This window comes from Methylobacterium sp. CB376 (assembly GCF_029714205.1).
GTDB lineage: Bacteria > Pseudomonadota > Alphaproteobacteria > Rhizobiales > Beijerinckiaceae > Methylobacterium.
Window position 1 is genome coordinate 3,602,397 of sequence record NZ_CP121648.1, and the last position, 56,611, is coordinate 3,659,007.

A 56,611-nucleotide genomic window follows, 5' to 3' on the forward strand; every position below is an offset into this window, starting at 1 on the left:
CCGGGATCCCGGTGCGGCGCTGGGACTACCCGCAGGCGGCGCTCACCACCATCCTGTCCCACGCCCGCGACCACCGCGAGATCTCGACCGAGTTCCACACCCGGCAGGGGCCCTTCACCCTGGTGCCGCTCCCGGGCGGGCGCCGGTCGAGCCTGGTCTGGGTGACGGCGGCCGAGAAGGCGGAGCGGCTGCGCGGCCTCGACGACGCGGCCCTCGCCGCCGCCGTGGAGCGGCGGGCCCAGGCCCTGCTCGGCCGCATGGCGATCGACGGGCCGCGCGGGGTCGTGCCGATGCGGGGCCTCCTCGCGACGCGCCCGGTCGCGCCCCGCCTCGCCCTGGTCGGCGAGGCCGCCCACGTCTTCCCGCCGATCGGCGCGCAGGGCCTGAATCTCGGGCTGCGCGACGCCGCGGCCCTGCGCGACCTGCTGGTCGAGGCGCGGCAGGGCGGCGCGGATCCCGGCGGCGAGGCGCTGCTCGGGCGCTTCGCCCGCGGCCGGGCGCTCGATGCCCGCCTGCGCAGCGGCGCCGTCGACGCCCTCAACCGCAGCCTGCTCTCGGGCCTGCTCCCGGCCGACCTCCTGCGCGGCGCCGGACTCCTCGCCCTCTCGACCATCGCCCCCCTGCGCCGCGCGGTGATGCGCGAGGGCATCCTGCCCCGCTTCGGCACGCCCCGGCTGATGCGGGCCTGACGCCGCCCCCTCCGCTCCTTGCCCCCCGCTCCTTGCCGCCGCGCCTTGCCGCTCGCTCCATGCCCCGCCGCGAGCGCCCTGCGCGGCCGGGCCGGGCGCCCGCCAGGACGGCCCGGCCGGCACGGGTGAGCCGGCAAAAAATCCCGCGCCGAAAGTCTAGGACGGAGCGATGAAACCCCTGTCGTTGAGAATCGATTGATAGATCCGGCGCAGACTGGTTTCCAGTAATGCCCGCTTGGCACGGGTTCCGCAGGGCAAGCGGACGTCACGGGAGTCGAACGTCATGATGTGGGACGGCCTGGGTCTCTTTTCGGCAGGGCCGACCCGTCGCCTCGCGGATGCGGGCGGCGGGGGCGGGGGCGCGAGCCTCTCGGACGAGCCGCCCCGGCCCGGGCCCCGCCCCCGCCGCCCCAAGCTCGGCCTCGCCCTCGGAGGCGGCGCCGCCCGGGGCTGGTCGCATATCGGCGTGATCGAAGCTCTGGAGGAAGCGGGATTCGGGATCGACGTGGTGGCGGGCTGCTCGATCGGCGCCGCCGTCGGGGCCTGCTACGCGGGCGGCAAGCTCGCCGCCCTCAAGGAGTTCGCCCTCTCGCTGACGAAGCGCCGGGTGATGGGCCTGCTCGACTTCCACCTGAGCGGCTCCGGCCTCATCGCGGGCGAGCGGCTGCGCCAGTTGCTGGAGCGCGACCTCGGCGGGCAATGCATCGAGGCCCTGCCCGTCACCTTCGCGACCGTCGCGACCGAACTCGGCAGCGGCCACGAGATCTGGCTCACCCGCGGCGGCGTCGTCGAGGCGGTGCGCGCCTCCTACGCGCTCCCGGGCATCTTCGACCCGGTCAAGGTCGGCGGCCGCTGGCTGATGGACGGGGCGCTCGTGAACCCGGTGCCGGTGACGGTGGCCCGCGCCCTGGGCGCGGACGTCGTCCTGTGCGTGAACCTCAACGGCGACATCCGCATCCGCGGGACCGTGATCCAGGCGCATGGCGGCGACGCGAGCGTGGTCGAGGCGGCCGCGAACGAGGCTGTGGAGACCCTGACCGAGGCGCCGCGCCGCTGGCCGCGGCTGCGCGCCCAGCGCGCGCCCAAGCCCCGGCTCGACCCCGGCATGCCGGGGGGCATCGCCAGCGTGATGGTGGACGCCTTCAACATCACGCAGGACCGGATTTCGCGCTCGCGCCTCGCGGGCGACCCGCCCGACGTGATGATCAACCCGAAGCTCGCCCAGATGGGCCTGTTCGAGTTCCACCGGGCCGAGGAGTGCATCGAGCTCGGGCGTCAGGCCGCCCGCAAGATGCTCCCGGAGATCCGCGAAGTCGTGGCCGCCGCGGCCCTTCCGGGCTGACGGCCGCCCGCCGCGGCCCTCCCGGGCCGCCCGCCGGACGCGCTTCCGGCGCGGCGGCCGGCGCGGCGCGGGCGTCAGGCGGTGGCGATGTATTCCCGCAGGGCCTGCTGCTCGGCCTCGACCAGGGCGATGCGGTGCTTCACGACGTCGCCGATCGAGACGAGGCCGACGAGGCGGTCCTCCTCCACGACCGGAACGTGGCGGAAGCGCCCGTCCGTCATCAGCTCCATGACCTCCTCGATGGCGGTGCCGCGGGTGCAGGTGACGACGCGCCCGGTCATGTGGCGCGAGATGGAGTGATCGAGCGCCTCCGCGCCGTGGCGGGCGACCGCCCGGATGATGTCGCGCTCCGAGATGATGCCCAGCACCGAGAGGCCGGCATCGCTCACCACGAGGGCGCCGATGCCCTTCTCGGCGAGCAGGGTCGCCGCCTCGGAGAGCGTGCGGTGGGGCTGCACCGTCACCACGGTGCGCCCCTTCTGGGACAGGATACGCGCAACGGTCATCGCTTCCTCCTCGTCCGGATCCGGCCTTCCCTCGCCGCCTCGCCGGGCGGCCGGGCCGGATTGTCGTTCCACCCCGAGTGTGTGGTCAGCCGCGTCACCTTGCAACCTCGACTTCCCGACAGGCCGCGCTCCTCCGCAGCGTTCAGCGGCGCCGGGGCTCCAGCAGCGGCAGCAGGACGAAGCCGGCCAGGAACCCGCCGAGATGCGCGTCCCAGGCGACGCTCGCGTCGCTGATGCCGAGGGGCACCGCGAGCAGGCCGAAGAGCAGGTTGGTGACGAACCAGATCACGAGGAACAGGGCGGCGGCGCGGTTGCGCAGGAGTTCCGGGATGGTCTGCAGACGGGACGGGACCGGGCGCTGCCAGGGCAGCAGCCCCGGCGCCGCGCCCGCATCGGGCACGGGCTGGAAGACGAAGCGGGTCGCGGCCGCCATCAGCCCGGAGACGCCCGCCGAGGCGCCGACGAGGGGCAGCGAACTGAGCGGATCGAGCAGCACGTGCAGCGCCCCGCCCGCGACCGTCGCGGCGAGCGCGATGGCGCAGAAGCGCCACGCGCCGCAGCGCCGCGCCACCGGGGTGCCGAAGGCCGCCAGCCAGAGGCCGTTGAGGAGGACGTGCGCCCAGGAGCCGTGCAGCAGCCCGTAGGTCACGAAGGTCCAGGGCATCGCGGCGTTCTCGGCCACGATGTAGTTGGCGAAGGCCGCGCGCGCCTGCACCTCCAGGGGGCTGCCGGGCCAGGAGGCGGCGGCCCGCACCACCTCGTCCGCCCGGCCGGGATCGAGCGCGAGGGTCGCGCGGGCCGGCACCAGCGCGAGGTCGACGAGGAGCGTGATGTCCCAGGTGTCGGGGATCAGCACCCGGCCCGCCTGGATCAGGACGAGCAGGCCGACCGCGGCCGAGACCACGCCCGGCATGTTGAAGACCGGCACCCGGGGCGGGCGCGGCAGATCGGGGGTCGCATCCATTCCGCTACCGTGACCGTCCGGCGGCGCCGCCGCAAGCCGGCGCGACGACGGAGCGCCGGACAAAAAGGGAAGCCGGCGCGACGGCGCGCCGGACAAAAAGAAGGGAGAGCGTTGCCGCTCTCCCTTGATCGGGGCGGTCGCGCGGGGAATACCCCGCGTGGACGATGTCCGGACCGTGACGACGCGGGCCGAATCGGCCCCCGCCCCTGCTGCGGCAACCCATAGGGCGAGGCAGGCCGCCGCGCCAGCCCCACGGCGCCCGTCCGCGTCGAAATTGTGGCAGCGCGCGCCCGAGATCACATCGGCGCGGCGTTAACCTTACGAGAACGTTGCGCTCCATCCCGCCTGAGGCGCGGCATAGGCTCTGCTCCATCGAATCAGGCCTGGCCGCGCCCGCCTCACGTCGCGCCAAGTCATCCCGAAGCCGACAGGGCCGGATCCGGGCCTGTGCCACGACGAGACACCATGAAGCACCCGACCAGCGCCCTGCTCCACGCCTACTGGAACGGCCTGCGCGGCGCCCGCGCGGCGCCGGAGCGCGCCGAGATCGAGCCGGGGGAGATCCGCCACATCCTGGCCGACAGCCTGATCCTGGAGATCGAGCCGGCGCTGCAGCTGGCGACGATCCGCCTCGCCGGAACCCGCCTCTGCGCGCTGTTCGGGGGCGAGCTGCGCGGCCGGCGCTTCCAGAGCCTGTGGGGGCCCGGGGCGGCCTCCGATCCGTGGCGGCTCGTCGACGTGGTGGTGCAGGAGACGGTCGGGGTGGTGGTCGGCCTCGTCGGCACCACGGACGAGGGCGACGCGGTCGATCTCGAATTGCTGCTCCTGCCCCTGCGCCACCGCGGCAAGACCCAGGCGCGGGTGATCGGCTCCCTCTCGGCGGGGAAGTCGCCGAGCTGGCTCGGCCTGCGGCCGATCACGGCGCTGCGCACCGTCTCGCTGCGCGTCCTCACCGGGGCGGAGCGGCAGGACCCGGACCACCCGCCCGAGCCGGCCAACGACCACGATCAGGCGCGCCGGCCGCGGCTCGTCCTGCATCGGGGCGGCCGTCACTGACCGGGCTCCGGGCATTTCGTTAAGGTTTGGGGCTCACAAAAGCGAGGGTTCCAAGGCCGATTTCCCGCAGGTCACCTCGACCATGAGCACCGTTGCGAGCCCGTCCGTCTCCCGTGCCCGGCTGCTCGCCGCGCAGGCGTCGGATCGGCGCCGCCACCACCGGGTGACCGTCTCGCTCCTGGGGCGGTACATGCTGTCCGACCGCCGGGAATATCCCTGCCAGACCGTGGACATCTCCCCGGGCGGGGTGCGGCTGGTCTGCGCCGTGACCGGCGAGGTCGGCGAGCGGACGGTGATCTACCTGGAGCATCTCGGCCGGATCGAGGGGACGATCGCGCGGGTGCTGCCGGACGGGTTCGCGGTGGCGATCAGCGCGACCGCGCACAAGCGGGAGAAGATCGCCTCGCAGCTGACCTGGCTGGCCAACCGCGCGAGTCTCGGCCTGCCGGAGGACCGGCGCCACGAGCGCGTGGTGCCGCGCCAGACCGCCGTCACGCTCCGGCTCGACACCGGGGTCGAGGTGCCCGCGCGCCTGATCGACGTGTCGCTGTCGGGGGCCGCCCTCGCCTGCGACCTGCCGCTCGCGATCGATTCCGCTCTCCTCGTCGGGCGCACGCCCTGCCGGGTGGTGCGCCAGTTCAGGGGCGGCATCGCGGTGGAGTTCCGCCTGCCGATCTCGCCCGACCGCTTCGACGAGAACCTCGTCCTCTAGGGTCTCAACCCATTCAAGATATTACGATTTCCGCCCGTCGCCGTGACGAGGTCATCGACGGACCGGGTCGAGACCCCGTGCATGTCGGCCTCCGGGATCACGGCCGTGAGCGCCTTCTCGGCCGTGCGGCGCGGCTCCAGGAAGCTCGGCAAGGAGCGGCCCTTGCGCACGGCTGCCCTTGCGCAGCGGCTGCCCTTGCGCAGCTTGGGGATCGCAAGCGCGATGCGCCCGGCCCGCGCCTCCCACGCCCGCTCGCGGGTCGCTGGTGCGGTGGGGGAGACGCTGTCCGGACGATCACGTCCGGACAGCACGTTCGCCCGACGGCCCGCCGCGACGCAGAGACCGGCCCCGCCCGCGACGGGCGGGGCCTGCCCCGGGCTCAGAACAGGCCCTCGATCTGCCCGTTCGCGTCGAGGTAGATGCCCTCGGAGGCCGGCACCTTGGGCAGGCCCGGCATGGTCATGATCTCCCCGCAGATCACCACCACGAAGCCGGCCCCGGCCGAGAGGCGCACGTCGCGCACCGCCACCACGTGGCCGCTCGGCGCCCCGATCAGGCCGGGATCGGTCGAGAACGAGTACTGGGTCTTGGCCATGCAGACCGGGAGCCTGCCGTAGCCGTCCTTCTCGAACTGGGCGAGCTTGGCGGCGGCCTTCGACTCGACCTGGATGTCCGCCGCCCCGTACAGCGTCTGGGCGATGGTGCGGATCTTGTCGGTGAGCTTGGCCTCTTCCGGGTAGACGAAGTTCGGGGTCGCGGGCGCGCCGCCCTCGGCGAGGGACACCACCGCCCGGGCGAGATCCTCCGCCCCCGCGCCGCCCTCCGCCCAGTGGCGGCAGGTGATCGCCTGGACGTCGAGCCTGTCGCGGCACAGGGCCTTGAGGGCGGCGTGCTCGGCCTCCGTGTCGGCGTGGAAGTGGTTCACCGCCACCACCACCGGGAGTCCGAAGCGGCGCACGTTCTCGACGTGGCGCTGGAGGTTGGCGAAGCCCTTCTCCAGGGCCGCGACGTTCTCCCCGCCGAGCGCCTTCTTCTCGACGCCGCCGTGCATCTTGAGGGCCCGCACCGTGGCCACGATGACCACGGCGCTCGGCGACAGGCCGGTCTGGCGGCACTTGATGTCGATGAACTTCTCGGCGCCGAGATCGGCCCCGAACCCGGCCTCCGTGACCGCGTACTCGCCGAGGCGCAGGCCCGAGCGGGTCGCGATCACCGAGTTGCAGCCATGCGCGATGTTGGCGAAGGGGCCGCCATGGATCAGCGCCGGGCTCCCTTCCAGGGTCTGGACGAGGTTCGGCTGCAGCGCGTCCTTGAGCAGCACCGTCATGGCGCCCGTCGCCTTCAGGTCGGCGAGGGTCACGGGCTTGCGCTCGCGGCTCTCGGCGACGACGATCCGGCCGAGCCGCGCCTCCAGATCCGCGAGGTCGCGGGCGAGGCAGAACACCGCCATCACCTCGGAGGCGACCGTGATGTCGAACCCGTCCTCGCGCGGGTAGCCGTTGGCGACGCCGCCGAGCGACTGCACGATCGAGCGCAGCGACCGGTCGTTCATGTCGACGACGCGCCGCCAAGCGACCCGGCGCGGGTCGATGCCGAGTGCGTTGCCCCAGTAGATGTGGTTGTCGATCAGCGCCGCCGCGAGGCTGTGGGCCGAGGTGATGGCGTGGAAATCGCCCGTGAAGTGGAGGTTGATCGCCTCCATGGGCACGACCTGGGACCTGCCGCCGCCGGCCGCGCCGCCCTTCATGCCGAAGCAGGGGCCGAGCGAGGGCTCGCGCAGGCAGATCACCGTCCGCTTGCCGATCCGGTTCAGCGCGTCGCCGAGACCGACGGTGGTGGTGGTCTTGCCCTCGCCCGCGGGGGTCGGGCTGATCGCCGTCACCAGGACCAGCTTGCCCTCGGGCTTGGCCTCCAGCGAGGCGATGTGGGCATGGTCGATCTTGGCGATGTGCCGCCCGTAGGGGTGCAGGGCCTCGTCCGGGATGCCGAGCGTCTCGGCGATGGCGCTGATCGGCTGCAGGGTGGCCGCGCGGGCAATCTCGATGTCAGTCGGCATGGAACCCGAGTGTTGTTCTGGAGAAGTCGGCGTGGCGTTCGCCATAGCGGCACCTTATGCTGCCGCGGTGACTTCGGGCCAGACTAAATCGGTTGATCACCCGCGTCAGAAATTTCTAACGCAGGCGCGGCAAACTTGGACTTTGGTCCGAGATCGCCCCCGCGCGGCGGGGGCGGGGCTCAGGCCACCGCCCGGATCACCCGGCCGAGCTTGTCCACGAGTTCCCCGATCTGGTCCTCGCCGATGACAAGGGGCGGGGTCACCGCGATGGTCTCGCCGGTGATGCGCACCATCAGGCCGAATTCCTGGAAGGCCCGGTCCATGGCCTCGAAGGCCCGCGCCCCGGCCGCGTCCGGGCGGGAGGCGAGGTCGATCGCGCCGACGAGGCCGAGGGCGCGGATGTCGAGCACGTTGGGCAGGTCGCGCAGGCTCATCAGGCCCTCGGCCAGCACCGGCTCCAGGCGCCGGGCCCGGGCGAAGAGATCCTCGTCGCGGTAGAGGTCGAGCGTCGCCAGCGCCGCCGCGCAGGCGAGCGGATGCGCCGAGTAGGTGTAGCCGTGGAACAGCTCGATGGTGCGCTCGGGCCCCTGCATGAAGGCGTCGTAGATGCCCTTGCGCACGAGGACGCCGCCCATCGGCACCGTGCCGGAATTCACCGCCTTGGCGAAGGTGATCATGTCCGGAACCACGCCGTAGCGCTCGGCCGCGAAGGCGTGGCCGAGCCGGCCGAAGCCCGAGATGACCTCGTCGAAGATCAGCAGGATGCCGTGCCGGTCGCAGATCTGCCGCAGGCGCTGCAGGTAGCCCTTGGGCGGCGGCAGCACGCCGGTCGAGCCGGCCATCGGCTCCACGATCACCGCCGCGATCGTCGAGGCGTCGTGCAGGGCCACGATCCGCTCCAGATCGTCGGCGAGATGCGCCCCCCATTCCGGCTCGCCCACCGTGAAGGCCTGGTGCTCGCGCGCGTAGGTGTGCGGCAGGTGGTCGACGCCCGCCAGCAGCGTGCCGAACATCCTGCGGTTGGTGACGATGCCGCCCACCGAGATGCCGCCGAAGCCGACGCCGTGATAGCCGCGCTCGCGGCCGATCAGGCGCGTGCGCCCCCCCTGCCCGCGGGCGTTCCAGTAGGCGAGCGCGACCTTGAGCGCGGTGTCGACCGCCTCCGAGCCCGAATTGCAGAAGAAGACGTGGTCGAGGTCGCCCGGCGCGAGGGCGGCGATGCGCGAGGCGAGCGCGAAGCCCCCGGCATGGCCGAACTGGAAGGCGGGGGAGAAGTCGAGTTCCGCCGCCTGCGCCTGGATCGCCGCCACGATCGGGTCGCGGTTGTGGCCGGCATTGCAGCACCACAGGCCGGCGACGCCGTCGAGGATCGCGCGTCCGTCCGGCGTGTAGTAGTGCATGTCCTTCGCGCGGGCGACCATGCGGGGCTTGCGCTTGAAGGCGCGGTTCGCCGTGAAGGGCAGCCACCAGGCGTCGAGGTCGTTCGGCGCCAGCGCGTCGTTCGCCGCTCTCAGGGTCGCCGCGTTCGTCGTCATCCACCTTCTCCCGCGTGTTCGCCCGGGACGCTACCAGGGGCGCCGCGGCGACGCAAAAGCCCTGCCGTTAAGCATCCGGGCCGATCCGCGGCGCGCGGTCAGGCGGCGTTGAGGTTTGGCGGCGAGGCTCGGCCCCGGGGATCTCGGAGGGCCGGATGGGGTTTGTGCTGCGCGCCGGGCTGGTGATCGGCCTCATCGCCTACGCCTCGGCGCCCGACCGCCCGGAGCGGCCCGGCACCGCGGCGGCGGAGGCCGGAAAGCTCCTCGACGCCCTGCCTGCCGACCTGCGCGCCCGAGCCGCGCGCGAGGCGCAGGCCGGCCTCGCCCGCGCCGCCGGCGACCAGCTCCAGGCCCGCCTGCAGGCCCGGCCGCGCGAGGCGCCCCCGGCCCGCGACGAGCCGGCATCCCCCGTCCCGGTCCCCGCAGCGCCGCACCCGGCCCCGATGCGGGCATACTGATATATCAGCCGACTGCCAGATTTTCCTGGTTGTGGCCCGGCGCGGTTATGCCAAATACCAGATATACACTCGCCGGGCGTGCCCCAACGGCGGTTTGCCGCCGTCGCTTGGCGAAGATCCTTACTTATGTCAGGGTAGATCCGAACCCGAAGGTCGTGAGGACGCGCTGCCGGGTCCGCCCGACCGGGTCGGAAAGCAGGCAGCCGCGGCCGACGGGCCTGGGTTGGATGATCAAGCCGGTTTCCGTGCCCCGCTATTTCTTCGACGTGAAGGACTCGACGCTGAGCGTTCCCGACGAGGCCGGGCTGGAATGCCGCGACCTCGGCGACGCGCACCGGCAGGCCTGTGCCCTGATCGTCGACGCCATGACCGGCCCCGAACCCCTCGCCCTCGAATGGCAGAACTGGCGCGTCGAGGTGCGCGACGAGGCGCGCAGCCTCCTGTTCAGCGTGCCCTTCCCGGGCGAACGCGCCTGAATCCGGGGCAGAAACCCGTTCACCCTCTCGCAAAGGATCGCAACTCGGCGAGTTGCGTTATACTGTGGGGGAGTTATCTGGTGAGCGTGGGTTGCGTAGGTCGGGAATGGCGTCAATGGGGGAAGCCGGGGAGCAGGTCGGCGACGAGACGGTGAGGAGCGCGCTCGACACGGTGCTGCGCACGCCGTGCTTCGCCCGCTCCCCGAAACTGGCGAGTTTCCTGCGCTTCGTGGTCGAGGAGGAACTGGCCGGGCGGGGCGCCGCCCTGAAGGCCTACACGATCGCGACCCGCGCCCTGGGCCGCGGCGGCGACTTCGACCCGAGCCTCGATCCGAGCGTGCGGGTCGAGGCGGGGCGCCTGCGCCGCACCCTCGAGGAGGCGCATGCCCTCGCCGGACCGGGTCTCGGGGTGCGGATCCGCATCCCGGTCGGGACCTACCGGCCGCAATTCGAGCCGGTCGACGTCCCCCGGCCGGTCCCGGCCGCGGAGCTCCCGGAGGAGGCGGTGCCGCCGCCCCGCCTGGTCATCGCCTTCAGCCCGCGCGGTCAGGCCGCGATCATCGCGCTGCTCTCCGGCATCCTGCTCCTGCTCTGCATCGAGGTCGGGCTGATGCTCGGCGGGGCCGCCTCCCCGGACCGCGGCGCCGGGCGCGCGACGAGCCTCGCCGAGCGCCTGCGCTGACGCGGCCCGGTCACCGCGCGCCCGTCAGCGCTCAGGCTAGTTCATTTGGGCCGGTTCGTTTGGGCTGGTTCATCGCCCAGGTGACGCCGAAAGGGTCGCGCAGCTGGCCGTAGAGGTCGCCCCAGAACATCTCGGCGACCGGAGTCACCACCTCGGCCCCCGCGGCGACCGCCCGCTCCCACCAGGCGGCGATGTCGTCGACCGGCAGCAGGAGGTGGAAGCCCTGCGGGGCGCGCCAGGGATGGCCGTGCTCCGGATAGGGATCGCACAGCATCAGCGAGGCGCCGTGGAGATGCAGGTGCACGTGCATGGTGCGGCCCTTCTCGTCGGCGGGATGGGACGCGACGATCTCGGCCCCGAAGGCGCGCGCGTAGAACGAGGCGGCCGCCATCGCCCCCTCGACGGTCAGGTAGGCCACGATCCCGCCCTTCACGGCCGGGGCCGTCCTCTCTGGCGTGCTCATCGCTCCGGCCTCCTCCCGGGGGACGCGGCCCGGCGGCCTCCCCGCGCCCCGGCGGCGGGCGCCCGGCCCCTCACAGCGGCTTCTTCAGCATCCGGGCGAACAGCCCGACGATGCCCTCGCGGAACAGCAGCACGCAGATCACGAAGACGATGCCCTGGATGATCGTCACCCAGGCGCCGAACTGCGCGAGGTAGTTCTCCATCGCGACGATCACGAAGGCGCCGATGATCGGACCGAACACCGTGCCCATGCCGCCGACCAGCGTCATCAGCACCACCTCGCCCGACATCGACCAGTGCACGTCGGTGAGCGAGGCGAGCTGGAAGACGATGGCCTTGGTCGCGCCGGCGAGGCCCGCGAGCGTCGTCGAGAGCACGAAGACCGCGAGCTTGTACTGGCTCGCCCGGTAGCCGAGCGAGATCGCCCGGGGCTCGTTGTCCCGGATCGCCTTCAGCACCTGGCCGAAGGGCGAGTGGATGATGCGGTAGATCAGCAGCAGGCCGCCGAGGAAGATCAGCGCCACCAGCCCGTAGAGCACGCGGTCGTCCGCGAGGCTGACCACGCCGAACAGGCTGCCGCGGGGCACCGCCTGGATGCCGTCCTCGCCGCCGGTGAACTTCGCCTGGAGCGAGAAGAAGAACACCATCTGGGCGAGCGCCAGGGTGATCATCGAGAAGTAGATGCCCTGGCGCCGGATCGCCAGCGCGCCGAAGACGAGGCCGAGCAGGGCCGCCGTCGCGGTTCCGGCCAGGATCGCGAGTTCCGGGGAGAGGCCCCAGACCTTGGCCCCGTAGGCGCAGACGTAGGAGGCCATGCCGAAATAGGCGGCGTGGCCGAACGACAGCAGGCCGCCGTACCCGAGCAGGAGGTTGAAGGCCAGCGCGAACAGCGCGAAGCACAGCACCTTCATCAGGAAGACCGGGTACAGGACGAGCGGCAGCAGCGCGAGCGCGACCGCGATGCCGATGAACACGAGGCGGTGCAGCGCCTTGGCGTCCTTGCCCTCGGGGATGGCGGCGGGATTGGCGGCGTCGGACGCCGCGGCGGCGGAATGGGCCATCTCAGGCGGTCCTCACGTGCGGATCAGCGGAGTGTAGGGCATCAGGCCGTGCGCCCGAAGAGGCCGGCGGGTTTCACCAGCAGGACCAGCACCATGATGACGAAGATCACGGTCGAGGACGCCTCCGGGTAGAACACCTTGGTGAGGCCCTCCACGAGGCCGAGGGCGAAGCCGGTCACGATCGAGCCGAGGATCGAGCCCATGCCGCCGATCACCACCACGGCGAAGACCACGATGATGATGTCGGCGCCCATGTTGGGGTTCACCGAGTAGACCGGCGCGGCGAGCACCCCCGCGAAGGCCGCGAGCGCCACGCCGAACCCGTAGGTGAGCGTGAGCAGCAGCGGCACGTTCACGCCGAAGGCCTGGACCAGGGTCGGGTTCTCGGTCGCGGCGCGCAGGTAGGCCCCGAGCTTGGTCTTCTCGATCACCAGCCAGGTGGCGATGCAGACGACGAGGGAGGCCACCACGACCCAGCCGCGGCAGTTCGGCAGGAACATGAAGGGGAGCCGCTGGCCGCCCGAGAGCTCCTGCGGGATCGCGTAGGGCAGGCCCGACACGCCGTACTCGTTGCGGAACAGCCCCTGGATGATCAGGGCGAGGCCGAAGGTCAGCAGCAGGCCGTAGAGGTGGTCGAGCTTGTAGAGCCGCGCGATCAGCAGGCGCTCCAGGATCACGCCGAACAGCCCGACCGCCAGGGGCGCCAGCAGCAGCGCCCACCAGTAGCCGATCCCGGCGTAGTTCAGCAGCATCCAGGCCACGAAGGCGCCCATCATGTACTGGGCGCCGTGCGTGAAGTTGATGATGTTGAGGAGCCCGAAGATGATGGCGAGGCCGAGCGAGAGGATCGCGTAGAACGAGCCGTTGATGAGGCCGAGCAGGAGCTGGCCGAACAGCGCCTGCATGGGAACGCCGAAGATCGTGGTCATGGGATCAGCGACTCGCGCGGGGGGAAGCCGGGAGGGCGGGGCCGGAGCGGCCCCGCCGGGTCAGGACGCGGGTCGGCGCTGGCCGACCGGGTCAGCTCCTGCCGACCGGGTCAGCTCTTGCCGACCAGCGGGCAGCCGCCCTCGCTCATCGGGCGGAACGCCTCGTTGCCGGGGATCGTCGCGAGGGTCTTGTAGAGGTCCCACTCGCCCTTCGACTCGGCCGGCTTCTTGACCTCGAACAGGTACATGTCGTGGATCTTGCGGCCGTCCGCCCGGATCGTGCCCTTGCCGAAGAGCGGGTCGTCGGTCGGGATCTCCTTCATCTTGGCGACCACCTGGCCGCCGTCCTTGGCCGATTTCAGCGCCTCGACCGCCTTGAGGTAGTGGATCACCCCCGCGTAGACGCCCGCCTGGACGGCGGTCGGCTTCTTGCCGCCGAAGGCCTTGGCGAAGCGGTCCGAGAAGGCCCGGGTCGCGTCGTTGAGGTCCCAGTAGAAGGGCTCGGTCAGGACCAGCCCCTGCGCAGTCTTCGGGGTCAGCGAGTGCACGTCGGAGGAGAAGATCAGCAGGCCGGCGATCGCCTGGCCGCCCTCGGTGATGCCGAACTCGGCTGCCTGCTTGATGGCGTTGATCGTGTCGCCGCCCGCATTGGCGAGGCCGATGACCTTGGCGCCCGAGCCCTGGGCCTGGAGCAGGAAGGAGGAGAAATCCGCGGTCGGGAACGGCGTCTTGACCGAGCCCACCACCTTGCCGCCGTTCTTGACCACGACCGCGGTGGTGTCGCGCTGCAGCGCCTGCCCGAAGGCGTAGTCGGCAGTGAGGAAGAACCAGGTGGTGCCGCCGCGCTTGACCATGGCGCCGCCGGTGCCGTTGCCGAGCGCCACCGTGTCGTAGGTCCAGTGCACGGTGTTGGGCGAGCATTGCGCGCCGGTGAGGTCGGCGGTGCCGGCGCCCGAATTCACGAAGGCCTTGTTCTTCTCGCGGGTGACCTGGCTGACCGCCAGGGCGACCGAGGAGGTCGGCACGTCGATGATCATGTCGACGCCGTCGCGGTCGTACCACTGGCGGGCCAGGGAGGCGCCGACGTCGGGCTTGTTCTGATGGTCGGACGAGACGATCTCGACCTTGAGGCCCTTGTCGGCGGCCTTGTAGTCCTCGACGGCCATGCGGGCGGCGACGACCGAGCCCTCCCCCGAGATGTCGGCATAGACGCCCGAGCGGTCGTTGAGCACGCCGATCTTCACCGGCGTCTGGGCGAGGGCGGGGGCCGCGGCGAGCGCGGCGAGCGCCGTGGCGGCGAGCAATCGTGTCAGCATGGGTCTCTCCTCCGATGGGCACCGTCGCGACGGCGCTCCGATTGTCGTTCCGTGCCTCCGCCGGCGCGACCGCCGCCGGAACCGCGCCGCCCCGCTTGCCGCGCGGGGGCCTCCCCGCCGCGGGAGGAGGCTCGCGGGGAGCGCCGGTACGGCCCGAGGGCCGCGCCCGCCTGCCCGTCCCGGGCGGGACTCGCCTGCTCGGCGGGACCTGCCCGCCCGGCGGGACCTGCCCGCCCGGCGGGACCTGCCCGCCCGGCGGGACCTGCCCGCCCGGCGGGACCTGCCCGCCCGGCGGGCCGCGCCCGCACCGGGCGCGGCCCGGCGCTCCCGCCCGCCGCCCTCACACCCCCAGATAGGCGTGCAGCTTGTCGATGTTGGCGTCGAGTTCGGCGTTCGGGATCATGTCGATCACCCGCCCCTGCTCGACCACGAAGTGCCGGTCCGCCACCGTCTGGGCGAAGCGGAAATTCTGTTCCACCAGCACGATCGTGTAGCCCTCGGTCTTGAGCCGCGCCAGCGTCCGCCCGATCTGCTGCACGATCACCGGGGCGAGCCCCTCCGTGGGCTCGTCGAGGAGGATCAGCTTCGCGCCGGTGCGCAGGATGCGGCCGATGGCCAGCATCTGCTGCTCGCCGCCGGAGAGCTTGGTGCCCTGGCTGCCCGAGCGCTCCTTGAGGTTCGGGAACAGGGTGTAGATCTGCTCCACGCTGAGGCCGCCGGGCTTCACCCGCGGCGGCAGCATCAGGTTCTCGTAGACCGAGAGGCTCGAGAAGATGCCGCGCTCCTCCGGCACGTAGCCGAGCCCGAGCCGGGCGATGCTGCGCGAGGGCATGCCGATCGTCTCGACCCCGTCGTAGACGATCGAGCCCCGGCGCTTGCCCAGGATGCCGATGATGGCGCGCAGCGTCGTGGTCTTGCCCGCGCCGTTGCGGCCGAGCAGCGTGACCACCTCGCCGGGCTTGACGTCGAAGCTGATGCCGTGGAGCACGTGGCTCTCGCCGTACCAGCCCTCCAGTCCCTGCACCGTCAGGAGCGGCGCCGTGGCGCCCGCGGGGGAGATCTTGAGCGCCGCCTCAGCCATGTCCGGCTCCGATATAGGCCTCGATCACGCGGGGATCCTTCGACACGGTGGCGTAGTCGCCCTCCGCCAGCACCTGGCCGCGGGCCAGAACGGTGATGCGGTCCGACAGCGAGGCCACGACCGAGAGGTTGTGCTCGACCATCAGAATGGTGCGGTTCGCCGAGACCCGCCGGATCAGGGCGGCGGTGCGGTCGACGTCCTCGTGGCCCATCCCGGCCATCGGCTCGTCGAGGAGCAGCATCTCCGGATCGAGGGCCAGCGTGGTGGCGATCTCCAGCGCCCGCTTGCGGCCGTAGGAGAGTTCGACCGCCGGCACCTCGGCGAAATCCGACAGGCCCACCGCCTCGACCAGGGCCAGGGCCTCGTCGTTGAGGGCGCGCAGCACCCGCTCCGAGCGCCAGAAGTCGAAGGAATCGCCGCGCTTGCGCCGCTGCAGGGCGATGCGGACGTTCTCCTTCACGCTGAGGTGGGGGAACACGGCCGAGATCTGAAAGGACCGCACGAGGCCGAGCCGGGCCACGTCGGCGGGCTTCATCCGGGTAATGTCGCGGCCGTTGTAGCGGATCGAGCCCGCCGTCGGGGTCAGGAACTTGGTGAGGAGATTGAAGCAGGTCGTCTTGCCGGCCCCGTTCGGGCCGATGAGCGCGTGGATCGACCCGCGCTGCACCTGAAGCGCGACGCCGTTGACGGCGCGGAAGCCCTTGAACTCCATCGTGAGGCCCTCGGTGGCCAGCACGATGTCCGGCGGCGCGGCCGCGTTCCGGGCGGCAATGTCAGCCATCGCGATCCATCACCCCTGCGTTTCCTCGAAGGTGCTTATGCACCTTTGGTATGCCTCACAGCATGGCCCAAGGGGGGAGTCAACAGCCGGAGCGCCGGCGGCCGGGAATCCCGACTAATCCGTTCGAATAGGCCGGAAGATGCCGGCCCGGCCCTCGCCTAGGCCGAGCGATCCAGGCAACCGGGGGCTTTCCGGCCCGACCGGGCGGGACGGGGTCCCGCGGGCCGGGCGCGGCGGGGCCGACCCGGTGCTGCAGGGAGTCCCGGCCGCGTCGCGCCCGCCCGGGGCGCAGCTCTCCTCCAGCCAGAGGGCGAGGCCGAGGGCCCCGAGGGCCGGCAGGGCCAGGGTCGCGAAGGTCCAGGTCCAGCCGAGATGCATGGCGAGCAGCCCGCCCACCCAGCCCGACAGGGCGCCGCCGATCCCCTGCACGGCCGAGACCGTGCCGAGCGCCGTCTGGGTGCGGCCCGAGCCCCAGGTGAGGTCCGCCACCACGACCGGCATCGCGACGCCGATCACCCCGGAGGCGACCCCGTCCAGCACCTCGGCGAGGATCAGCCAGGCCGGGTCGTCGAGGAAGGCCGACAGGAGCGCGCGCAGCGGCAGCACCGCGCAGGCGGCGACGAGGAGCTGGCGGCGCCCGCGGCGATCCGCCAGGGAGCCGGCGAGCAGGGCCACGGGGATCATGGTGAGCTGCGCCACCATCACGTAGCGGGCGGTCCAGGCGGTGCCGTCCTGGCCGGCCGCCACGAGCTTCTGGCCGAGCAGGCTCAGCATCGAGCCGTTGGCGAGGTTGAACAGGGCGAGCGCCGCCGAGAGCAGCAGCAGCCGCCGGTCGGCGAGCACGGCGCGGATCGGCGAGCGGGTCGGCGCGTCGTCCGGATCGTCCTCCTTCCAGCCGACCGCCCGGCGCGGATTCCAGGCGCCCTTCGGCGTGGCGAGGGCCGCGGCGATCGCCGCGGCGGCGAGGAGCCCGAGCACCCAGAAGGCGATGGCCGGGCCGAAGAGCGGCGTGCCGAAGCTGATCGCCAGGGCGGCCCCGAGTATGCCCACGTGGTTGAAGGCCTGGTTGCGCCCCTGCTGGCGCGGGAAGGCCTGCTTGCCGACCGTGCCGAGGGTGAGCGCGGCCACCGCCGGCACCACGAGCGTGCCGCCGAGGGCGGCCACGAACTGCGCCGCGAGCACCGCCGGGAAGGAGCGCGCCGGCAGCAGCAGCACGGTGCCGCCGAGGATCGCCCCGCAGGCGAGCGCGATCAGCAGGCGCGGTCGCCCGACCCGGTCGACCAGAGCCCCGAGCGGCCCGCTCAGCGCGAGGGTGGCGAGGCCGACCACCGTGGTGACGAGCCCGACCCGGCCCGGGCTCCACTGCGCGCTCGCGGCGAGCCACGTGCCCAGGAAGGGTCCGAGCCCGCCCTGGATGTCGCCGACGAAGACGTTGATGAGCGCGAGGTGGGTTGTGGCCTGCATCGGCGCGAGCACTCCTGGCGCCGGGCCGGCGCGGGCACCGCCGGGCCCGAGAGGCAAGCCCGGCGGTTCGAGGGTCAAGAACGCGCGAGGCGGCGATTCGGATCACCGCGGCCAAGCAGAATTGCCCCGTGCCATCCTGCTCGGTCTCTTGCTCACGCATCATCTTTCGCTGACGCGGTCCCTCGGTGCGCCGCCGAACCGCTGACCCCTTCGGCAGCGGCCGGTCCCGGCCGGCGGCAGGAGGCTCAGGCCGCATCGGGCGCGGGGCCGCGCCCGTCCCGGGCGAGCGAGGCCCGGGGCCCGGCCCGCGGGCGGGCCGGAGCCGCCCCGAGGCGCCTCCGGTCAGGGGCTCGGCACCGCGCAGGCCGCGGCGATGCGCGCCAGCAGCGGGTCGGCCACGCCCATGGCGATCAGGTGCTGGTGGGTGTTGCGGACGTAGTCCGGATTGGCGCCCGAGCGGCCGCGCCCCTGGCGCACCAGGCGCAGGAGCTCGGCCTCGGGCAGCCGGCCGGCATATTGCGGATGGGTGCGGTCGACCGCGTAGGTCACCGCCGTCACCCGCCGCCCGTCCTCGATCGTGACGCCGAGCCGGCGCTCCACGTAGACGGCGGTCACCTGCTCGCGGGCGCGCAGGTAGGCGAGCGTCGCCTCGGCCTGCGCCCCGGCGACCCGGAAGGCGACGCCGCGGCAGCTGCCGCCCCGGTCGAGGCCGAGCACGAGGCCGGGGCTCTCGGGCGTGCCGCGATGGACGTGGGAGAGCACGCAGAGCGCCCGGTGATAGCCGCGCAGGCGGGCCTGCCGCCGCTCGACCACCGGGAAACCCGGGTTCCACATCAGCGACCCGTAGCCGAACACCCACAGGTCGCCGGGTGCGTCGCCATCGCCCACGCGGTGCCCTCCCCCCTTCCTTGCCGGCCGCGGCGGGTAGCAGCTAGGGAGGCCCGGTTCAATCGCGAGCGGAGGCCGGCCGATGGCGCAGCAGAGCGGGACGGGCGGGGGCGCGAGGCGACCCGGGCGGCTGGGGCTGTTCGCCCCCTTCATCCTGCTCCTGGTGATCGCGGCCCTGTGGTCGGCGGGCTGGGTCTGGCTGCGGGGCCGGGCCGAGCGGGAGATCGACGGCTGGTTCGCCCGCGAGGCCCGGGCCGGCCGGACCTGGACCTGCGCCGACCGCCGCATCGGCGGCTACCCGTTCCGGCTGGAACTGCGCTGCGCCGGGCTCGGCTTCGCGCGCCGGGACGTCGCCTTCACGGTCGGGCCGGTCGTGGCCGTGGCGCAGATCTACCAGCCGCGCCACCTCATCGTCGAGGCGAGCGGGCCGTTCCACGTCGAGCAGGAGGGCAAGGTCGGGGACGTGACCTGGCGGCTCCTCGAAGGCTCGCTCCACCTCACCGAGGGCGGCTTCCAGCGCGTGTCGGTGGTCGCGGACGGGCTCGACGGCCGGGTCTCGGGGGTCGAGCCCGAGCCGATCGCCTTCGCGGTGAACCACCTGGAACTGCACGCGCGGCCGACGCCGGGCCGCTTCGAGGCGGAGGGCGCCGTCGACCTCAGCGCCCGCGTCGAGAAGGCGGCGGTGCCGCGCCTCGATTCCCTCCTGGCCAGCGCCGAGCCCGCCGACATCGTCCTCGACGCCACGGTCACCCGCGCCGCCGGGATCCGCACGCGGCCGCTCGCGGAGGAGCTCGAGCGCTGGCGCGCGGCGCAGGGCAGCGTCGATCTCGGGCGGCTCTCGGTCGAGAAGGGCCGCGGCCGGCTCCAGGCCCAGGGCAGCCTGCACCTCGACGAGGCGCACCGGCCCGCCGGGCAGTTCGAGGTCCGCACCGCCGGGCTGGACACGGTGATCGCGCCCCTGGTGAGCGACCACCTGGAGGGGCGGATCGGCGGGGCGAACGCCGCCCTGATCGGCAAGCTCGTCGGCCAGTTCCTCGGCGGCGGGCGGGCCCGGGAGCCGGCGCCGGAGCAGCCGGCCGGAGCGGCCCTCAAGCCCCTGCCGCCGGTGCGGCTCGTCGACGGCCGGGTCGCGGTCGGGCCCTTCGCGCTGCCGAACCTGCGGCTCGACCCGCTCTATTGACGGGCCCGGCGGCCGGACCGTTGCGCGGCGGGGCCGCCCCGATTAGGCCTTGCCCATGACGCCCATGACGCGCACCCGATTCCAGACCTTCGACGATCCGAGCCACCGCGCCGGCGCGCAGCGCCTCGCCGCCCTGCGCGCCGCGATGCTCCAGAAGGGGTTCTCCGGCTTCGTGGTGCCGCGGGCCGACGAGCACCAGTCGGAATACGTGCCGCCCCGGGCCGAGAGGCTCGCCTGGCTCACGGGCTTCACCGGTTCGGCCGGCACCGCCGTGATCCTGGCCGACCGGGCCGCCCTGGTGGTCGACGGCCGCTACACCCTGCAGGCGGCGAGCCAGGTCGACACCGCGCTCGTCACCCCGGTGCCCCTGGCCGAGACCAGCGTCGAGGCCTGGATCGAGGCCAACCTGCCGGCGGGGGGCGTGCTCGCCTACGATCCCTGGCTGCACACGCCGGACGGCGTCGCCCGGCTGGAGAAGGCCGCCGCGGCGGCGGGCGGGCGGCTCGAACCGGCGGGGATGAACCTCGTCGATCAGGTCTGGATCGACCGGCCGCCGGCGCCGCGGGCGCCCGTCCTCCCCTACCCCGAGGCGCTGGCTGGGGAGACCGCCGCGCGCAAGCTGGAACGCGTGCGCGAGGCGCTGGCGAAGGCCAGGGCCGACGCGCTCGTCGTCTCCGACCCGCACAACCTCGCCTGGGCGTTCAACCTGCGCGGCAGCGACGTCGCCCACACGCCCCTGCCCCTGGGCTACGCGGTGATCCCGCGCGAGGCGCCCGCGACGCTGTTCCTCGATCCGGGCAAGCTCACCGCGGAGGCCTCGGCCGCCCTCGACGGCCTCGCCGCGTGCGTGGACCCGGCCGGGCTGCCGGCCTGCCTCGACGCGCTCGGGCGGGCGGGGGCGCGGGTGCGGCTCGACGCCGCCACGGGCGCCGTCGCGCTCAAGCGGCGCATCGAGGAGGCGGGCGGCCGCGCGGATGTCGGGCCGGATCCGATCACCGCCATGAAGGCCGTGAAGAACGCGGCCGAGATCGCGGGCGCGCGCGAGGCGCATCGCCGCGATGGGGCCGCGGTGGCGCGCTTCCTGGCCTGGCTCGCCCGGGAGGCGCCGGGCGGCGGCGTGAGCGAGATCGCCGCGGTGGAGCGCCTCGAAGCCTTCCGGGCCGAGGGGGGCGAGTTGCGGGAGATCTCCTTCCCGACCATCTCGGGCAGCGGGCCGAACGGGGCGATCGTCCATTACCGGGTCACCGCGGCGACGGACCGGGTCGTGCGGCCGGGCGAATTGTTCCTGATCGATTCCGGTGCGCAGTACCTCGACGGCACCACCGACATCACCCGGACCGTGGCGGTGGGCCCGCCGAGCGACGAGATGCGCGACCGCTTCACCCGGGTGCTCAAGGGCCACATCGCGATCGCCACGGCGCTGTTCCCCCGCGGCACGACGGGGGCGCAGCTCGACAGCTTCGCGCGGCGCCCGCTCTGGGAGGCGGGCCTCGATTTCGACCACGGCACCGGCCACGGCGTCGGCGCCTTCCTGTCGGTGCACGAGGGGCCGCAGCGGATCGCCAAGACCGGCACCACGGCCCTGAAGCCGGGGATGATCGTCTCGAACGAACCCGGCTATTACCGGGCCGGCGCCTACGGCATCCGGATCGAGAACCTGGTCCTGGTGGAGGAGCGCGCGCTCGCGGGCGCCGAGCGCCCGATGCTCGGCTTCGAGACCCTGACCCTGGCGCCGATCGACCGGGCGCTGATCGCGCGCGACCTGCTCACGCCCGGGGAGGCGGCGTGGCTCGACGCCTATCACGCGCGGGTGCGGGAGGCGCTCTCGCCCCTCCTCGACGGCGCGACGCGGGACTGGCTCGCCGCGGCGACGCGGCCGCTCGCCGGGGACGGACCGGCGGGGTCGTGAGCGTCGTTCGCCCACGTCCCGGTGCGCGGGTCGGGGTCGCCGCCGGGCACGGCCATCATCGGCTGCGCGGTGCGGACACCGCGGCCTGAGCCGGACTCCTCCGCGCGAGTCCTCCTCCCTCCGCGCGAGGCCTCCGCGCGAGGCCCCTACTCCGCCGGCAGGCGCCCGGTCCGCGGACCGCGCAGGCGCCCGCGGCGCAGGGCGAGGAGCAGACGCGTCGTCCCCGAGGCGAGCCGGTCCATCGCGAGGTAGAGGACCGGGGTGATGAAGAGGGTGAGGAGCTGCGACACGAGCAGCCCGCCCACCACCGCCACGCCGAGGGGCTGGCGCAGCTCCGCGCTGGCCCCGTGGCCGATGGCGATCGGCAGCGTGCCCATCACCGCCGCGGCGGTCGTCATCATGATCGGGCGGAAGCGCAGCAGGCAGGCCTCGCGGATCGCCGCCCTCGGCGTCCAACCCTGCTCCCGCTGCAGCACCAGGGCCACGTCGATCATCATGATGGCGTTCTTCTTGACGATGCCGATCAGCATCAGCACGCCGATGATGGCGATGACCGAGAGGTCCATCCCGAAGAGCTGGAGCGCGCCCAGCGCCCCCACGGCCGCCGCCGGCAGGCCGGTCAGGATCGTGATCGGGTGGATGAAGCTCTCGTACAGGATGCCGAGCACGAGGTAGATCGTCAGCACCGCCGCGGCGAGCAGCAGGCCCTGGTTGGCCAGCGCGTCCTGGAAGACCTGCGCGGTGCCCGCGAAGGTGGTCGAGAGCGTGCCCGGCAGGCCGAGCGACTGCTTGATCTCGGCGATCCGGGAGACCGCTTGGCCGAGCGCCACGCCGGGCGGCACGTCGAACGAGATGGTGACGGCGGGCAGGAGCCCGAGCTGGTTGATCGAGAGCGGGCCGGGCGTGCGCGCGACCGTGGCGACCGCCGAGAGCGGCACCAGCTTGCCGCTCGCGGCGCGCAGCCGGATCTCGTCCAGGCGGTCGGCCGTCCATTGCAGGCGCGGATCGAACTCGGTGATCACCTGGTAGCTGTCCGCGGTGCCGTAGATGGTCGAGATCTGGCGCGTGCCGAAGCCGGTATAGAGGGTCTGGCGGATCTGGTCCGAGGTGATGCCGAGGGCCTGCGCCTTGTCGGTGTCGACCGTGATGGTGGCCTGCAGGGCGGCGTTCTGGAGGTCGTTGGTCACGCCCGTGAAGGTGGCGCGGTCCAAGGTGGCGCGATCCTGGGCCATCGCGTCCGTGAGCCTGACCGTCCAGCGCTCCAGCTCGGCCCGGTCGAGCCCCTGCACCACGTACTGGTACTGCGACTTCGACTGGCGCCCGCCGAGGCGCAGGTTCTGGACCGGGGTGATGAAGGCCGAGAGGCCCGGCACCTCGGCGAGGTCGCGGCGCAGCTCCGCCACCGTCCGGGCGAGCGGCGGGCGCGCGCCGCGCTCCACGAGCTCCACGAAAAAGGCGCCCTGGTTGAGCGTGCCCGTGAAGCCGTTCGAGCCCGCCCGGTTGACCACGTGGGCGACGGCCGGGTTGCGGGCGATCACCCGCTCGGCCTCGTGCTGGAGCGCCGCCACCGCCTCGAAGGAGATGTCCTGGCGCGCCTCCGTGGCGATCTGCAGCTGCCCGATATCCTCCGGGGGGAAGAACCCCTTCGGGATCGCCGCGAACATCGCCGCGGTGAGCGCGACCGAGCCGAGGAAGACCAGCATCACCGCGCCCTGGTGGCGCAGGCAGAGGTCGACGCCGCGCTCGTAGCCCGCCTGGAGCCGGGCGAAGCCGCGCTCGAACAGGTTCCTGCGCGCGCCGTGGCCCTCGGCCCCGGCCCCGTGGCCCGCCGCCCCGGCGGGCAGGCGGGCCGCCAGCATCGGCGTCAGGGTCACGGAGATCACCGCCGAGGCCACGATGGCGATGGTCACCACGATCGCGAACTCGTTGAAGATCCGGCCGACCACCCCGCCCATCAGCAGGACCGGGATGAACACGGCGACGAGCGAGACCGTGATCGACAGGATGGTGAAGCCGATCTCGCCCGCGCCCTTCAGGGCCGCCTCGAAGGGCTTCTCCCCCTGCTCCACGTGCCGGACGATGTTCTCCAGCATCACGATGGCGTCGTCGACGACGAGGCCGACCGCCAGCGTCAGGCCGAGCAGCGAGATGTTGTCGATCGAGTAGCCGAGCAGGTACATCGCGCCGAACGTGGCGATGATCGAGATCGGCACCGCGATCGAGGGGATCAGCGTCGCGGCGAGCCGGCCGAGGAACAGGTAGATCACCACCACGACGAGGCCGATGGTCAGCAGCAGGGTGAACTGCACGTCGTGCACGGCCTCGCGGATCGAGACCGAGCGGTCGTTGACGACCGCGATCGTGCCGGCACCGCCGAGCTGCTCCTCGAATCTCGGCAGCATGGCGCGGACGCGGTCGACCACCTCGACGGTGTTGGCGTCGGGCTGGCGCTGGACGGCGAGGACGAGGGCGCGCCGGCCGTCCTTCCAGGAGGCGATGCGGTTGTTCTCGACCGAGTCGATCACCCGCGCGACCTCGCCGAGGCGCACGGGCCGGCCGTTGCGCACGGCCACGATGATGTCGCGGAAGGCGTCCGCGTTCATCAGCTGGGTGTTGGTCTGGATGGTGAGGTTCTGCCCCCTGCCCTCCACCACGCCGACCGGGGTCGAGGTGTTGGCGTTCGAGATCGCCGCCTGGACCTCGTCGACGCCGATGCCGCGGGCGGCGAGCACGTTCGGGTCGAACTGGATCCGCACCGCGAATTTCTGGCTGCCGTAGACGAAGACCTGGCCGACGCCCGTGATGGTCGAGAGCGAGGGCGAGATCACCGTCTGGGCGAAGGCGTCGAGGGTCGGCAGCGGGGTCGTGTCGCTCGACACCGCGAGCAGGATCACCGGCGCGTCGGCGGGGTTGAGCTTGCGGAAGCTCGGCGGGATGGTGAGTTCGACCGGCAGGCGCCGCAGCGTGCGGGTGATCGCCGCCTGCACGTCCGCCGCCGCCTGGTCGATGTTGCGGGACAGTTCGAACTCGATCGTGATCGAGGTGAAGCCCTGGTAGTTCGTCGCCGAGATCGTGGCGATGGCCGGGATGGTCGAGAATTCCTTGATCAGCGGCGTCGCCACCGAGGCCGCCATGGACTCCGGCGAGGCGCCCGGCAGCTGCGCGGTGACCGAGATGGTCGGGAAATCGACGGTCGGCAGGGCCGCGACCGGCAGCAGCCGGTAGGCGAAGAGGCCCGACAGGGTGAGGGCGAGCGAGAGCAGGATCGTGGCGACCGGGCGCCGGATGAAGGGGGCCGAGAGGTTCATGGCCGGCCCTACTTGATCACGGTCCGGGCGCCCGCCGCGGCCCGGGTCTCCGGCTGGCCGCGAATCTCGGCCTGACCTCTGGTCTCGGCCTGACCTCCGGGCTCGGCCTGCGGGCGCTCCGCCACGGCAGCGCCCTCGCGCAGGCGCAGCATGCCCTCGACGACGACGTGCTCGCCCGCCCGCACGCCGCGCGCCAGGGCGGCGACGCCGGCGGCGGCCGAGATCACCTCGACCCCGCGCCGCTCGGCGAGGCCGTCCGGGCGCACCACCCAGACGAAGCTGCCGTCCTGGCCGGGCTGCACCGCGACCTGCGGCACCGTCACGGTGCCGGGCCGCCGGCCGAGATCGACCTCCACGCGGACGTACTGGCCGGGCCAGAGCCGCTCGTCCTCGTTGGGAAACGACGCCCAGGCGGTCACCGTGCCGGAGGCCTGGTCGACGCTCGAATCCACGAAGGAGAGCCGCCCGGTGGCCAGCGCCCCGTCGCCGGTCCCGGCATAGACCCGCACCGGCGCCGCCTCCGGGCGGGCGAGCGCCGCGCGCAGGCGGTCGAGTTCGCGCTCGGGCAGCGAGAAGGTCGCCCGCAGGGGCTTCATCTGGGTGATGGTGACGAGGCCGGTCCCGGTCGATTCGTTGCCCTTGACGAGGTTGCCGGCGGTCACCCGCACGGTCCCGAGCCGGCCCGCGATCGGGGCCCGGATGGTCGCGTGGTCGAGCCGCACCCGGTCGGCCTCCAGGGCGGCCTTGGCGGCCTCGACATTGGCCGCCGCCACTTTCGACTCGGCGGTGGCGAGGTCGAGCTGCGCCTGGGAGGCGGAGTTGCGGGCGAACAGTTCCGTGACGCGCCGCACGTCGTTCTGCGTGCGGGTGCGGGTCGCCTCGTCGCGGGCCAGGGCGGCCTCGTCGCGGGCGATCTGGGCGCGCAGCTCGCGGTCGTCGAGCCGGTAGAGCACGTCCCCTGCCCTGACCACCTGCCCGTCGCGGGCGAGCTGCTCGGTGATCACGCCGTCGATGCGCGGGCGCAGCACCACCGTGGCGATGGGCTCGATCCAGCCGACGGTGGCCCGGGTGATGGGCAGGTCCGCGCTGCCCGCCAGGGCGGTGCCGACGGCGATGCGCGGCGCGGCCGGCGCGCTCGCCGGCACCGGCGGCACGAAGGCGGCCGGCAGGTGCTGGGCCAGCGCCGGCGGCAGGGCCGCGCGGGTCTCCGTCCAGGCGGCGCGGGCATCCCCCCCGTGGCGGTGGAGCATGACGCCCGCCGCGGCGGCGAGCGCGGCCGCGAGCAGCAGGACGAGGCGGGTCATGCGACGGCTCCGAGATGGGCCGGACGCGGCGCGGCGGCGCCGGCCTGGAGCCCGGTGAGGAAGAAGGCGGCGACGTCGCGGGCGGAGGGGGCGGCGCGGCCGCTGCCGTGGGCGGCCATGCGGATGCCGCCGAGGATCATCATGGCGGCGAGGTCCACGTCCGCCACGCGGAAGCGGCCGGCGGCGATGCCGTCGCGCAGGAGCGCGGCCAGGGCCTCGCGCAGGCCGTCGAACCCCTCGCGCAGCACCCGGCGGCTGCGCTCGCCGAACTCGCTGCTGCGGCTCTCGATGGCGTGCAGGGCGGGCGAGAGCTGCCCCACCCGCTCCAGCACCAGGGTCACCGCCGCCTCGAGCCGGGCGGCCTCGTCCCCGCCCGCGGCCCGCGTCGCCCCGATCCCCTCGCGCAGGTCGGACAGGGTCCAGGCCAGCCCGGCGATGAACAGGGCCTCCTTGGTCGGAACGTAGCGGTAGAGGGTGGGCTTGGCGACGCCGGCGGCCGCCGCGACCGCGTCCATGTGGACGTCCGCGTAGGGCATGCGCGCGAAGAGCCGCATCCCGGCCTCCAGGATGCGGCGGCTGCGGTCCGGATCGAGGGGGCGGGCGGGCTCGCTCATGCGCACCGACTGAACGCGACGGTTCAGTCGCGGCGACTGAACTCGTGGGTTCAGTCTCGCGGGCTCCGGCAACGACACAAGGCGGCGCTCCCGCGGCGTGGTGCCGCAGGATGGCCGCCGGCCGGGTCCGCCCTATCCCCGCCCCGCCACCACGACCATGCGGCGGACCTCGCCGCGCAGGAAGGCCTGCAGGAAGCGGTCGTAGTTGCGGAACGAGACGCAGCCGTTCGAGGCGCCGGTCGGGCCGAGCATGTAGGTGTGGGCGAGGAGCCCGACCCGGCCGTGGATCGCCGCGGGCCCGCCGACCGGGTTCAGGCGGATCGCCCGCACGCCGTGGAAGAGCCGCTCGCGCTCGGTGAGGTCGTAGGTGCCGGGCGGGGTGGCGCCGCGCATCGGCACGTGGACGAAGCGGGGATCGTCCATCTTGTCGCCGAGCCCGGAATGGGCCTCCAGCCGCTCGCCGCTCGGCAGCGTGACGGTCCCGGCGGTGATGTCGTAGATCGCCGTCGCCTCGCCGAGCGGGGGGGACGGCATCGGGCTGAGCAGCCGGCGCGGGGTGGGGTCGATGGTGTCGCGGTCCACCCCCGCGTAGGCGAGCGCCGTGCGGGCCGGCTCCTGCGGGGCCCCGAACAGCTTCTCGAAGAAGGTGCGCGTGTCCGCCATGGCCGCGGCCGGGCTCTGCGCCCGGCCGCGGCGCGGCGTCTGGCGCTCGGCGAGCCGCGGCGTCTCGGGCGGGCGCGCCGCCCGGAACTCGGAGGGCCGGGGCACGGGCAGCGGCACCGGCTGCAGGACGAGCCGGGCCTCCGGGGCGAGCGAGGGCGCCTCGGCCGGCCGCGGGGGCAGGGCCGCGACCTGCACGGGCGGCTCGGCCCGCGGCCCGGCGAAGCCGGCGGCCGCGCGCGAGGGCTCCTGCTGCCACGCGAGCCGCGCCGGATCGAGGGCGGGGGTGGGGTCGAACAGCCACGCGGCCCGGGCCGGCGGCGCGGCGACCGCGGCCGGAACCGGGGCGGGGGCGCGGCGGGAGCCGGCGCGGGCGCGGTCGGCGCCGGACGGGCGGCCCAGGGCACCACGCCCTCGGAGGCGAAGCCGAACCACGCGACCCCGCCGACGACCAGCAGGGAGCGGATCAGCCCGCGGCGGGGCGCGGGCCAGCGCGGGGACGGACCGGCGGAGGGGAAGGCGCGCTGGACCATGGATACGCTACTCGTCGACGCACGTCCCGAGCGATGCGGCCCGCTGACGGCGCAGCGCGCGCCAGAATAGACTGGCGAGATGCGCGTTCGCGCCGCCGTGAAATGGTCCGTTGCTTCGGGAAGTACCAATTTCGGCTGTATCAGCGATAACACCGCGTGGTTAATCAGCACTGAACCGACGTGGTTAATCATCGCTGAACCGGTGCGGGGAGCGCGCCGGATCGTCGTGGGACGGGCGGGCGCCGGGGCTCCCGGGCGCGCCGGACCGGGCGGCGGAGCGCGCCCTCCCCGGCGAGCCCGCCTTTCCAGTCGTCGCGGCGGCCGGTTATGCCCTACACAGGGGCGGACGATCGGACGCTTGCTCCGATCCGCTTGAGGACGACGCGCGGGGATGATCGCGGGCTGGGCGGTGGTGCTGACCGCACTCACCTACATCTGCGCCCTGTTCACGGTGGCGCATTGGGGCGACGTGTCCGGCCGGCGCCTGATGCGCGACGAGCGCGTGCGGCCGACCATCTACGCCCTGTCGCTCGCGGTCTACTGCACCTCCTGGACCTTCTTCGGCTCGGTCGGGCTCGCCAGCCATTCGGGCCTCGACTTCCTCACCATCTATGTCGGCCCGGTGCTGGTGATCGGCCTCGGGCACCGGCTGGTGGCACGGGTCGTGCGGATCGCCAAGGCCCAGAACTCGACCTCCGTCGCCGACTTCATCGCGGCCCGCTACGGCAAGAGCGAGCGCATCGCCGCCCTGGTCTGCCTGATCAGCATCGTCGGGGCGATCCCCTACATCGCCCTGCAGCTGCGCGCCGTCGCGGCCTCGCTGCGGGTCTTCCTCGACGCCACGGACGGGCGCGGCGGCGGCACGATCGGCCTGATGGGCGATCTCGGCCTGTTCACCGCCCTGGTCCTCGCCGGCTTCGCGGTCGCCTTCGGGACCCGCCACGCGGACGCCACCGAGCACCAGGACGGGCTGACGCTCGCCATCGCGATCGAGTCGCTCGTCAAGCTCCTCGCCTTCCTGGTCGTCGGCGGCTTCGTGGTCGGCTGGGTGCTGCGGAAGGCGCCGGTGGTCACCCCCGGGGCCCTGCTCGGCGGGACGGCCACCCTGGTCGCCGACACGTCCGGCCCCTGGACGCTGCTGGTGCAGGTGCTGCTCTCGTCCTGCGCCGTGCTGCTGCTGCCGCGCCAGTTCCACATGGCCGTGGTGGAGAACCGGGCGGTGGCGGACGTGACCCGCGCCGCCTGGGCCTTCCCGCTCTACCTCGTGCTCATCAACCTGTTCGTCGTGCCGCTCGCGGTGATCGGCCTGATGATGTTCCCGGACGGGAGCGTCATGCGCGACATGACGGTGCTCGCCCTGCCCCTGGCCGAGCGCGCGGACGGCATCGCGCTCATCGCCTTCGTGGGCGGGCTCTCGGCCGCGACCGCGATGGTGATCGTGGAATCGGTCGCGGTCGCGATCATGATCTCGAACCACCTCGTCATCCCGCTGGTCCTGCGCGGGCGGCCGGGGAGCCAGCGGGCGACCAATCTCGGCGGCGTCGTGCTGGCGGTGCGCCGGGTCGCCATCGTGGTGGTGATCCTGGCGGCCTACGCCTATTCGCGGGTGGCCGGCGAGGTGGCGCTCGCCTCGATCGGCCTCCTGTCCTTCGCGGCCGTGGCGCAGATCGGGCCGGCCTTCCTCGGCGGCCTGATCTGGCGGCGCGGCACCGGCCTCGGCGCGGTGGCGGGGCTGACGGCGGGGCTCGCGGTCTGGGCCTACACGCTGCTGCTGCCGAGCCTGCTCGGCGAATCCGCCAGCCCCTGGGCGCGCGCCTTCCTGGAGGACGGGCCCTTCGGCATCGCGGCCCTCAGCCCCACCGCCCTGATGGGGCTCGACGACCTGCCGCGCCTCGTCCACGGCACGCTCTGGAGCCTCGGCCTCAACGCCCTGGCATATTGGGGCTTCTCGCTGCTGCGGGCGCCGAGCGCGATCGAGCGGCTCCAGGCCGAGGCCTTCGGGCACGAATTCGTGCAGGACGCGCCGCCCCTGCGCCTGTTCCGCGGCACGCTGAGCTTCGGGGAGCTGCGCGCCGCCGTCGCCCGCTTCCTCGGCGAGGAGCGCGCGCAGCGGGCCTTCGACGCCTACTTCGCCGAGCGCGGCCGGATGATCCTCCACCCGGACGCGGTGGCGGGGCTCGGCGAATTGCGCCACGCCGAGCACCTGCTCGCCTCGGCGATCGGCGCCTCCTCGGCCCGGCTCGCGCTCTCGCTGCTGCTCGGGCGGCGCAACGTCTCGCCGCGGGCGGCCCTGCGCCTCCTCGACGACGCCTCGGCGGCCTTCCAGTACAGCCGCGACTTCCTGCAGCACGGCCTCGACCACGCGGGCCAGGGCATCACGGTCTTCGACCGCGACATGACCCTGATCGCCTGGAACCGGGCCTTCGCGGACCTCTACGACCTGCCCAACGACATCATGCGCACCGGCATGCCGCTGGAGGAGATCGTCCGCTACAACGCCGCCCGGGGCGCCTACGGCGACCGCGAGGCGGACGACCTCGTGCGCGAGCGCATCGCCGCCTTCCGGCAGGAGACCGGGCCGCAGCGCCTGCGCCTCTCCCCGAGCGGGCGCGTGATCGAGATCCGGGCCAACGCCCTGCCGAACGGGGGCGTGGTCGCGACCTACACGGACGTCACCGACGCGGTCGCGGCCGAGGAGGCCCGCGAGCGCCTCAACGAGGAGCTGGAGCGCCGGGTGCGGGAGCGGACCGAGGAGCTCACCCGCCTCAACGCCGCGCTGAGCCGCGCCAAGGCCGAGGCCGAGGAGGCCAACGCCTCGAAGACGCGCTTCCTCGCCGCCGCGAGCCACGACATCCTGCAGCCCCTCAACGCGGCCCGCCTCTACGCGGCGGCCCTGGTCGAGCGCGACCGCGCCGCCGACCCGACGCTCGCCGAGAACGTCGACGCCTCGCTGGACGCGGTCGAGGAGATCCTGACCGCGCTCCTCGACATCTCCCGCCTCGACACCGGCGCCCTGACGCCGCAGCTCTCGACCTTCCGGGTCTCCGAGCTGATGCGCCAGATCCGGCGCGAATTCGAGCCGATGGCGCGCGAGAAGGGCCTGGAGCTGCGGGTGATGCCCTGCGGCCTCGGCGTCCGCTCGGACCGGCCGCTCCTGCGCCGGCTGCTCCAGAACCTCGTCTCCAACGCCATCAAGTACACCCAATCGGGCCGGGTCCTGGTCGGTGCGCGCCGCCGCGGCGAGCGCCTCGAACTCATGGTCTGCGACACCGGGCTCGGCATCCCGGCCTCCAAGCGCAAGGTGGTGTTCCAGGAATTCCAGCGCCTCGAACAGGGGGCCCGGGTCGCCCGCGGCCTCGGGCTCGGCCTCTCGATCGTCGAGCGCACCGCGCGGCTCCTCGGTCACCCGATCCGCCTGCGCTCCGAGGTCGGGCGCGGCTCGATCTTCTCGGTCCTGGTGCCGGTCGCCGCCCTGCGGCCGGCCCCGGAGGCCGCCGCGGAGGCGCCCCGCCCGGCGGACGCCGCCCTCTCGGGCCTCTCGGTCCTCGCCATCGACAACGAGCCGGCGATCGTGGACGGCATGGCGCGCCTGCTCGCGAGCTGGGGCTGCCGCGTGCGCACGGCGGGCTCGGTCGGCGAGGCGGTGCGGCGGGTGCTCGCCCCCGCCCCGCCCCCCGACGTGATCGTGGCGGATTACCACCTCGACGAGGGCAACGGGCTCGACCTGATCGCCTCGCTGCGGGCGGCCCTGTCGGCCGACGTGCCGGCGGTGCTGCTCACCGCCGACCGCTCGCCGCCGGTGCGGGAGACGGCCGCGGCGCAGCGCGTCCACCTGCTCACCAAGCCGCTGAAGCCCGCCGCCCTGCGGGCGCTGCTGACCCAGTGGCAGGCCCGGCGGGCGGCGGCCGAGGAACCCTCCGGCTGATCGCGGCGCCGCGCGGCCATCGCCCTCGTCCGGGCGCGCTGGTTCGGCATCGCCGTCCGGACAGCCGATGGCGGTCCTGGCCCGACCTGCTGCCGAACCGGTCGGCGGACAACCGCCCCCTTCACCGGGAGGGCCGCCGGGTCGGCGGCGGCGACGATGCGGAGCCAGGATGCCGGGCGGGACTCCGCCGCGGTCAGTGCCGGACCCACATGATCCGCGCCATCCAGGCGATCTCGGCCGTCGCGATCGAGCGCGCGGCCTCGCCAGGCATCACGGGCGCGAGGTCCGCCACCCGCGCGGTGCGCCGACGCAGCACCGCGCCGACCAGCGCCCCCGTGCGCAGGCTCACCAGGATCCGGTCGCCGCGGCGCATCGGCGCCGTGGCGCAGACCACAAGCACGTCGCCGTCGTGGTAGAGAGGCCGCAGATCGTTGCCCTGAACCTCGATGGCGAAGCAATCCTGCGTGCCGAGATCCGGAAAATCGAGCTCGTCCCAGGCGGACCCGGTCGGGCGGCCGTCCGGCCCGATCCGCCCGGCCACCGCCAGGGCGGCGCTGCCGATCAGCGGCACGACGGCCGCCCCCGCGGCGGCCCGCGGCGAGACGAGCTGCACGAACTCGTCGAGGGTGGCCCCCGTCGCGGCCAGGATCTTGGCGAGGGATTCCGTCGAGGGCCAGCGCCTGCGGCCGTCGGGCGCGACGCGCTTCGAGCGGTTGAAGCTCGTCGGATCGAGCCCCGCGCGCTTGGCCAAGCCCGAGGGGGTCAGCCTGTGGCGCTGCGCGAGATGGTCGATTGCTGACCAAATCCTGTCGTGCGAAAGCATGGGGAGAGTATCTATCACCCGCAATCAGATCTGCGGACCGCTTCGCCCGACACTACTCGGCGTCATCCGAAAGGCAACGCCGCGTGGATGCCGCCCCGTAATAAATCCGGTTTCGCGCGAGAGGCGCCTCGGAATCCTCAGCCATGAGCATGATTTACAAGATCTGCCCGGCCCCGCTGTGGCGGGACGCGCAGGCCGCCGGCCGCTTCCTCGGCGCCCCGGTCGACCTCGCGGACGGGTACATCCACTTCTCCACCGCCGCCCAGGTCGCCGAGACCGCCGCCCGGCATTTCGCCGGCCAGGATGACCTCGTCCTCGTCGCGGTCGCGGCGGAGGATCTCGGCGAGGCCCTGCGCTACGAGCCCTCCCGGGGCGGCGCCCTGTTCCCGCACCTCTACGGGCCGCTGCCGCTCGCGGCGGTCCGCTCCGCGGTGCCGCTCCGGCTCGGACCGGACGGGCGCCACCGTTTCCCCGCGGACCTGGAGGGCTGACACGCCTTGCTCGCCAGCCTGTTCCCCCTCGCCCGGCCCGTTCTCCACGCCCTCGACGCCGAGACGGCCCATCGCCTGACCCTGCGGGCGCTCGCGCTCCTGCCCCCCGGACCACCGCCCGCCGACGACCCGGCCCTGGCGGTCGCGGCCTTCGGCAGGCGCTTCCCGAACCCGGTCGGGCTCGCGGCGGGATTCGACAAGGGGGCCGAGGTGCCGGACGCGCTCCTGCGCCTCGGCTTCGGCTTCGTGGAGGTCGGCGGCGTGGTGCCGCTGCCCCAGCCCGGCAACCCGCGCCCGCGGGTCTTCCGCCTGCCCCGCGACGGCGCCGTCATCAACCGGTTCGGGCTCAACAGCGAGGGGCTCGCCACCGTGGCGGCGCGACTCGCCGCGCGGGCCGGCCGGCCCGGCCTGATCGGCGCGAATATCGGGGCCAACAAGGAGGCGGCCGACCGGCTGGCCGATTACGTGACCTGCACGCGGGCGCTCGCGGGCCTCGTCGACTTCATCACCGTGAACGTCTCCTCGCCCAACACGCCGGGCCTGCGCGACCTGCAGGGCGAGGCCTTCCTGGACGAGCTCCTGGCCCGGGTCGTGGAGGCCCGCGACGCGGCAGGGGGCGGGCGCCGCGCCGCCATCCTGCTCAAGATCGCGCCCGACATCACCCTCGGCGCCCTCGACGCCATCGCGGCCACGGCCCTGCGGCGCGGGGTGGAGGGGCTCGTCGTCTCGAACACCACGGTGGCGCGGCCCGCCGGCCTCGCGGAGGCGGCGCGCGCCCGCGAGGCCGGCGGGCTCTCCGGCCGGCCGCTCTTCTCGCCCTCGACGCGGCTCCTCGCCGAGACCTTCCTGCGGGTCGGCACCCGCCTGCCCCTGGTCGGGGTCGGCGGGATCGATTCGGCCGAGGCCGCCTGGACCAAGATCCGGGCCGGCGCCAGCCTCCTGCAGCTCTACTCGGCCCTGGTCTATGCGGGCCCCGGGCTCGTCGGGACGATCAAGCGCGGGCTCGCCGCGCGCCTCGCCGACCAGGGCCGGCCGCTCGCCGCGTGGGTCGGCCGCGACGCGGCCGAACTCGCGCGCAGCGCCTGACCGGGGCCGCGTCGCGGCCCGCCCGCGGCCGGCCGGAGGCGGCCGCCCGGGCCGCGGCTCACGCCGCGGGCACCTGCGCGGGCACCTGCGCGGGGCCGGCGGGGGCCGCGCCGGCGGGGGCCGGCCCGAAGGCGGCCCGGGCGAGCCTCGGGTAGAGCAGGCCCTGGCCGATGCCGCGGGCGGCCAGGAAGGCCAGGAGCGCGAGCCACAGGCCGGTATTGCCGAGGCCCTGCACGCCCCCCAGCACCGCCAGGTAGGCGGCGAGCGCCGCGACCATCAGGTTGCGCATCGGCCGGGTCCAGGTCGCCCCGATATAGATCCCGTCGAAGGCGAAGGCCGCCGCGGCCACGACGGGCGTCAGGGCCGCGAAGGGCAGGTAGAGGCGCGCGAGGGCGCGCACCTCGGGATTGGTGCTGATCGCGTCGATGAAGGCGCCGCCCGTCGCCAGGAACAGCAGCGAGACCGCGAGGCCGAAGCCGAGGCACCAGCCGAGCGCGTAGCGGACGGCGCGCCGGAAGGCGCCCTCCCGGCGGGCGCCGAGCGCCTGCCCGCACAGCACCTCCGCCGCGGTGGCGAAGCCGTCGAGGAAGAAGCTGCCGACGAGGAACAGGTTCTGCAGCACGGCATTCGCCGCGAGGGTGAGGTCGCCCGCCCGCGCCCCGAGCGCCGAGAAGGAGCCGAAGGCCGCGATCACGGCCAGGGTGCGCACCATCACGTCGCCGTTGACCGCGAGCATGCGCAGCAGGGAGGTCCGCTCCAGCACCTCCGCGCGGGGGATCCGCCAGGGCCGGGAGCCGAGGCGGCGCAGCACCAAGAGGCCGAGGAGGAAGCCCAGGGCCTCGGCCAGGACCGCCGCCAGGGCCGCCCCCGCGACCCCGAGGCCGAGGCCGAGCACGAGCAGGATCGTGAGCGCGATGTTCGCGACGTTCATGGCGACCTGGAGGGCGAGGCCGAGATCGGTGCGCCCGCGTCCCAGGGTCGAGCCCAGCACGGCGTAGTTCATGAGCGTGAACGGCGCCGCGACGATGCGGATGCCGAAATAGGTCGCGAGGGCCGCGGTGACCGCCGGGCTCGCGCCGGCGAGCGCGAAGGCCGCCTCGCCGAGCGGCCGCTGCAGGGCGACGAGCAGCAGGCCCACGCCGCCCCCGACCGCCAGCGCCCGCGCCAGGGCCCGGTCGATCTCGGCCGCGTCGCCCGCCCCGGCGGCCTGGGCGGTGAGCCCGGCGGTGGCCATGCGCAGCGAGCCGAAGGTCCAGAACAGGTAGTCGAACAGGACGGCCCCGAGGGCGAGCGCCCCGAGGAGCGCGGCATCGCCCAGCCGCCCGATCGCCGCCGCGCCGACGACGCCGAGGAGCGGCGTCGTGACATTGGCGAGGGTCATCGGCAGGGCGAGGGCGAGGACGCGGCGGTTCGTCACCGCCGGGGCTGCGGACGCGTCCATGCGCCTAGCGCCCGCCCGCGAGCAGCCGCGACAGCAGCCAGAGCGGCACGACCACGACGGCGCCGGCGATCAGCCAGGTCCCGGCGTCGTGGAAGGTCGACAGGCCGAGGTCGATGAGCGTGCGCAGCGTGTCGTAGGCGTGGACGTAGAGCGCCCGGGGGGTGATCCCGATCATCGCCATGCCGGCGCCGACCAGGAGCGACAGGAAGACGAGCCGGACGAGGACGGCGGCGGGCGAGCCGCCCAGGAAGCGCCGCAGGTCCGAGCCGGCCCGATGCGCGCCGGACCCGTCATAGGCCCCGCGCGGATCCTGGCCGCCGCGCGGATCGTGCGGCCGCCCGGGCGGAATGGTGAAACGCGGATCGCTCATCGGGGCCTCGCGGAAGGGGATCGAACGGAAAGCTGCGGCCTGCCGCACACACGTCCCCGCAAATCTGCAACGGACGCGTTACGTCGCTCCGCGGCGCGTCGTAAAGATGGCGAGCGTCAAGCCCCACACCAGGAGGGCGCGCCATCGATTCACGAGGGAGACGTCCGCCGCAGCGGGCGGTCACGGGTTCGCAGCATGATCGACCACGCGCTCTTCGATCCCGCCAAGGCCGACCCGGATGCGGAGCGGCTCAACCGGGAGATCATGGCCGCGCAGGCGAGCGCCCCGGATCCCTGGTCGCTGCCCGTCGCCGAGGTGCGGGCCCGGCGACGACAGGGCAGCGCCGCCTTCCCGGCGATGCCGCAGAGCCCGCGGGCCGAGACGCTGACCATCCCGGGCCCGGGCGGCCCGATCGCCCTCAGGGTGATTCGCCCGGTGCGCAAGCCGCGCGGCGCCTACCTGCACATTCACGGCGGCGGCTGGATCTGGGGCGCGGCCGACGAGCAGGACCCCTGGCTGGAGCGCATCGCCGACCGCTGCGGCTTCGTCTGCATCTCGGTCGAGTACCGGCTCGCGCCCGAGCACCCCTACCCGGCCCCGCTCGACGATTGCGCGGCGGCGGCGCTGTGGCTGCACGGCGAGGGGCGGCGCCTGTTCGGCGTCGAGGCGCTGACCATCGGCGGCGAATCGGTCGGAGCCCACCTCTCGGTGATGACGCTCCTGCGCCTGCGCGACCGCCACCGGCTCCCGAAGGCGTTCCGGGGCGCGAACCTGTTCTCCGGCCTGTTCGACCTCGGCGTCACCGCGAGCGCCCGCAACTGGGGCGAGGAGCGGCTCGTCCTCAATTCCCGCGACGTGCGCCGCTTCGCGGACGGCTTCGTGCCCGAGGGGGTCGCCCGGCGCTCGCCCGAGGTCTCGCCGCTCTACGCCGATCTCAAGGGCCTGCCCCCCGCCCTGTTCTCGGTCGGGACCCGCGACCCGCTCCTCGACGACACGCTGTTCATGTCGATGCGCTGGGCCGCGGCCAATAACGGGGGCTACACGGCGGTCTATACCGGCGGCTGCCACGTCTTCATCCGCTACCCCCTGGCGATGACCGAGCGGGCGCTGGAGCTGATCGAGCGCTTCCTGATGGCGCTGGCCTGAAGCCGGGCGCCGTCAGGCCGTGCGCGCGACGGTGGTGCCGATCGGGGCGGCCTGCGCGGCCTCCGACTCGCGCGCGTAGGTCTTGGCGCGCAGGGCCGATTCGGAGGGGAGCTGGTCGAGCACCGAGCCGGAATTCGGGTCGAGCACCTGGAACACCATCTGCTGGGTCTCGACGTCGCGGCGGTAGCGCACCTCGGAGCGGCCGGCATCGGGCGACGGCTCGGGCGGGGCTTCCGCGAGGGCGCGCTTCGCCTCCGGGCTCAGGTCGAGGGTGACGGCGTCGTCGAGCGGCGCGGATTCGGGCTCGCGCCCGCCGGTCGGGCGGCGCGGCGGAGGGTCCGCCTCGATCGGGGCAGGCGCGCTCGGCGCCGCCAAGGACCGGATCTCGAACATCGAGAGTCCCCAGGTGTTCATGCTGGCATGATCAGACACCCGTCGTCCCTACCCGGACCTTAACGGCGCGCCCCGCTCGCGCGCTGGTGTGAAGGCCTGGTTAACGCCGGCGCATTCTTTTTCACGACATCGCGCCGGCGGTTCGCCCGGCGGGCGCCCTGAGGGCGGGGCCGGTGCGGTGGCGGATCGGACCCATCGCGGCGGGCGCCGCGGGCTCAGGCCGGCGCGACGAATTCCGCGGTCTCGCGGGTCCAGGCGCGGGCCTGATCGCTCAGGGTGAGGCCGAGCCCGGGCCGGGTCGGCACGATCATCCGGCCGCCCTCGAGGGCCAGCCGCTCGTTGAAGAGCGGTTCGAGCCACTCGAAATGCTCCACCCAGGGCTCGCGCTGGAGCGCGGCGGCGAGGTGGATGTGCAACTCCATGGCGAAGTGCGGCGCGACGGTGAGGCCGGCGAATTCCGCCAGCGCCGCCACCTTGAGGAAGGGCGTGATGCCGCCGACCCGCGGCGCGTCCGGCATCAGGTAGTCGGCGCCGTTCTGGCGGATGAAGTCCCAGTGCTCGGCGACGCTCGTCAGCATCTCGCCGGTGGCGATCGGCGTGTCGAGGGCGGCGGCGAGCGCCGCGTGGCCGGCCGCGTCCAGGCAGTCGAGGGGCTCCTCGATCCAGACGAGGTTGAAGGCCTCGAAGATCCGGCCCATGCGCAGGGCGGTCGGCCGATCCCATTGCTGGTTGGCATCGACCATCAGCGGGACCTCGTCGCCGAGGCGCTCCCGCACGGCGGCGACCCGCTTCACGTCGAGGGCCCCGTCCGGCTGCCCAACCTTGAGCTTGATGCCGCCGATCCCGCGGGCGCGGGAGCGCTCGGCATTGACCAGCAGCTCGTCGAGGGGCGTGTGCAGGAAGCCGCCCGACGTGTTGTAGCAGCGCACCGAATCGCGGTGCGCCCCGAGGAGCTTGGCGAGCGAGAGGCCGGCCCGCCTCGCCTTCAGGTCCCAGAGGGCGACGTCGAAGGCGCCGATCGCCTGGACCGCGAGGCCGCCGCGGCCGGCCGAGGCTCCCGCCCAGGCCAGGCGGTCCCAGGCCTTGGCGATGTCGCTCGGATCCTCCCCGAGCAGGGCGGGCGCGATCTCGCGGGCATGGGCGAACTGCCCCGGGCCGCCGGCCCGCTTCACGTAGCTGAAGCCGAGGCCGCCCGACCCGTCCCCGGCCTCGATCTCGCAGACCAGGATGGCGATCTCGGTCATCGGCCTCTGGCGCCCGGTGAGCACCTTGGCGTCGCTGATCGGGCTGGCGAGCGGCAGGGTCACCGCGTGCAGCCTGATCCGGCGGATCGTGTCGGTCCCGTGCGGCATCCTCGTTCCTCCCGGTGATGGCCCGTGCCGGTGATGGCCCGTGCCGGTGATGGGCCCTGGCGGGCGCGGCGCCCCGGGCGGGGCGCCCGCGCGACGTCAGGTCGGGAGCGCCGCGACCTTGGCGGCGGTCCGCACCCGGCCCGGCGCCGTGAGCAGGGCGAGGAGGGCCGAGAGCACCGCGCAGGCGGTGAGGAAGCCGAGCGCCGCCCCGAAGCCGCCGGTCGCGTCCTTGATCCAGCCGACCACGAAGGGGCCGACGAAGCCGCCGAGATTGCCGATCGAGTTGATCATCGCGATGCCGCCCGCGGCGGCGGTGCCGGTCAGGAACTCGCTCGGCATGGTCCAGAAGGCCGGCTTGCAGCCGTAGAGCCCGATCGTCGCCACCGCGATCGCCACCACCGCCATCAGGGTGTTGCCGTAGAGGCCCGCCGCGGCCAGCCCCCCCGCCCCGAGCAGGCAGGCGACGATGTAGTGCCACTTGCGCTCGCGCATCCGGTCCGAGGACCAGCTCCAGACGAGGAGCCCGATCGTGCCGACCACGTAGGGCGCGGCGCTGACGAGGCCGACCTCCAGGTCGGAGCCGCCGAGGCCCTTCACGATCTGCGGCAGGAAGTAGGTGATCCCGTAGGTCGCCGTGACGATGGTGAAGTACATCAGGGCGAGCGAGAGCACGCGCAGGTCCGAGAAGGCGCGGCGCAGGCTCATGTGGCCCTGCTCCTGGCGCAGCAGGTCCTGCCGCTCCCGCTCGATCGCGCCGCACAGCCACGCCTTCTCGTCGGGCGCGAGCCAGTCGGCGACGGCGGGCGAGTCGGTGAGCCAGCGCAGCACCACGAAGGCGAGGAGCACGGCCGGGGCCGCCTCGACCAGGAAGAGCCACTGCCAGCCCGCCAGCCCGAGCGCCCCGTCGAGGCGCAGGAGCACGCCCGAGAGCGCCGCCGTCACGGCGTTCGAGACCGGAACCGCCAGGTAGAGCGAGGCCAGCACGCGGCTGCGATAGGCCTTCGGGAACCAGTAGGTGAAGTAGAGGATCACGCCCGGGAAGAACCCGGCCTCGGCGACGCCGAGGAGGAAGCGCATCACCACGAAGCTGGTCGGCCCGGTCACGAAGGCCATCGCGCCCGCCACGAGGCCCCAGGAGATCATGATGCGGGCGATCCAGCGCCGCGCCCCGGCCTTCTCCAGGAGCAGGTTGCTCGGCACCTCGAAGACGAAGTAGCCGAGGAAGAAGATGCCGGCCCCGAAGCCGAAATCCTTCGCCGAGAGCCCCAGTGCCTGCGACATGCCGCCGGTCGCCGCGAAGCTGACGTTGGTGCGGTCGATGTAGGCGATGAGGTAGATGATGACGATGAGCGGCAGGAGGCGCCACGCCACCTTGCGGATCGTCCTCGCCTCGAGTTCGCGGTCGGCCAGATCCATGGTTTCCTCCCGATTGTCGGTTATCGCGTCGTTGCCGGGGCCGGATCGCCCCGGAGGTCCCGATGGCGTCAGGTGACGGGCGCCGGGTTGAAGAGGGTGAGGTCGTTGTAGAGGCCCCAGCGGTCCGACCAGGGCTTGGTGCGCCCGCTCGCCACGTCGAGGATCAGGCGGAAGAGCTCCCAGCCCATCTCCTCGATCGTCGCCTCGCCGGTGGCGATCCGGCCGGCATCGAGGTCGATCAGGTCCGACCAGCGCTCGGCGAGCTCCGTGCGGGTCGCCACCTTGATCACCGGCGCCTCGGCCAGCCCGTAGGGGGTGCCCCGCCCCGTGGAGAAGACCTGCAGGGTCATGCCGGAGGCGAGCTGCAGCGTGCCGCAGACGAAGTCGCTCGCCGGGGTCGCGGCGAAGATCAGGCCCTTCCGGCGCACCCGCTCGCCCGGCGCGAGCACGCCGCGAATCGCGCTCGTGCCCGACTTCGCCACCGAGCCGAGGGCCTTCTCGACGATGGTGTTGAGCCCGCCCTTCTTGTTGCCGGGCGAGGGATTGGCGCTGCGGTCGGCCTGCCCGCGGGCGAGGTAGGCGTCGTACCACGCCATCTCGCGGATCAGCGCGCGGGCCACCTCCTCGGTCTCGGCCCGCGGGGTGAGGAGGTGGATGGCGTCGCGCACCTCGGTGACTTCCGAGAACATCACGGTCGCCCCGCAGCGCACCAGCAGGTCGGCGCAATAGCCGAGCGCCGGGTTGGCGGTGACGCCCGAGAAGGCGTCGCTGCCGCCGCATTGCAGCCCGACGACGAGGTCCGAGGCCGGGCAGGTCTCGCGGCGGCGGCGGTTCAGCACCTCCAGCCGCGCCCGCGCCATCGCCATGATGCTCTCCAGCATCATGCCGAAGCCCTGGTGGCGCTCGTCCTGGAGCCGCACCACGCCCTCGCCCTGCCCGTCCGGCAGCAGCCGCTCGGAGACGAGCTTCTCGCAGCCGAGGCCCACCACCATCACCTCGCCACCGAAATTCGGGTTCTGGGCGAGGCTCTGCAGGGTGCGGATCGGGATCACGGCCTCGGGCGCGTTGATGGCGACGCCGCAGCCATAGGCGTGGGTCAGCCCGACCACGTCGTCGACGTTCGGGTAGCGCGGCAGCAACTCCTCGCGGATGCGCCGGACGGCGACGTCGAGGGTGCCGGCGACGCATTGCACGCTGGTCGAGATGGCCAGGATGTTGCGCGTGCCGACCGAGCCGTCCGGGTTGCGGTAGCCCTCGAACGTGTAGCCGTCGAGGGGCGGGAGGGGCGCCGGGACCCGGGTGGCGAGCGCGAGGGCGTCGAGGGCCGGCGCGGGCGGCGTCCGCACCCGGCTCTCCTCGACCCAGGCGCCGCGGGAGATGTCCCGCAGGGCGGTGCCGATCACCTCGCCGTAGCGGCGCACCGGGGCGCCCTCGGGGATGTCGGCGAGGGCCACCTTGTGGCCCTGCGGCACGAATTCGCGCAGGGTGAGCCCGTCCGGAAGTGCGGTGCCGGCCGGCAGCCCGAAGGCGTTCACCACGATCGCGACGTTGTCGTCCGGGTGGAGCCGGATCGTGCGGGGCAGGTCCCCCGCGAGTCCCGGACTCGTCTTGGTTCCCGGACTCGTCTTGACTCCCGGACTCGTCTTGGCGTCCGCCGGCATCGGATCCTCCCTCTCGCGGCGCGCCGGCCGCGGCGACGGGCCAGCAGGCGCTGGCGCGGATCCGGCGGCTCGCCTCGGCTCAGGCCTCGGCCCAGCCCGTGGTTGAGAGAGTCATAGCGAGCGCATTCATCTCGGGCCAACTCAGAGTCGGCATGGATTGATGCCGGAAATGGATCGACGGGCGGCGGGCCGGCCGGATTCCCCGCCCGCGGACGCGAAGCGGCGCGGGTGCCGAACGGCCCCGCGCCGGGATCTGCCTCGCGCGTGAAGCGGCGGCGCCGGGCCGGGAGCCCGCCCCTACTCGGCCGCGATCGAGGCCGGAACGACGGGCACCACCCGGGCGGCGCAGAACTTGAACTCCGGGATCTTGCCCATCGGGTCGAGCGCCGGGTTGGTGAGCAGGTTCGCGGCGGCCTCGGCGTAGCAGAAGGGCATGAACACCATCCCCTCCGGCACGTCGCGGTCGGAGCGCACCTTCACCTCGACGGCGCCGCGGCGGGTCTCGAGGCGCATCCGGTCGCCCGGCACGAGGCCGAGCCGGCCGAGTTCGCGCGGCGCCATGAAGGCCACCGCCTCGGGCTCGATCGCGTCGAGCACCCCGGCGCGGCGGGTCATCGAGCCCGTGTGCCAGTGCTCCAGCACGCGGCCGGTCGAGAGGACCATCGGGAACTCGGTGTCCGGCACCTCGTCGGGCGGCGTCACCGCGGCCGGAACGATCTTGGCGCGCCCGCTCTCGGTCGGGAACCCGGCGTAGAAGATGATCTCGTGGCCGGGCTCGTCCGGCGCGTCGACCGGGTAGGTGACGGCGCCCTCGCGCTCCACCCGCTCCCAGGTGATGTTCTTGAGCGAGGGCATCACCCGGGCCATCTCGGTGAAGATGTCGGCCGGGCCGCCATAATCCCAGGCCAGGCCGAGGCGCCGGGCCATCTCCTGGATGATCCACCAATCCTGGCGCGCGTCGCCCGGGGGCGGCACGACCGGGCGGGCCATCTGCACGCGGCGATCGGTATTGGTGAAGGTGCCGGCCTTCTCGGCGAAGGCCGAGGCCGGCAGCACCACATCGGCGTGGAAGGCGGTCTCGGTCAGGAAGAGGTCCTGCACGACGAGGTGGTCGAGCATCGCCAGCGCCTGCCGGGCGTGGTTGAGGTCGGGATCCGACATCGCCGGGTTCTCACCCTCGACGTACATGCCGCGGATGCTGCCGGCGTGGATCGCCCGCATGATCTCCACCACGGTGAGACCCTGCTTGGGATCGAGGGACTGGCCCCAGAAGTCCTCGAACAATTCCCGCACCGCCGCCTTCTCGACGGATTGGTAGTCCGGATAGACCATCGGGATCAGGCCGGCATCGGAGGCGCCCTGGACGTTGTTCTGGCCGCGCAGGGGGTGCAGGCCGGTGCCGGGCCGGCCGATCTGGCCGGTGGTGAGGGCGAGCGCGATCAGGCAGCGGGAATTGTCCGTGCCGTGCACGTGCTGGCTCACGCCCATGCCCCAGAAGATGATCGAGGCCTTCGAGCGGGCGTAGAGCCGGGCCACCTCGCGCAGGGTCTCGGCCGGGATGCCGCACACCTTCGCCATCTTCTCGGGCGTGAACTCGCGGATGCGGTCCTTCAGCGCGTCGAAGTTCTCGGTGTAGCCGGCGATGTACTGCTGATCGGTGAGCCCCTCCTCGACGATCACGTTCAGCATCGCGTTCAGCATGGCCACGTCGGTGCCCGGCTTGAAGGCGAGGTGGCGATAGGCGTGGCGCGACAGGACCTGCCGGCGCGGGTCCATGATGATCAGCTTGGCGCCGCGCTCCTTGACGGCGTTCTTGATGAAGGTGGCGGCGACCGGGTGGTTCACGGTCGGGTTCGCGCCGATGACGACGATCACCTCGGCGTCGAGCGCCGCCGAGAACGGGGCCGAGACGGCGCCCGAATTCAGCCCCTCCATCAGCGCGGCCACCGAGGAGGCGTGGCAGAGCCGGGTGCAATGGTCGACGTTGTTGGTGCCGAAGCCGAGCCGCACCAGCTTCTGGAACAGGTAGGCTTCCTCGTTCGAGCCCTTGGCCGAGCCGAAGCCCGCCAGCGCGTGGCGTCCGTGGCTGTCGCGCACGCGCCTCAGGCCGCCGGCCGCGCGCGCGAGGGCCTCCTCCCAGCTCGCCTCGCGGAAATGGGTCCAGGGATTGGCCGGATCGACCTGGTCGTTGGCGTCCTTGGCGACGTTGTCGAGGCGAATCAGGGGCTTGGTCAGCCGGTGGGGGTGGTGGACGTAGTCGAAGCCGAAGCGGCCCTTCACGCAGAGCCGGTTGTGGTTGGCCGGGCCGTCCTTGCCCTCCGCGTAGACGATGCGGTCGTCCTTGACCTTGTAGGAGACCTGGCAGCCGACGCCGCAATAGGGGCAGAGCGAGTCGACCGAGCGGTCGGGATAGACCTCGCGCTGCTGCGCATCGTTCAGGTAGGCGGCCGGCATCAGGGCGCCGGTCGGGCAGGCCTGGACGCACTCGCCGCAGGCGACGCAGGTCGAGGAGCCCATCGGGTCGTCGAAGTCGAACACGACCTTGGCGTCCGCGTTGCGGTAGGCCATGCCGATCACGTCGTTGACCTGGACTTCGCGGCAGGCCCGGACGCAGAGGTTGCACTGGATGCAGGCGTCGAGGTTCACCCGCATCGCCGGGTGGCTCGCGTCGGTCGCCCAGCGCTCCTCGGCCGGGAAGCGGCTCTCGCTCACGCCGACGTGGTCGGCCTGCGACCAGAAGTGCGAGTCCGGATCGTGCGAGGTCGCGCGCTCCGGCTGATCGGCGACGAGGAGCTCCATCACCATGGCGCGGGCCTTCACGGCCCGGTCGGTCTGGGTCTTGACCTTCATGCCGACGGCCGGCGTGCGCTTGCACGAGGCCGCGAGCACGCGCTCCCCCTCGATCTCGACCATGCAGGCGCGGCAATTGCCGTCCGGCCGGTAGCCCGGGGCGGGCTTGTGGCAGAGGTGCGGGATGTGGGTGCCGAGCCGCTGGGCGACCGCCCACAGGGTCTCGCCCGGGCGCGCCTCGACCTGCTCGCCGTCGAGCTCGAACACGACGCCGGGGATGCCCGCCGGCAGGTCGCGCAGCGACAGGGTCCCGCTCGGGGCGGGCCCGGCCTGCCCGCCGGCCTTCGTGCCCTGCGAGTAGGAGCCGCCGCCCTGGGGCGTGCCGCCGGTGCCGCCGGCATCCTGGGGCGCGGAGGGCCGGGTCGCGAGCGGGTCGCCGCCGGCCGGGTTGCTGTTCTGGGTGCCGCTGCTCATGGTGTCGCTTCCGCTTCCGGCCCGTCCCGCCCTACTCGGCCGCCATGGGCCGCGGGGTCGGGAAGAGGTCCGGGAAATACTTGATGACGCTGGTGAGCGGATTCGAGGCCGCTTGGCCGAGGCCGCAGATCGAGGCGTCGCGCATGCATTGCGACAACTCGCCGAGGAGGTCGGTGTCCCAGACCCCGCTCTCCATCAGCATGCGGGCCTTCTGGGTGCCGACCCGGCAGGGCGTGCATTGGCCGCAGGACTCGTCCTCGAAGAACCGCATCAGGTTGAGGGCCGCACCGCGGATGTCGTCCTTGTCGGAGAGCACCACCACGGCGGCCGAGCCGATGAAGCAGCCGTACTTCTCGAGGGTCCCGAAATCGAGCGGGATGTCGTCCATCGCGGCCGGCAGGATGCCGCCCGAGGCGCCGCCCGGCAGGTAGGCCGCGAAGCGGTGGCCCTCGGCCATGCCGCCGCAGAATTCCTCGATCAACTCGCGGATGGTGACCCCGGCCGGCGCGAGCTTCACGCCCGGCTCCCTCACCCGGCCCGACACCGAGTAGGAGCGCAGGCCCGTGCGGCCGTTGCGGCCGTGGCTCTTCCACCAATCCGGGCCGCGCTCGATCAGGTCGCGAATCCAGTACAGCGTCTCGACGTTGTTGATCAGCGTCGGGCGCCCGAACAGGCCGACCTGGAACGGGTACGGGGGCTTGTGGCGCGGCAGGCCGCGCTTGCCCTCGATCGACTCGATCAGCGAGGATTCCTCGCCGCAGATATAGGCTCCGGCCCCGCGCCGCAGGTGCAGGCGCGGCCCGCCCGGCGGCAGCTTGGCGATCTCCCGCGCCAGGATCTGGCGGGCGATCGGGTACTCGTCGCGGATGTAGAGGTAGACGTCCTCGGCCTCGACCACGTGGGCGCCGATCAGGGTGCCTTCGAGGAAGCGGTGCGGGTCGGTGTTGAGGTAGAGCTGGTCCTTGAAGGTGCCGGGCTCGCCCTCGTCGCCGTTCACCGCCATCAGGCGCGGGCCGGGCTCGCCGCGCACCGAGCGCCACTTGCGACCGGTCGGGAAGCCCGCCCCGCCGAGGCCCCGCAGCGAGCCGTCGTCGAGGACCTTGAGCACGTCCTCGACCGAGAGATCGCCGGCGCGCAGGCGCTCCAGGGTCCGGTAGCCGCCCGCGTCCCGGTAGGCGTCGAAATCGATCGTGTCGGGAAGATGCGCGTGCGTGTCGCCGGCCGCGACCGCCGCCCGCACAGTCTCGACCGTGGCCCGGTGCAGGAAATTGTGCCCGACCTCGGCGGCCGGGGCGTGGTCGCACAGGCCGACGCAGGGCGCGCGCACCACGCGCACCTGCGCGCCGATCTCCGCCTGGAGCGCGGCGAGGAGCTCCTCGGCGCCGTGCATCGCGCAGGTGAGGCTGTCGCAGACCCGCACGGTCAGCGCCGGGATCGCCGCCTCGCCCTCCTTCACCACGTCGAAATGGGCGTAGAAGGTCGCGGTCTCGAACACCTCCGCGAAGGCGAGCCCCATCTCGTCGGCGAGCGCCGCGAGGTGGGGGGCGCTGATCTGCCCGTAGGTGTCCTGGACGAGGTGCAGGTGCTCGATGAGGAGGTCGCGGCGGCGCGGCGCCTCGCCGAGGAGCGCGGCGATCTCGGCCTTCGCCCGGGGATCGACCTGGCGCCCCTTCGGCACCGGCCTCGCCCGCTCGCGACCGCGTCCGGGGTGTTCGAAGCGCTTGACGCGCGACACATCGTGCTGGCTCATGGGGTCACCGTACCAGCTGGCATACAAAATACAAGGTACCGCACGGGGGCGCTCGCGCTGTGATCTTCGCCGGGCTGTGTCGCGGATCGTGAGGCGGGGCTCCCGGCGCGCCGGGAGCCGATCGCCGCGCCCGACGCGACGAACCGACCCTCGTGGAGCGCGGGAGCATAAGGATCGCGGGCGCGTCCGTCAGGAGCGGCCACCCCCCACGAAAGTCCAAGCCGCCCCCTGCGCGCCTTCGGCGGCCCTACTGGCCGCCGAAGGCGCGCAGGGGGCGGCCGGCTTCCGAGCGCTGCTCCATGGTGACGCGGCCGCTCCCGGCATCGAAGGCGGCGAGGCGCGGGCCCGCCACGGCGTCGAGGCTCTCCTCGAACGCGTCGAGGGCGGCGTTCACGGCGCCGACGCCCTCGGGCCATGCCCGGGCAAGGCGGGCGGCGAGGTCCTGCCGCAGGCTGTCGGTGAGCGGCGGACGCGTCTCGGCGGCGTAGGCCTCGGCGACGAGGCGCGCTTCCTCGGCGGGACTTCTCTCGGCATTCGGCATGGCGGGCTCCCTCCGGTGGGCGAGGGAAACGCGCGAGCGGCCGCTTCGTCGCAGGGCCGGCGGGCGGGCCGCCCGCCGGCCCTGCGGCTCAATGGCTCATCAGGCAGCAGGTCGTGGTGGTCTGCAGGATGGTGCGGGTGGCCCCGCCGAACAGCCACTCGCGCAGGCGGCTGTGGCCGTAGGCGCCCATCACCAGGAGGTCGGCCCGGAAGGCGGCGGCGTTGGCGAGGAGCGCCTCGCCGGGGCGGATCCCCGATTCGGGGATCAGCCGGGAGGACGCCTTCACGCCGTGCCGGACCAGGAAATCCGCGACGTCGGCGAGCCCCTTGGCCTCGACCTCCGGCTCGACGCCCAGCACCAGCACCTCGCTCGCCCGGGCGAGCAGCGGCAGGGCGGCGCTCACCGCCCGGCGGGCCTCCGGGGCGTCCTTCCAGGCCACGACCGCCCGATCGGCCCGCAGCCGGGTCGGGCCCGGCGGCACGACCAGGACGGGGCGGCCCGCCTCCATCAGGAGCGGCCCGGGCGCCACGCCGAGGGGGCCGTGATCGCCGTCCTCGGCACCGTGGCGGCCCACGACCAGGAGGTCGGCGGCCCGCGCCTGCAGGGCGAGGTAGGGCAGCGCCGGAGCGAGGGCGGCCCGCCAGGACGCCTCCGCGTAGCCGCCGGCCGCCCGCTCGAAGACGTCGCGCGCCAGCCCGATCTCGTCGAGCACGCGGTCCTTCTCGGCCTCGTAGATCCGCTCGGCCTCGGCGATGTCGGTGGCGGTGACCGGGTCGGGCACCTGCCGGGCGGCGACGCCGATCAGGCGGGCCTCGAACCGGCCCGCGAGGTCCGCGGCGAGCTGCGCGCGGGCCTGGGCGGCGGCGCCGAGATCGAGCGAGACCATGATGCTGGCGTAAGTCATCGCACCTCTCCCCGATGGATCCCTGCCGATGGATCCCTGCCGATGGATCCCTGCCGATGGGACGGCCGGTTGGGACCAGGGCGATCCTGCCTCCCCGGGCGCGCCTCCGCGTTGATCCAGCGCAAAGGCCGGCCGGCCGCGCATCACGCCGGCGGAGGCTTGATCCACATCAAGGTTGGTGGGGTGAGCCCGCCGGATAAGCGCTCGTCAGCGCGGGATCCCCCGCCTTCCTGCGAGCGAGCCATGGCGTCAGCCCGATCCAGCAAATACATGACAGAGGGCGAGGCCGGCCTGTGCGCGGCCCTCGGTCTCGGCTTCGTCCTCAGCCTCATCGCGGCGGCCAAGGCCGTCGACGCGCCCTTCGGCGCCCACGCGGTGATCTTCGCGGCCGCCTCCGCGGCCGGCATCGTGGCGATCCTGCGCCGCTACGCGGCCCGCGACCCGGAGCCGGTGCCGCAGGAGATCGCCGGCAAGCCCAACTACAATCTCGGCCCGGTCAAGTTCGCGGCGATCGCCTCGATGGGCTGGGGCATCGCCGGCTTCCTGGTCGGCTGCATCATCGCCTTCCAGCTCTGGGCGCCCTCGCTCAACCTGGGGCTCGAATTCACCACCTTCGGGCGCCTGCGCCCGCTGCACACCTCGGCGGTGATCTTCGCCTTCGGCGGCAACGTGCTGATCGCGACCTCGCTCTACGTGGTGCAGCGCACCTGCCGGGTCCGGCTGGCGGGCGACCTCGCGCCCTGGTTCGTGGTGCTCGGCTACAACCTGTTCATCGTCATCGCCGGCACCGGCTACCTGATGGGCGTGACCCAGTCGAAGGAATACGCCGAGCCCGAGTGGTACGCCGACCTCTGGCTCACCATCGTCTGGGTCGTCTACCTCCTGGTCTTCCTGGCCACGATCTGGAAGCGCAAGGAGCCCCACATCTTCGTGGCGAACTGGTTCTACCTCGCCTTCATCGTCACGATCGCGATGCTCCACATCGTGAACAACCTCGCGCTGCCGGTGACGGTGTTCGGCTCGAAGTCCTACCCGATCTTCTCGGGCGTGCAGGACGCGCTGATCCAGTGGTGGTACGGCCACAACGCGGTCGGCTTCTTCCTCACCGCCGGCTTCCTCGCCATCATGTACTATTTCGTCCCGAAGCGGGCGGAGCGGCCGATCTACTCCTATCGGCTCTCGATCATCCACTTCTGGGCCCTGATCTTCATGTACATCTGGGCCGGGCCGCACCACCTGCACTACACCGCCCTGCCCGACTGGGCTCAGACTCTGGGCATGACCTTCTCGATCATGCTGTGGATGCCGTCCTGGGGCGGGATGATCAACGGCCTGATGACCCTCTCGGGGGCCTGGGACAAGCTGCGCACCGACCCGATCCTGCGCCTGATGGTGGTCTCCCTCGCCTTCTACGGCATGGCGACCTTCGAGGGCCCGATGATGTCGGTGAAGGCCGTCAACGCGCTCAGCCACTACACCGACTGGACCATCGGTCACGTCCATTCCGGCGCGCTCGGCTGGGTCGCCTACGTCTCCTTCGGCGCCCTCTACTGCCTCGTGCCCTGGCTCTGGAACCGCCGCGAGGTCTACTCCCTGCGCCTCGTCGAGTGGCACTTCTGGGTCTCGACCCTCGGCATCGTCCTGTACATCAGCTCGATGTGGGTCGCCGGGATCATGCAGGGCCTGATGTGGCGCGCCTACAACAGCTTCGGCTTCCTCGAATACTCCTTCGTCGAGACGGTCGAGGCGATGCAGCCCTACTACCTGGTGCGGGCGCTCGGCGGCGTGCTGTTCCTGATCGGCTCGCTGATCATGGCCTACAACCTCGCCATGACGATCCTGGGCCGCGAGGCGCAGGCCACCCGCCCCGCGCCCGGCGCCACCCTCGTCCCGGCCGAGTGAGCTCACGGGCCCGCCCCCGCGGCGGGCCTCCCCTCCCCGTCACAGAAAGACCATGGCGATGGCCACCGCGGAAGCCGGCCTCTGGAAGAGGCACGAATTCTTCGAGAAGAACTCCATCCTGCTCATCATCGGCATCCTGATCGTGGTCGCGATCGGCGGCCTGATCGAAATCGTCCCGCTCTTCTACCTGAAGAGCACGATCGAGGTGGTGGAGGGCGTGCGGCCCTACACGCCGCTCGAACTTGCCGGCCGCAACATCTACGTGCGCGAGGGCTGCTACCTCTGCCACAGCCAGATGATCCGGCCGATGCGCGACGAGGTCGAGCGCTACGGGCACTTCTCGCTCGCCGCCGAGAGCATGTACGACCACCCGTTCCAGTGGGGCTCGAAGCGCACCGGGCCCGACCTCGCCCGGGTCGGGGGCAAGTACTCGGACGATTGGCACCGGGAGCACCTGCGCGACCCGCGGGCGGTGGTGCCGGGCTCGATCATGCCCGCCTACGCCTTCCTGGAACGGCCCCTGGACACGGCGGCGGTCGCCGACGACCTGACGGCGAACGCCCATATCGGCGTGCCCTACACGTCCGAGATGATCACCCGGGCCCAGGGCGACCTGCGCGCCCAGCTCGACCCGGAGGGCGCGGACGCGGCCGGCCTGCAGGCGCGCTACCCGGGCGCGGCCCTGCACGTGCCCGGCGACCGCCGCCACGTCACCGAACTCGACGCCCTCGTCGCCTACCTGCAGGTGCTCGGCACGATGGTCGATTTCAAGCTCTACGACGACAAGAAGAACCTGAGGTGACGCCGTGACCTACGATATCGCCTCGCGCTTCGCTCAGACGAGCGGCCTGCTGTACTTCGTCGGCCTGTTCGCGGGAGTGACCCTCTACGCGCTGTGGCCGCGCAACCGGGCGCGCTTCGACGCCGCCGCCCGCCTTCCCCTGGACGAGGAGTGACTCCCGTGGCCGACACCGCCCACCCGCCCGCCGGCCTGCCGGCCGAGCCCGACACCACGGGCCACGAATGGGACGGGATCCGCGAGTACAACAACCCGCTGCCGCGCTGGTGGCTGCTGACCCTCTACGCCACGATCGTGTGGGCCTTCGGCTACTGGATCGCCTACCCGGCCTGGCCGCTGATCGCCAGCCACACGGGCGGGATCCTCGGCTACTCGAGCCGCGCCGAGGTGCTGGCCGAGGTGGACCGCGCCAAGGCGGCCCGCACCGCCCTCGGCCAGGACCGGCTCGCCTCGGCCGCGCTCGGCGAGATCAAGGCCGATCCGGCCCTGCTCTCCCTGGCGCTCGCCACCGGCAAGGCGGCCTTCGGCGACAATTGCGCCGGCTGCCACGGCACGGCGGCGACGGGCCGGGTCGGCTACCCGAACCTGCAGGACGACGACTGGCTCTGGGGCGGCAGCCTCGACGCGATCGCGCAGACGATCCGGGTCGGCATCCGCTCGGGCCACGCCGACGCCCGCCAGGGTGACATGCCGGCCTTCGGGCGCGACGGCGTGCTCAAGCGCGACGAGGTCGAGACCGTCGCCAACTACGTCCTGTCCCTCTCCGGCAAGGCCTTCAACCCGGCCCTCAGCCTGCAGAAGGGGGCGGAGGTCTTCGCGCAGAACTGCGCCGCCTGCCACGGCGACCAGGCGAAGGGGAACCCCGAACTCGGCGCTCCCGACTTGACCGACGCGGTCTGGCTCTACGGCTCGGCGCCCGAGCAGGTCATCGCCACGATCACCAACGGCCGCAAGGGCGTGATGCCGACCTGGGAGGGCCGGCTCGACACCGCGACGATCAAGTCGCTCGCGGTCTACGTGCACAGCCTCGGCGGCGGCAAGTAGGTGCAGGCGGGGGCGGTCCGCCGCCCCCTCGCCACCCGAAGGCCGCATCCGCGTCGAGCCTGGTTGCTGGCGCTGATGCGGGCGACGGAGCGTGACCGCGACGGCCCGGCGCTCAAGGCCCGGTGCTCAAGGCCCGGTGCCACGGCTCACCACAGGAGCGGGTGCAGGAACACCTCGACCCGCTCCCCCACCTCCAGCCCGGTCGCGTCCTCGGGCAGGGCCGCGAGCCCGTCGCTGCCGGTGAGCGAGGTCAGCACCCCGGCCCCGTCCCGGGGGAACTTCACGGCCTCGACCGTGCCGTCCTGCGCCCGCCGCAGCGAGACGCGGACGAATTCCCGGCGTCCGGTCTTCTTGCGATAGGGGAAGGCGGCCCGGGCCGGCTGCGAGGGCGGCGGCGGGCAGGACGCCCCCGCGAGGCGCAGCAGCAGCGGGCGGACCACGAAGAGCAGCGTCACGTAGACCGCGACCGGGTTGCCCGGCAGGCCCACGAAGGGGGTGTCGCCGATCAGCCCCATCGCCACCGGCCGGCCGGGCTTGATGGCGAGGCGCCAGAACACCAGCCGGCCCACCGCCTCCACCGCCGCCTTGACGTGGTCCTCCTCGCCGGTCGAGACGCCGCCCGAGGTCAGGATGAGGTCGTGGTCGCCGGCCGCCGCGGCGAGGCGCGCGCGCAGGGAGGCGGGCTCGTCGCGCAGGATGCCGAGATCCGAGACCGCGACGCCGAGGCGCCGCAGCAGGGCCCCGAGCAGGACGCGGTTCGAATCGTGGATCGCCCCGGGGCGGAGGGCGGCGCCCGGCTCGGCGAGCTCGTCACCGGTCGAGAACAGGGCGACGCGCAGGCGGCGCCGCACCGGGATCGCCGCGTGCCCGGTCGCGGCCGCGAGGGCGAGGTCCGGCGGGGCGAGGCGCCGCCCGGCCGGGACCACCAGCGCGCCCCTCCCGGCATCCTCGCCCGCGGGCCGGGCATTGGCGCCGCGCCTCAGCCCGGGCGGGAGCCGGACCCGGTCGCCCTCGACGCGGACATCCTCCTGCATGAAGACCGTGTCGGCGCCCTCCGGCATCGGGGCGCCGGTGAAGATCCGCACCGCCTCCCCCGCCGTCGCGCTCCCGGCGGCGCCCCCGGCCGCCACCCGCCCGCGCACCGGCAGCAGCGTCTCGCCCTCCGCCGCGAGGTCGGCGAAGCGGACCGCGTAGCCGTCCACCGCCGCGTTGGCGAAGGGCGGCAGGTCGCAGAGGGCGCGCAGGTCCTGCGCCGCGACGCGCCCGTCCGCGTCGAGGAGCGGGACGCTCTCGATCCCGGCCACCACCGGCAGCCGGGCGGCGATCAGGGCCGCCGCCTCGTCCACCGTGAGCAGCGGGCCGCCGAAGGCGAAGCAATCGTCACTCAGTTGCGCCATGGCCCGCGAGCCTCTCGAGAACCGTCGGGAGCGGCTCGGCCCGCGCCAGCACCGCGTCGGCGATCGCCTCGACCGCGTCGAGGGGCAGCACCGGCACGCCCGCCCCCGGGAACGGGACGTCGCTCGCCACCGCGACGATGCGCGGATCCTCCGGGTGCAGCGGCGGCCGGCCGTTGGCGGCCCGGAAGACTTCGAGCTTGGGATGCGCCTCGCGCTTGAACCCCTCCACGAGGGCGAGGTCGCAGGGGCTGAGCCGCCCGAGGAGTTCGGCGAGGCTCGCCTCCCTCCCCGGCCCGACCTCGTGGATCTGCACCCAGCGCCGCGCCGAGGAGACGATCACCTCGCCCGCCCCCGCCTCGCGGTGCAGGTAGGAATCCTTGCCCGGCCGATCGACGTCGAAGGCGTGGTGCGCGTGCTTGAGCGTCGCCACGCGCAGGCCCCGCCCGGTCAGCGCCGGGATCAGGCGCCGCAGCAGGGTCGTCTTCCCGGCGCCGCTCCAGCCGGCGAGCCCGATCACCCGCATGTCAGCGCGCCTCCGCGGGCGCGAAGCCGAGGTCGTGCAGGTCGGCCCGCGTTTCGGGGGCGGTGAGCAGGGCCAGGAAGGCCGCGACGGCCGGGTCGTCGCGCCGGTCGGCCCGGTAGGCGAAGTCGTAATGCTCCTCGGTGAGCGGCAGGAAGCCGAGGCCGTAGGCCCGCGCCACCGTGGCGATGGCGACGCCCCAATCGGCCCGCCCCTGCGCCACCGCGGCCGCGACCGCGTTGTGCGAGCGGGGCTGGTTCCAGTAGCCGGGCGGGCGGGCGCCGCCGAGCAGCCCCTCGATCAGCACCCGGGTGCCCGCGCCGGTGTTGCGGTTGACCATCACGGCCTCCGGGTCGGCGAGGAAGCGCCGCACCGCCTCGGCCGCGCGGCCGCCCTCGGGGCGCGGCTCTCCTGGGCGCGGCTCTCCTGGGCGCGGCTCTCCGGCGCGCGGATCCCCGGCGCGCGGATCCCCGGCGCGCGGATCCCCGGCGCGGAAGACCACGCCCTGCAGGCGCCGCCAGCCCGGCGCCAGCACCAGGCCCGGCTCCAGGAAGGGCGCGTTGTAGCGCCCCGTCTCCGGGTCGAGCAGGTGGAGGCTCGCGAGGTCGCATTCCCGGCGCCTGAGCGCCGCCAGCCCCCCCGACGAGCCGACGAAGATCGTCCGCGCCCGCACGCCGCGCTCGGCGAGGCGCCCGACGAGGCGGTCGAGGCCGAGGCAGTGGCTGCCGACCAGGGTGAGGTCGGGCGGCCGCAGACCGGCGCCCAGGCGCGTCACCGCCACCGTCTCGCCGGCCTCCAGGCCGGAGCGGGCCGCCGGCACCGCGAAGAACCCGTCCGCCTGCGAGAAGGCCGTGACCGTGCCCGAGCCCTTGCCGAGGGGCAGGGCTACGAGCCCCTGCGCGCCCCGGGCGAGGGAGGCCATCACGAACTCGGTGCGGCCGAGTTCCGAGGCGAGGCGCTGGGGCAGCAGGGCCTCGACCCGGCTCTCCTCCCGGGGCGGCAGGCCGGCCAGGGCCCGGATCAGCGGCACCACCGCGTCGTGGAAGGTGAACATCGCCGAGGTCGGGAAGCCCGGCAGCACCACCACGGCCTTCGTCCCGACAGCCGCGAGGCAGAGGGGCTTGCCGGGCTTGAGGGCGACGCCGTGGACCAGGATCCCCGGCGCACCGAGGCGCGACAGGATGCGGTGGGAGACGTCCCCCGCCCCCTTGGAGGTGCCACCCGACAGGACCACGAGGTCGGATTCCGCGAGGCTCCGGCGCAGGGCCTGCTCCAGCAGGGCCTCGTCGTCGGGCACGATGCCGCCCGGCACGGCCTCGCCGCCGTTCTCGGCCACCGCGGCGGCCACGATGGCGCCGTTGGAATCGTAGATGGCGGCGGGCCGCAGCGCCTCGCCCGGGGCGACGAGTTCGTCCCCGGTCGAGATCACGGCGACGCGGGGCCGGCGCACCACCGCGACCGCGGCGAGGCCGCAGGCCGCCAGCATGCCGATCTCGCGGGCGGTCACCGGCGTGCCCCGGCGCAGCACGGTCTCGCCCCGGGCCATGTCGGCGCCGGCGTAGCCGACGAACTGGCCCGGCGCCGCGGCGCGCACGACCTCGATCGCCGGCGCGCCCTCCTCGACGTAGTCGGTGGCCTCGACCATCAGCACGGCGTCGGCGCCGCGCGGGAGAACGCCGCCGGTGGCGATCGGCGTCGCCGTCCCGGCCGCCACCGCGAGGGTCGGGGCGACGCCGCAGGCCAGGATCTCGCGGTTGAGGCGCAGGCGCCGCGGCGCGCCCTCGCTCGCCCCCTCGGTGTCGGCGGCGCGGACGGCGAACCCGTCCACGAGGGCGCGGTCGAAGGCCGGCACGTCGATGGGCGAGGCGACGTCCTCCGCCAGGGCGCGGCCGAGGGCGGCGCCGAGCGGCACGGTCTCGGGGCCGAGCGGCAGGTGCGGCACCGCCGCCCGGAACCGCGCCAGCGCCTCCTCCCGCGAGGCGACGCTCAGGAACTGCTCCTGGCGGGCCGCGCGGGCGAGGCGGGCGGAGAAGTCATCGGGGGGCAACGCGTCACTCACAGGGGCAGGACCTCGACGACCGTGTCCTTGGCATAGCCCTCCCGCGCGGGCGGCACCAGCACGGCACCGTCCGCCCGCGCGAGGCGGGCGAGGGGGATATCGGCGCCGCCGAGCGGTTCGGCACCCTCGGCGGATCGCCGCACGAACACCACCTCGGACAGCCCGATCGCGGAGGCGATCTTGCGGCGGAGCGGCGCGGGGGCGGGGGCGGGCGGGACCGTCCCGGCCAGGGCCGCGAGGAGGGGCCGGCCGAGGGCGAGGTGGAGCGCCAGCGCGGCCTCCGGCCGGCCCGGCAGCAGCAGGACGGGCCGGCCGGCGACCGCGCCGAACCCGGCCGTCTCGCCCGGCCGCAGGGCGATCC

Annotated in this window: 48 protein-coding genes and 1 pseudogene (2 of these 49 only partly in view); 17 read left to right on the plus strand and 32 right to left on the minus strand. The window is 73.4% G+C overall.

What is annotated here, in order from left to right; genetic code table 11:
* Both QA634_RS16370 and QA634_RS16375 read left to right on the plus strand, forming a co-directional pair.
* Window positions 1-689 carry the 3' portion of a UbiH/UbiF family hydroxylase gene (locus QA634_RS16370; protein WP_012333035.1) on the plus strand. It extends 520 nt beyond the left edge of the window, so 689 of the gene's 1,209 nt are visible here — the last part of the coding sequence; the start codon falls outside the window, past its left edge; it ends in the stop codon at window positions 687-689.
* Window positions 690-972: 283 nt separating this feature from the next.
* Window positions 973-2,031 (plus strand): patatin-like phospholipase family protein, encoded by a 1,059-nt coding sequence (locus tag QA634_RS16375; protein ID WP_012333036.1) that lies wholly within the window; start codon window positions 973-975, stop codon window positions 2,029-2,031.
* Window positions 2,032-2,105: 74 nt separating this feature from the next.
* Here the strand turns inward: QA634_RS16375 and QA634_RS16380 are convergent, their stop codons facing one another.
* Together QA634_RS16380 and QA634_RS16385 are read right to left on the minus strand one after the other, a co-directional pair.
* Window positions 2,106-2,537: a CBS domain-containing protein gene (locus QA634_RS16380; protein ID WP_012333037.1), complete on the minus strand. Its 432-nt coding sequence runs from the start codon at window positions 2,535-2,537 to the stop codon at window positions 2,106-2,108.
* A gap of 142 nt (window positions 2,538-2,679) precedes the next feature.
* A complete protein-coding gene (locus tag QA634_RS16385) occupies window positions 2,680-3,501 on the minus strand; it encodes a rhomboid family intramembrane serine protease (RefSeq protein ID WP_012333038.1) in 822 nt (273 codons plus the stop codon).
* 465 nt (window positions 3,502-3,966) lie between these two features.
* On the opposite strand from QA634_RS16385, the gene QA634_RS16390 reads away from it, so the two are divergent.
* Together QA634_RS16390 and QA634_RS16395 are read left to right on the plus strand one after the other, a co-directional pair.
* Entirely contained in the window at window positions 3,967-4,557 is a 591-nt protein-coding gene (locus QA634_RS16390; protein WP_012333039.1) for a PAS domain-containing protein, read from the plus strand.
* 82 nt (window positions 4,558-4,639) lie between these two features.
* Window positions 4,640-5,269: a PilZ domain-containing protein gene (locus QA634_RS16395; RefSeq protein ID WP_012333040.1), complete on the plus strand. Its 630-nt coding sequence runs from the start codon at window positions 4,640-4,642 to the stop codon at window positions 5,267-5,269.
* A gap of 32 nt (window positions 5,270-5,301) precedes the next feature.
* On the opposite strand, the pseudogene QA634_RS16400 reads toward QA634_RS16395, so the two are convergent.
* The 3 genes and pseudogenes from QA634_RS16400 to QA634_RS16410 all read right to left on the minus strand — a co-directional run.
* Window positions 5,302-5,526, minus strand: a pseudogene (locus QA634_RS16400) (transposase); the annotation flags it as partial.
* Between the two features lie 122 nt (window positions 5,527-5,648).
* A complete protein-coding gene (locus QA634_RS16405) occupies window positions 5,649-7,325 on the minus strand; it encodes a formate--tetrahydrofolate ligase (protein ID WP_012333041.1) in 1,677 nt (558 codons plus the stop codon).
* Window positions 7,326-7,504: 179 nt separating this feature from the next.
* Window positions 7,505-8,860 carry an aspartate aminotransferase family protein gene (locus QA634_RS16410; RefSeq protein WP_012333042.1) on the minus strand — a complete coding sequence of 452 codons (1,356 nt, stop codon included), beginning with the start codon at window positions 8,858-8,860 and terminating at the stop codon, window positions 7,505-7,507.
* A 155-nt stretch (window positions 8,861-9,015) separates the two neighbouring features.
* On the opposite strand from QA634_RS16410, the gene QA634_RS16415 reads away from it, so the two are divergent.
* From QA634_RS16415 to QA634_RS16425, 3 genes are all read left to right on the plus strand, one after another.
* Window positions 9,016-9,318: a hypothetical protein gene (locus tag QA634_RS16415; protein WP_012333043.1), complete on the plus strand. Its 303-nt coding sequence runs from the start codon at window positions 9,016-9,018 to the stop codon at window positions 9,316-9,318.
* Between the two features lie 245 nt (window positions 9,319-9,563).
* Window positions 9,564-9,794, plus strand: coding sequence for a DUF6894 family protein (locus QA634_RS16420; RefSeq protein WP_150108840.1), 231 nt, complete (start codon window positions 9,564-9,566; stop codon window positions 9,792-9,794).
* Between the two features lie 115 nt (window positions 9,795-9,909).
* A complete protein-coding gene (locus QA634_RS16425; RefSeq protein ID WP_012333045.1) occupies window positions 9,910-10,476 on the plus strand; it encodes a hypothetical protein in 567 nt (188 codons plus the stop codon).
* 31 nt (window positions 10,477-10,507) lie between these two features.
* Here QA634_RS16425 and QA634_RS16430 read toward each other — a convergent pair whose 3' ends face one another.
* The 8 genes from QA634_RS16430 to QA634_RS16465 all read right to left on the minus strand — a co-directional run bounded on the left by QA634_RS16430 (window position 10,508) and on the right by QA634_RS16465 (window position 18,458).
* A complete protein-coding gene (locus tag QA634_RS16430) occupies window positions 10,508-10,939 on the minus strand; it encodes a VOC family protein (RefSeq protein ID WP_012333046.1) in 432 nt (143 codons plus the stop codon).
* Window positions 10,940-11,009: 70 nt separating this feature from the next.
* Window positions 11,010-11,999, minus strand: a complete 990-nt coding sequence (locus tag QA634_RS16435) for a branched-chain amino acid ABC transporter permease (protein WP_012333047.1) — start codon at window positions 11,997-11,999, stop codon at window positions 11,010-11,012.
* Between the two features lie 41 nt (window positions 12,000-12,040).
* Window positions 12,041-12,928, minus strand: coding sequence for a branched-chain amino acid ABC transporter permease (locus QA634_RS16440; RefSeq protein WP_283027510.1), 888 nt, complete (start codon window positions 12,926-12,928; stop codon window positions 12,041-12,043).
* A 110-nt stretch (window positions 12,929-13,038) separates the two neighbouring features.
* A complete protein-coding gene (locus tag QA634_RS16445) occupies window positions 13,039-14,244 on the minus strand; it encodes an ABC transporter substrate-binding protein (protein ID WP_012333049.1) in 1,206 nt (401 codons plus the stop codon).
* Between the two features lie 340 nt (window positions 14,245-14,584).
* On the minus strand, window positions 14,585-15,325 hold the full coding sequence (locus QA634_RS16450; protein WP_012333050.1) for an ABC transporter ATP-binding protein: 741 nt from the start codon (window positions 15,323-15,325) through the stop codon (window positions 14,585-14,587).
* The gene (locus tag QA634_RS16455; RefSeq protein ID WP_012333051.1) at window positions 15,318-16,106 is read right to left on the minus strand and encodes an ABC transporter ATP-binding protein; all 789 of its coding nucleotides are present in this window, start codon (window positions 16,104-16,106) and stop codon (window positions 15,318-15,320) included. Before QA634_RS16455 ends, QA634_RS16450 begins: the two co-directional genes overlap by 8 nt.
* A 114-nt stretch (window positions 16,107-16,220) precedes the next feature.
* Window positions 16,221-17,570, minus strand: coding sequence for an MFS transporter (locus QA634_RS16460; RefSeq protein ID WP_012333052.1), 1,350 nt, complete (start codon window positions 17,568-17,570; stop codon window positions 16,221-16,223).
* A gap of 342 nt (window positions 17,571-17,912) precedes the next feature.
* On the minus strand, window positions 17,913-18,458 hold the full coding sequence (locus QA634_RS16465) for a gamma-glutamylcyclotransferase (RefSeq protein WP_012333053.1): 546 nt from the start codon (window positions 18,456-18,458) through the stop codon (window positions 17,913-17,915).
* Between the two features lie 82 nt (window positions 18,459-18,540).
* Between QA634_RS16465 and QA634_RS16470 the strand changes: the two genes are divergently transcribed.
* Together QA634_RS16470 and QA634_RS16475 are read left to right on the plus strand one after the other, a co-directional pair.
* Complete coding sequence (locus tag QA634_RS16470) at window positions 18,541-19,638, plus strand: DUF2125 domain-containing protein (protein ID WP_012333054.1); 1,098 nt, start codon at window positions 18,541-18,543, stop codon at window positions 19,636-19,638.
* Between the two features lie 55 nt (window positions 19,639-19,693).
* Window positions 19,694-21,547: an aminopeptidase P family protein gene (locus tag QA634_RS16475; protein ID WP_012333055.1), complete on the plus strand. Its 1,854-nt coding sequence runs from the start codon at window positions 19,694-19,696 to the stop codon at window positions 21,545-21,547.
* Window positions 21,548-21,693: 146 nt separating this feature from the next.
* On the opposite strand, the gene QA634_RS16480 is transcribed toward QA634_RS16475, so the two are convergent.
* From QA634_RS16480 to QA634_RS16495, 4 genes are all read right to left on the minus strand, one after another.
* The gene (locus tag QA634_RS16480; RefSeq protein ID WP_012333056.1) at window positions 21,694-24,855 is read right to left on the minus strand and encodes an efflux RND transporter permease subunit; all 3,162 of its coding nucleotides are present in this window, start codon (window positions 24,853-24,855) and stop codon (window positions 21,694-21,696) included.
* 8 nt (window positions 24,856-24,863) lie between these two features.
* The gene (locus QA634_RS16485; protein ID WP_012333057.1) at window positions 24,864-26,159 is read right to left on the minus strand and encodes an efflux RND transporter periplasmic adaptor subunit; all 1,296 of its coding nucleotides are present in this window, start codon (window positions 26,157-26,159) and stop codon (window positions 24,864-24,866) included.
* The gene (locus QA634_RS16490; protein WP_012333058.1) at window positions 26,156-26,773 is read right to left on the minus strand and encodes a TetR/AcrR family transcriptional regulator; all 618 of its coding nucleotides are present in this window, start codon (window positions 26,771-26,773) and stop codon (window positions 26,156-26,158) included. Before QA634_RS16490 ends, QA634_RS16485 begins: the two co-directional genes overlap by 4 nt.
* Before the next feature lie 132 nt (window positions 26,774-26,905).
* Window positions 26,906-27,868, minus strand: coding sequence for a tlde1 domain-containing protein (locus QA634_RS16495; RefSeq protein WP_445928385.1), 963 nt, complete (start codon window positions 27,866-27,868; stop codon window positions 26,906-26,908).
* A gap of 489 nt (window positions 27,869-28,357) precedes the next feature.
* Here QA634_RS16495 and QA634_RS16500 point away from each other — a divergent pair, with 489 nt between their 5' ends.
* Window positions 28,358-31,891 (plus strand): hybrid sensor histidine kinase/response regulator, encoded by a 3,534-nt coding sequence (locus QA634_RS16500; protein WP_012333060.1) that lies wholly within the window; start codon window positions 28,358-28,360, stop codon window positions 31,889-31,891.
* Between the two features lie 193 nt (window positions 31,892-32,084).
* On the opposite strand, the gene QA634_RS16505 is transcribed toward QA634_RS16500, so the two are convergent.
* On the minus strand, window positions 32,085-32,714 hold the full coding sequence (locus QA634_RS16505; protein ID WP_012333061.1) for a S24 family peptidase: 630 nt from the start codon (window positions 32,712-32,714) through the stop codon (window positions 32,085-32,087).
* A 143-nt stretch (window positions 32,715-32,857) separates the two neighbouring features.
* Between QA634_RS16505 and QA634_RS16510 the strand changes: the two genes are divergently transcribed.
* Together QA634_RS16510 and QA634_RS16515 are read left to right on the plus strand one after the other, a co-directional pair.
* A complete protein-coding gene (locus tag QA634_RS16510) occupies window positions 32,858-33,205 on the plus strand; it encodes a DUF952 domain-containing protein (protein ID WP_012333062.1) in 348 nt (115 codons plus the stop codon).
* 6 nt (window positions 33,206-33,211) lie between these two features.
* On the plus strand, window positions 33,212-34,291 hold the full coding sequence (locus QA634_RS16515; RefSeq protein WP_012333063.1) for a quinone-dependent dihydroorotate dehydrogenase: 1,080 nt from the start codon (window positions 33,212-33,214) through the stop codon (window positions 34,289-34,291).
* A 58-nt stretch (window positions 34,292-34,349) separates the two neighbouring features.
* On the opposite strand, the gene QA634_RS16520 is transcribed toward QA634_RS16515, so the two are convergent.
* Window positions 34,350-35,732: an MATE family efflux transporter gene (locus tag QA634_RS16520; RefSeq protein WP_012333064.1), complete on the minus strand. Its 1,383-nt coding sequence runs from the start codon at window positions 35,730-35,732 to the stop codon at window positions 34,350-34,352.
* Between the two features lie 4 nt (window positions 35,733-35,736).
* Window positions 35,737-36,102: a DUF6460 domain-containing protein gene (locus QA634_RS16525; protein WP_012333065.1), complete on the minus strand. Its 366-nt coding sequence runs from the start codon at window positions 36,100-36,102 to the stop codon at window positions 35,737-35,739.
* Window positions 36,103-36,297: 195 nt separating this feature from the next.
* On the opposite strand from QA634_RS16525, the gene QA634_RS16530 reads away from it, so the two are divergent.
* Window positions 36,298-37,248 carry an alpha/beta hydrolase gene (locus tag QA634_RS16530; RefSeq protein ID WP_012333066.1) on the plus strand — a complete coding sequence of 317 codons (951 nt, stop codon included), beginning with the start codon at window positions 36,298-36,300 and terminating at the stop codon, window positions 37,246-37,248.
* Window positions 37,249-37,260: 12 nt separating this feature from the next.
* Here the strand turns inward: QA634_RS16530 and QA634_RS16535 are convergent, their stop codons facing one another.
* The 8 genes from QA634_RS16535 to QA634_RS16570 form a co-directional block, all read right to left on the minus strand.
* Complete coding sequence (locus QA634_RS16535) at window positions 37,261-37,662, minus strand: flagellar protein FlaG (protein WP_012333067.1); 402 nt, start codon at window positions 37,660-37,662, stop codon at window positions 37,261-37,263.
* 194 nt (window positions 37,663-37,856) lie between these two features.
* On the minus strand, window positions 37,857-38,993 hold the full coding sequence (locus tag QA634_RS16540; RefSeq protein WP_012333068.1) for an L-talarate/galactarate dehydratase: 1,137 nt from the start codon (window positions 38,991-38,993) through the stop codon (window positions 37,857-37,859).
* A 96-nt stretch (window positions 38,994-39,089) separates the two neighbouring features.
* Window positions 39,090-40,409 carry an MFS transporter gene (locus QA634_RS16545; RefSeq protein WP_012333069.1) on the minus strand — a complete coding sequence of 440 codons (1,320 nt, stop codon included), beginning with the start codon at window positions 40,407-40,409 and terminating at the stop codon, window positions 39,090-39,092.
* Window positions 40,410-40,477: 68 nt separating this feature from the next.
* Window positions 40,478-42,070 carry a galactarate dehydratase gene (gene garD, locus QA634_RS16550; protein ID WP_012333070.1) on the minus strand — a complete coding sequence of 531 codons (1,593 nt, stop codon included), beginning with the start codon at window positions 42,068-42,070 and terminating at the stop codon, window positions 40,478-40,480.
* Window positions 42,071-42,367: 297 nt separating this feature from the next.
* On the minus strand, window positions 42,368-45,334 hold the full coding sequence (fdhF, locus tag QA634_RS16555) for a formate dehydrogenase subunit alpha (protein ID WP_012333071.1): 2,967 nt from the start codon (window positions 45,332-45,334) through the stop codon (window positions 42,368-42,370).
* A gap of 31 nt (window positions 45,335-45,365) precedes the next feature.
* On the minus strand, window positions 45,366-47,084 hold the full coding sequence (locus QA634_RS16560) for an NAD(P)H-dependent oxidoreductase subunit E (protein WP_012333072.1): 1,719 nt from the start codon (window positions 47,082-47,084) through the stop codon (window positions 45,366-45,368).
* A gap of 247 nt (window positions 47,085-47,331) precedes the next feature.
* Window positions 47,332-47,625: a hypothetical protein gene (locus QA634_RS16565; RefSeq protein ID WP_012333073.1), complete on the minus strand. Its 294-nt coding sequence runs from the start codon at window positions 47,623-47,625 to the stop codon at window positions 47,332-47,334.
* Window positions 47,626-47,713: 88 nt separating this feature from the next.
* A complete protein-coding gene (locus QA634_RS16570) occupies window positions 47,714-48,529 on the minus strand; it encodes a universal stress protein (RefSeq protein WP_012333074.1) in 816 nt (271 codons plus the stop codon).
* 243 nt (window positions 48,530-48,772) lie between these two features.
* On the opposite strand from QA634_RS16570, the gene ccoN reads away from it, so the two are divergent.
* Genes ccoN through ccoP form a run of 4 tightly spaced genes read left to right on the plus strand, consistent with a single transcriptional unit; the run spans window position 48,773 to window position 52,274 of the window.
* Window positions 48,773-50,431, plus strand: coding sequence for a cytochrome-c oxidase, cbb3-type subunit I (gene ccoN, locus QA634_RS16575; protein ID WP_012333075.1), 1,659 nt, complete (start codon window positions 48,773-48,775; stop codon window positions 50,429-50,431).
* Between the two features lie 52 nt (window positions 50,432-50,483).
* On the plus strand, window positions 50,484-51,233 hold the full coding sequence (gene ccoO, locus QA634_RS16580; protein ID WP_012333076.1) for a cytochrome-c oxidase, cbb3-type subunit II: 750 nt from the start codon (window positions 50,484-50,486) through the stop codon (window positions 51,231-51,233).
* Between the two features lie 4 nt (window positions 51,234-51,237).
* Window positions 51,238-51,387, plus strand: coding sequence for a cbb3-type cytochrome c oxidase subunit 3 (locus QA634_RS16585; RefSeq protein WP_012333077.1), 150 nt, complete (start codon window positions 51,238-51,240; stop codon window positions 51,385-51,387).
* Between the two features lie 5 nt (window positions 51,388-51,392).
* Window positions 51,393-52,274, plus strand: coding sequence for a cytochrome-c oxidase, cbb3-type subunit III (gene ccoP / locus QA634_RS16590; protein ID WP_012333078.1), 882 nt, complete (start codon window positions 51,393-51,395; stop codon window positions 52,272-52,274).
* A gap of 146 nt (window positions 52,275-52,420) precedes the next feature.
* Here ccoP and QA634_RS16595 read toward each other — a convergent pair whose 3' ends face one another.
* The 4 genes in view from QA634_RS16595 to QA634_RS16610 are tightly spaced (at most 8 nt apart) and all read right to left on the minus strand, a layout consistent with a single transcriptional unit that may run on beyond the window.
* A complete protein-coding gene (locus QA634_RS16595) occupies window positions 52,421-53,671 on the minus strand; it encodes a molybdopterin molybdotransferase MoeA (protein ID WP_012333079.1) in 1,251 nt (416 codons plus the stop codon).
* Window positions 53,655-54,194, minus strand: coding sequence for a molybdopterin-guanine dinucleotide biosynthesis protein B (gene mobB / locus QA634_RS16600; RefSeq protein WP_012333080.1), 540 nt, complete (start codon window positions 54,192-54,194; stop codon window positions 53,655-53,657). Before mobB ends, QA634_RS16595 begins: the two co-directional genes overlap by 17 nt.
* 1 nt (window position 54,195) lies before the next feature.
* Complete coding sequence (locus QA634_RS16605) at window positions 54,196-56,238, minus strand: molybdopterin biosynthesis protein (RefSeq protein ID WP_012333081.1); 2,043 nt, start codon at window positions 56,236-56,238, stop codon at window positions 54,196-54,198.
* An 8-nt stretch (window positions 56,239-56,246) separates the two neighbouring features.
* Window positions 56,247-56,611 carry the 3' end of a molybdopterin-binding protein gene (locus tag QA634_RS16610; protein ID WP_012333082.1) on the minus strand. The gene runs 757 nt beyond the window's last position, so only the last 365 of its 1,122 coding nucleotides appear in the window; its start codon lies beyond the right edge, outside the window — the gene reads right to left on this strand; its stop codon occupies window positions 56,247-56,249.

Coding starts and splice junctions, on each gene's coding strand:
- QA634_RS16375 (WP_012333036.1), top strand. CDS start 973: ATGATGTGGGACGGCCTGGGTCTCTTTTCGGCAGGGCCGACCCGTCGC.
- QA634_RS16380 (WP_012333037.1), bottom strand. CDS start 2,537: ATGACCGTTGCGCGTATCCTGTCCCAGAAGGGGCGCACCGTGGTGACG.
- QA634_RS16385 (WP_012333038.1), bottom strand. CDS start 3,501: ATGGATGCGACCCCCGATCTGCCGCGCCCGCCCCGGGTGCCGGTCTTC.
- QA634_RS16390 (WP_012333039.1), top strand. CDS start 3,967: ATGAAGCACCCGACCAGCGCCCTGCTCCACGCCTACTGGAACGGCCTG.
- QA634_RS16395 (WP_012333040.1), top strand. CDS start 4,640: ATGAGCACCGTTGCGAGCCCGTCCGTCTCCCGTGCCCGGCTGCTCGCC.
- QA634_RS16405 (WP_012333041.1), bottom strand. CDS start 7,325: ATGCCGACTGACATCGAGATTGCCCGCGCGGCCACCCTGCAGCCGATC.
- QA634_RS16410 (WP_012333042.1), bottom strand. CDS start 8,860: ATGACGACGAACGCGGCGACCCTGAGAGCGGCGAACGACGCGCTGGCG.
- QA634_RS16415 (WP_012333043.1), top strand. CDS start 9,016: ATGGGGTTTGTGCTGCGCGCCGGGCTGGTGATCGGCCTCATCGCCTAC.
- QA634_RS16425 (WP_012333045.1), top strand. CDS start 9,910: ATGGGGGAAGCCGGGGAGCAGGTCGGCGACGAGACGGTGAGGAGCGCG.
- QA634_RS16430 (WP_012333046.1), bottom strand. CDS start 10,939: ATGAGCACGCCAGAGAGGACGGCCCCGGCCGTGAAGGGCGGGATCGTG.
- QA634_RS16435 (WP_012333047.1), bottom strand. CDS start 11,999: ATGGCCCATTCCGCCGCCGCGGCGTCCGACGCCGCCAATCCCGCCGCC.
- QA634_RS16440 (WP_283027510.1), bottom strand. CDS start 12,928: ATGACCACGATCTTCGGCGTTCCCATGCAGGCGCTGTTCGGCCAGCTC.
- QA634_RS16445 (WP_012333049.1), bottom strand. CDS start 14,244: ATGCTGACACGATTGCTCGCCGCCACGGCGCTCGCCGCGCTCGCCGCG.
- QA634_RS16450 (WP_012333050.1), bottom strand. CDS start 15,325: ATGGCTGAGGCGGCGCTCAAGATCTCCCCCGCGGGCGCCACGGCGCCG.
- QA634_RS16455 (WP_012333051.1), bottom strand. CDS start 16,106: ATGGCTGACATTGCCGCCCGGAACGCGGCCGCGCCGCCGGACATCGTG.
- QA634_RS16460 (WP_012333052.1), bottom strand. CDS start 17,570: ATGCAGGCCACAACCCACCTCGCGCTCATCAACGTCTTCGTCGGCGAC.
- QA634_RS16470 (WP_012333054.1), top strand. CDS start 18,541: ATGGCGCAGCAGAGCGGGACGGGCGGGGGCGCGAGGCGACCCGGGCGG.
- QA634_RS16475 (WP_012333055.1), top strand. CDS start 19,694: ATGACGCCCATGACGCGCACCCGATTCCAGACCTTCGACGATCCGAGC.
- QA634_RS16480 (WP_012333056.1), bottom strand. CDS start 24,855: ATGAACCTCTCGGCCCCCTTCATCCGGCGCCCGGTCGCCACGATCCTG.
- QA634_RS16485 (WP_012333057.1), bottom strand. CDS start 26,159: ATGACCCGCCTCGTCCTGCTGCTCGCGGCCGCGCTCGCCGCCGCGGCG.
- QA634_RS16490 (WP_012333058.1), bottom strand. CDS start 26,773: ATGAGCGAGCCCGCCCGCCCCCTCGATCCGGACCGCAGCCGCCGCATC.
- QA634_RS16500 (WP_012333060.1), top strand. CDS start 28,358: ATGATCGCGGGCTGGGCGGTGGTGCTGACCGCACTCACCTACATCTGC.
- QA634_RS16505 (WP_012333061.1), bottom strand. CDS start 32,714: ATGCTTTCGCACGACAGGATTTGGTCAGCAATCGACCATCTCGCGCAG.
- QA634_RS16510 (WP_012333062.1), top strand. CDS start 32,858: ATGAGCATGATTTACAAGATCTGCCCGGCCCCGCTGTGGCGGGACGCG.
- QA634_RS16520 (WP_012333064.1), bottom strand. CDS start 35,732: ATGGACGCGTCCGCAGCCCCGGCGGTGACGAACCGCCGCGTCCTCGCC.
- QA634_RS16525 (WP_012333065.1), bottom strand. CDS start 36,102: ATGAGCGATCCGCGTTTCACCATTCCGCCCGGGCGGCCGCACGATCCG.
- QA634_RS16530 (WP_012333066.1), top strand. CDS start 36,298: ATGATCGACCACGCGCTCTTCGATCCCGCCAAGGCCGACCCGGATGCG.
- QA634_RS16535 (WP_012333067.1), bottom strand. CDS start 37,662: ATGAACACCTGGGGACTCTCGATGTTCGAGATCCGGTCCTTGGCGGCG.
- QA634_RS16540 (WP_012333068.1), bottom strand. CDS start 38,993: ATGCCGCACGGGACCGACACGATCCGCCGGATCAGGCTGCACGCGGTG.
- QA634_RS16545 (WP_012333069.1), bottom strand. CDS start 40,409: ATGGATCTGGCCGACCGCGAACTCGAGGCGAGGACGATCCGCAAGGTG.
- garD (WP_012333070.1), bottom strand. CDS start 42,070: ATGCCGGCGGACGCCAAGACGAGTCCGGGAGTCAAGACGAGTCCGGGA.
- fdhF (WP_012333071.1), bottom strand. CDS start 45,334: ATGAGCAGCGGCACCCAGAACAGCAACCCGGCCGGCGGCGACCCGCTC.
- QA634_RS16560 (WP_012333072.1), bottom strand. CDS start 47,084: ATGAGCCAGCACGATGTGTCGCGCGTCAAGCGCTTCGAACACCCCGGA.
- QA634_RS16565 (WP_012333073.1), bottom strand. CDS start 47,625: ATGCCGAATGCCGAGAGAAGTCCCGCCGAGGAAGCGCGCCTCGTCGCC.
- QA634_RS16570 (WP_012333074.1), bottom strand. CDS start 48,529: ATGACTTACGCCAGCATCATGGTCTCGCTCGATCTCGGCGCCGCCGCC.
- ccoN (WP_012333075.1), top strand. CDS start 48,773: ATGGCGTCAGCCCGATCCAGCAAATACATGACAGAGGGCGAGGCCGGC.
- ccoO (WP_012333076.1), top strand. CDS start 50,484: ATGGCGATGGCCACCGCGGAAGCCGGCCTCTGGAAGAGGCACGAATTC.
- QA634_RS16595 (WP_012333079.1), bottom strand. CDS start 53,671: ATGGCGCAACTGAGTGACGATTGCTTCGCCTTCGGCGGCCCGCTGCTC.
- mobB (WP_012333080.1), bottom strand. CDS start 54,194: ATGCGGGTGATCGGGCTCGCCGGCTGGAGCGGCGCCGGGAAGACGACC.